The organism is Chryseobacterium sp. MP_3.2 (genome assembly GCF_035984805.1).
Lineage (GTDB): Bacteria > Bacteroidota > Bacteroidia > Flavobacteriales > Weeksellaceae > Kaistella.
The window spans coordinates 57,672-103,280 of the sequence record NZ_JAXCHW010000010.1 but is presented as its reverse complement, the minus strand read 5'-3'; the positions used below and the strand labels follow the sequence as shown (position 1 = coordinate 103,280).

General features: G+C 36.5%; 42 protein-coding genes (1 of these 42 cut by a window edge). 18 read left to right on the top strand and 24 right to left on the bottom strand.

All coding sequences use genetic code 11. The features are described 5' to 3' along the window. Nucleotides 1-133: 133 nt before the first annotated feature. A complete protein-coding gene (locus RCH13_RS11855) occupies nt 134-805 on the bottom strand; it encodes a hypothetical protein (protein ID WP_326987461.1) in 672 nt (223 codons plus the stop codon). Between the two features lie 172 nt (nt 806-977). Between RCH13_RS11855 and RCH13_RS11850 the strand changes: the two genes are divergently transcribed. Next, nucleotides 978-2,513 (top strand): YifB family Mg chelatase-like AAA ATPase, encoded by a 1,536-nt coding sequence (locus tag RCH13_RS11850; RefSeq protein ID WP_326987460.1) that lies wholly within the window; start codon nt 978-980, stop codon nt 2,511-2,513. 46 nt (nt 2,514-2,559) lie between these two features. Here the strand turns inward: RCH13_RS11850 and RCH13_RS11845 are convergent, their stop codons facing one another. The 3 genes from RCH13_RS11845 to RCH13_RS11835 all read right to left on the bottom strand — a co-directional run bounded on the left by RCH13_RS11845 (nt 2,560) and on the right by RCH13_RS11835 (nt 5,220). Continuing rightward, nucleotides 2,560-3,336 (bottom strand): DUF4382 domain-containing protein, encoded by a 777-nt coding sequence (locus RCH13_RS11845; RefSeq protein ID WP_326987459.1) that lies wholly within the window; start codon nt 3,334-3,336, stop codon nt 2,560-2,562. Nucleotides 3,337-3,497: 161 nt separating this feature from the next. Beyond that, a complete protein-coding gene (locus tag RCH13_RS11840; RefSeq protein ID WP_326987458.1) occupies nt 3,498-3,992 on the bottom strand; it encodes a hypothetical protein in 495 nt (164 codons plus the stop codon). A gap of 115 nt (nt 3,993-4,107) precedes the next feature. Continuing rightward, the gene (locus RCH13_RS11835; protein WP_326987457.1) at nt 4,108-5,220 is read right to left on the bottom strand and encodes a DUF3078 domain-containing protein; all 1,113 of its coding nucleotides are present in this window, start codon (nt 5,218-5,220) and stop codon (nt 4,108-4,110) included. Between the two features lie 149 nt (nt 5,221-5,369). Here RCH13_RS11835 and RCH13_RS11830 point away from each other — a divergent pair, with 149 nt between their 5' ends. From RCH13_RS11830 to gdhA, 3 genes are all read left to right on the top strand, one after another. Then, the gene (locus RCH13_RS11830) at nt 5,370-6,140 is read left to right on the top strand and encodes a rhomboid family intramembrane serine protease (protein WP_326987456.1); all 771 of its coding nucleotides are present in this window, start codon (nt 5,370-5,372) and stop codon (nt 6,138-6,140) included. Nucleotides 6,141-6,165: 25 nt separating this feature from the next. Further along, the gene (gene dprA, locus RCH13_RS11825) at nt 6,166-7,275 is read left to right on the top strand and encodes a DNA-processing protein DprA (RefSeq protein ID WP_326987455.1); all 1,110 of its coding nucleotides are present in this window, start codon (nt 6,166-6,168) and stop codon (nt 7,273-7,275) included. A 182-nt stretch (nt 7,276-7,457) separates the two neighbouring features. Then, on the top strand, nt 7,458-8,816 hold the full coding sequence (gene gdhA, locus RCH13_RS11820; protein WP_326987454.1) for an NADP-specific glutamate dehydrogenase: 1,359 nt from the start codon (nt 7,458-7,460) through the stop codon (nt 8,814-8,816). Between the two features lie 156 nt (nt 8,817-8,972). On the opposite strand, the gene RCH13_RS11815 is transcribed toward gdhA, so the two are convergent. Together RCH13_RS11815 and RCH13_RS11810 are read right to left on the bottom strand one after the other, a co-directional pair. Beyond that, a complete protein-coding gene (locus tag RCH13_RS11815) occupies nt 8,973-9,257 on the bottom strand; it encodes a hypothetical protein (RefSeq protein ID WP_326987453.1) in 285 nt (94 codons plus the stop codon). Between the two features lie 109 nt (nt 9,258-9,366). Next, entirely contained in the window at nt 9,367-9,861 is a 495-nt protein-coding gene (locus RCH13_RS11810; protein WP_326987452.1) for a YkgJ family cysteine cluster protein, read from the bottom strand. Nucleotides 9,862-10,075: 214 nt separating this feature from the next. On the opposite strand from RCH13_RS11810, the gene RCH13_RS11805 reads away from it, so the two are divergent. Continuing rightward, the gene (locus RCH13_RS11805) at nt 10,076-10,459 is read left to right on the top strand and encodes a group III truncated hemoglobin (RefSeq protein ID WP_326987451.1); all 384 of its coding nucleotides are present in this window, start codon (nt 10,076-10,078) and stop codon (nt 10,457-10,459) included. A gap of 1 nt (nt 10,460) precedes the next feature. On the opposite strand, the gene RCH13_RS11800 is transcribed toward RCH13_RS11805, so the two are convergent. The 5 genes from RCH13_RS11800 to RCH13_RS11780 form a co-directional block, all read right to left on the bottom strand. Then, nucleotides 10,461-11,537 (bottom strand): calcium:proton antiporter, encoded by a 1,077-nt coding sequence (locus RCH13_RS11800; RefSeq protein ID WP_326987450.1) that lies wholly within the window; start codon nt 11,535-11,537, stop codon nt 10,461-10,463. Between the two features lie 200 nt (nt 11,538-11,737). Continuing rightward, nucleotides 11,738-12,451 carry a DNA alkylation repair protein gene (locus RCH13_RS11795; protein ID WP_326987449.1) on the bottom strand — a complete coding sequence of 238 codons (714 nt, stop codon included), beginning with the start codon at nt 12,449-12,451 and terminating at the stop codon, nt 11,738-11,740. Beyond that, nucleotides 12,451-13,368: a glutaminase gene (locus tag RCH13_RS11790; RefSeq protein ID WP_326987448.1), complete on the bottom strand. Its 918-nt coding sequence runs from the start codon at nt 13,366-13,368 to the stop codon at nt 12,451-12,453. Before RCH13_RS11790 ends, RCH13_RS11795 begins: the two co-directional genes overlap by 1 nt. Nucleotides 13,369-13,379: 11 nt before the next feature. Next, the gene (gene hflX / locus RCH13_RS11785; RefSeq protein WP_326987447.1) at nt 13,380-14,624 is read right to left on the bottom strand and encodes a GTPase HflX; all 1,245 of its coding nucleotides are present in this window, start codon (nt 14,622-14,624) and stop codon (nt 13,380-13,382) included. Nucleotides 14,625-14,675: 51 nt separating this feature from the next. Then, nucleotides 14,676-15,041 carry an META domain-containing protein gene (locus RCH13_RS11780; RefSeq protein WP_326987446.1) on the bottom strand — a complete coding sequence of 122 codons (366 nt, stop codon included), beginning with the start codon at nt 15,039-15,041 and terminating at the stop codon, nt 14,676-14,678. 204 nt (nt 15,042-15,245) lie between these two features. Between RCH13_RS11780 and RCH13_RS11775 the strand changes: the two genes are divergently transcribed. Then, nucleotides 15,246-15,797 (top strand): GNAT family N-acetyltransferase, encoded by a 552-nt coding sequence (locus RCH13_RS11775; protein ID WP_326987445.1) that lies wholly within the window; start codon nt 15,246-15,248, stop codon nt 15,795-15,797. Between the two features lie 112 nt (nt 15,798-15,909). Here the strand turns inward: RCH13_RS11775 and hemE are convergent, their stop codons facing one another. The 4 genes from hemE to hemA are packed head-to-tail and all read right to left on the bottom strand — an operon-like array spanning nt 15,910 to nt 19,841. Continuing rightward, nucleotides 15,910-16,938 (bottom strand): uroporphyrinogen decarboxylase, encoded by a 1,029-nt coding sequence (gene hemE / locus RCH13_RS11770; RefSeq protein ID WP_326987444.1) that lies wholly within the window; start codon nt 16,936-16,938, stop codon nt 15,910-15,912. A gap of 4 nt (nt 16,939-16,942) precedes the next feature. After that, nucleotides 16,943-17,638 carry a uroporphyrinogen-III synthase gene (locus RCH13_RS11765; RefSeq protein WP_326987443.1) on the bottom strand — a complete coding sequence of 232 codons (696 nt, stop codon included), beginning with the start codon at nt 17,636-17,638 and terminating at the stop codon, nt 16,943-16,945. A 30-nt stretch (nt 17,639-17,668) separates the two neighbouring features. Next, nucleotides 17,669-18,580, bottom strand: coding sequence for a hydroxymethylbilane synthase (hemC, locus tag RCH13_RS11760; protein WP_326987442.1), 912 nt, complete (start codon nt 18,578-18,580; stop codon nt 17,669-17,671). Then, entirely contained in the window at nt 18,567-19,841 is a 1,275-nt protein-coding gene (gene hemA, locus RCH13_RS11755) for a glutamyl-tRNA reductase (protein ID WP_326987441.1), read from the bottom strand. Before hemA ends, hemC begins: the two co-directional genes overlap by 14 nt. A gap of 264 nt (nt 19,842-20,105) precedes the next feature. Here hemA and RCH13_RS11750 point away from each other — a divergent pair, with 264 nt between their 5' ends. From RCH13_RS11750 to rodA, 5 genes are all read left to right on the top strand, one after another. Continuing rightward, nucleotides 20,106-21,131, top strand: a complete 1,026-nt coding sequence (locus RCH13_RS11750; RefSeq protein WP_326987440.1) for a rod shape-determining protein — start codon at nt 20,106-20,108, stop codon at nt 21,129-21,131. Between the two features lie 31 nt (nt 21,132-21,162). Beyond that, nucleotides 21,163-22,014, top strand: a complete 852-nt coding sequence (gene mreC / locus RCH13_RS11745; RefSeq protein ID WP_326987439.1) for a rod shape-determining protein MreC — start codon at nt 21,163-21,165, stop codon at nt 22,012-22,014. Continuing rightward, complete coding sequence (locus RCH13_RS11740) at nt 22,011-22,517, top strand: rod shape-determining protein MreD (protein ID WP_326987438.1); 507 nt, start codon at nt 22,011-22,013, stop codon at nt 22,515-22,517. Before mreC ends, RCH13_RS11740 begins: the two co-directional genes overlap by 4 nt. Nucleotides 22,518-22,595: 78 nt before the next feature. Beyond that, nucleotides 22,596-24,608: a penicillin-binding transpeptidase domain-containing protein gene (locus RCH13_RS11735; protein ID WP_326987437.1), complete on the top strand. Its 2,013-nt coding sequence runs from the start codon at nt 22,596-22,598 to the stop codon at nt 24,606-24,608. Further along, nucleotides 24,605-25,834, top strand: coding sequence for a rod shape-determining protein RodA (gene rodA / locus RCH13_RS11730; protein ID WP_326987436.1), 1,230 nt, complete (start codon nt 24,605-24,607; stop codon nt 25,832-25,834). The genes RCH13_RS11735 and rodA overlap by 4 nt, the downstream gene beginning before the upstream one ends. Nucleotides 25,835-26,151: 317 nt before the next feature. On the opposite strand, the gene RCH13_RS11725 is transcribed toward rodA, so the two are convergent. Then, nucleotides 26,152-26,838: a C40 family peptidase gene (locus RCH13_RS11725; RefSeq protein ID WP_326987435.1), complete on the bottom strand. Its 687-nt coding sequence runs from the start codon at nt 26,836-26,838 to the stop codon at nt 26,152-26,154. Nucleotides 26,839-27,147: 309 nt separating this feature from the next. Next, nucleotides 27,148-29,346: a glutamine synthetase III family protein gene (locus tag RCH13_RS11720; protein ID WP_326987434.1), complete on the bottom strand. Its 2,199-nt coding sequence runs from the start codon at nt 29,344-29,346 to the stop codon at nt 27,148-27,150. Between the two features lie 239 nt (nt 29,347-29,585). Between RCH13_RS11720 and RCH13_RS11715 the strand changes: the two genes are divergently transcribed. From RCH13_RS11715 to RCH13_RS11705, 3 genes are all read left to right on the top strand, one after another. Further along, nucleotides 29,586-31,271, top strand: coding sequence for a DUF6909 family protein (locus RCH13_RS11715; RefSeq protein WP_326987433.1), 1,686 nt, complete (start codon nt 29,586-29,588; stop codon nt 31,269-31,271). Nucleotides 31,272-31,396: 125 nt separating this feature from the next. Next, on the top strand, nt 31,397-33,241 hold the full coding sequence (locus tag RCH13_RS11710) for a M1 family metallopeptidase (RefSeq protein ID WP_326987432.1): 1,845 nt from the start codon (nt 31,397-31,399) through the stop codon (nt 33,239-33,241). A 51-nt stretch (nt 33,242-33,292) separates the two neighbouring features. After that, nucleotides 33,293-34,054, top strand: coding sequence for a type III pantothenate kinase (locus RCH13_RS11705; protein WP_326987431.1), 762 nt, complete (start codon nt 33,293-33,295; stop codon nt 34,052-34,054). 112 nt (nt 34,055-34,166) lie between these two features. Here RCH13_RS11705 and RCH13_RS11700 read toward each other — a convergent pair whose 3' ends face one another. From RCH13_RS11700 to RCH13_RS11670, 7 genes are all read right to left on the bottom strand, one after another. Further along, nucleotides 34,167-34,598 carry a nucleoside deaminase gene (locus RCH13_RS11700; protein WP_326987430.1) on the bottom strand — a complete coding sequence of 144 codons (432 nt, stop codon included), beginning with the start codon at nt 34,596-34,598 and terminating at the stop codon, nt 34,167-34,169. A gap of 98 nt (nt 34,599-34,696) precedes the next feature. After that, complete coding sequence (locus tag RCH13_RS11695) at nt 34,697-35,251, bottom strand: DUF3575 domain-containing protein (protein ID WP_326987429.1); 555 nt, start codon at nt 35,249-35,251, stop codon at nt 34,697-34,699. 57 nt (nt 35,252-35,308) lie between these two features. Beyond that, entirely contained in the window at nt 35,309-35,872 is a 564-nt protein-coding gene (locus tag RCH13_RS11690) for a hypothetical protein (RefSeq protein WP_326987428.1), read from the bottom strand. A 334-nt stretch (nt 35,873-36,206) separates the two neighbouring features. Further along, on the bottom strand, nt 36,207-36,842 hold the full coding sequence (locus RCH13_RS11685) for a 50S ribosomal protein L25/general stress protein Ctc (protein ID WP_326987427.1): 636 nt from the start codon (nt 36,840-36,842) through the stop codon (nt 36,207-36,209). Between the two features lie 48 nt (nt 36,843-36,890). After that, nucleotides 36,891-37,829, bottom strand: a complete 939-nt coding sequence (locus tag RCH13_RS11680) for a ribose-phosphate pyrophosphokinase (RefSeq protein ID WP_326987426.1) — start codon at nt 37,827-37,829, stop codon at nt 36,891-36,893. A gap of 87 nt (nt 37,830-37,916) precedes the next feature. Beyond that, nucleotides 37,917-39,368 (bottom strand): SGNH/GDSL hydrolase family protein, encoded by a 1,452-nt coding sequence (locus RCH13_RS11675; protein WP_326987425.1) that lies wholly within the window; start codon nt 39,366-39,368, stop codon nt 37,917-37,919. Nucleotides 39,369-39,377: 9 nt separating this feature from the next. Further along, entirely contained in the window at nt 39,378-40,616 is a 1,239-nt protein-coding gene (locus RCH13_RS11670) for an OmpP1/FadL family transporter (protein ID WP_326987424.1), read from the bottom strand. A gap of 390 nt (nt 40,617-41,006) precedes the next feature. Between RCH13_RS11670 and RCH13_RS11665 the strand changes: the two genes are divergently transcribed. The 4 genes from RCH13_RS11665 to RCH13_RS11650 form a co-directional block, all read left to right on the top strand. Then, nucleotides 41,007-42,326: a PSP1 domain-containing protein gene (locus tag RCH13_RS11665; protein ID WP_326987423.1), complete on the top strand. Its 1,320-nt coding sequence runs from the start codon at nt 41,007-41,009 to the stop codon at nt 42,324-42,326. Next, nucleotides 42,253-42,783 carry a gliding motility lipoprotein GldH gene (locus RCH13_RS11660; protein WP_442784631.1) on the top strand — a complete coding sequence of 177 codons (531 nt, stop codon included), beginning with the start codon at nt 42,253-42,255 and terminating at the stop codon, nt 42,781-42,783. The genes RCH13_RS11665 and RCH13_RS11660 overlap by 74 nt, the downstream gene beginning before the upstream one ends. A gap of 8 nt (nt 42,784-42,791) precedes the next feature. Continuing rightward, nucleotides 42,792-45,173: a penicillin-binding protein 1A gene (locus tag RCH13_RS11655; protein WP_326987421.1), complete on the top strand. Its 2,382-nt coding sequence runs from the start codon at nt 42,792-42,794 to the stop codon at nt 45,171-45,173. A 74-nt stretch (nt 45,174-45,247) separates the two neighbouring features. Beyond that, nucleotides 45,248-45,609: the 5' portion of a protein adenylyltransferase SelO gene (locus RCH13_RS11650; RefSeq protein WP_326987420.1), read on the top strand. The gene runs 1,183 nt beyond the window's last position; 362 of the gene's 1,545 nt are visible here — the first part of the coding sequence; the start codon lies at nt 45,248-45,250; the stop codon falls past the right edge of the window.

Sequence of the window (45,609 nt, the reverse complement as noted above, 5' to 3'; positions counted from 1 at the left end):
AGAGCATCCCGATTTAAATCGGGAGCGGTCGGGGGTTCGAATCCCTCAGGGCCCACCCAAAACTCCTCAAGAAATTGAGGAGTTTTTTTTATTTTATTCGAGTAGGAATTATATTTTTTGAAAATTCTTGAAATTATTCCTCCTGAATTTCTGCCAATAAACTTTCACCTTCGAATTCTGAGGCAATGATTTCGTTCTTGTTAAGCCAATATTCAGAAGTGATTAAGGAAAAATTGCTACCTTCTTCTTCCACTAATTTCCATATAATATCTTCCGCTTCTTCAAAACGCAAATCGGTTGACATTTGATCGGCAAATAAGCGTTTAATGATATTGCTATCAGATAATCCACGACTTAAAGCTTTTAAAATAACCTCTTTCGTAAATTCCCCTTCAAATTTTTCTAAGGCTTCGATCGTAAACTCCACCTTAGTTGCACTAGCATTAGGAAATTTTCCATTGAAAGCTTTGAATAAAAGTTGGTTGATATTAAATAAAGCGAAATGCAAATCTATTTCTGGATACTCTTCACAGATTCTATCCAATAACATATCATTCGATATTTGATCAATCTGACCTTCATTTAAATTTTCTGATAATTGGTACGTCAATAAAATCTTCGCTGCTTCATTCGGTTCAAAATCACTGATTGCCATGAAAAGCATTTCTCTTAGATTCTCTACCTTTATAGTGTTAGCGTCCGGAAAGTCGAATAATCCTAAAAGTTTTATATAATCTTCATTTTTCCAGTAATTTTCAATCTCTTCAAGGGTTGATGCGCTAGTTATTTTTACATTAAATTTCATTGTATGAGTCTTTTAAATTTTACGTAATCACATGTTATTCTTTGTCATGAAATTACGTTGCGGAAGTTGCAATATACATACCACAAGTAAAAGTCTACCTCATAAACAACCTGAAATAAAGTTCATCGTAAATCCGCCAATTTTTACTAATTTTAATCTCTAAACACAAATTATGCTCGTAAAAGTTTATGGAAGTGCCATTTTTGGAGTTTCTGCGCAAACGATTACAATTGAGGTGAACGTAGATACTTCTGGCGTTGGTTATCATTTGGTAGGTCTTCCAGATAATGCCATCAAAGAAAGCAGCTACCGCATTTCTGCCGCGCTAAAGAATGTCGGTTTTAAAATTCCTGGCAAAAAAATTACCATCAACATGGCGCCCGCCGATTTACGTAAAGAAGGATCAGCGTATGATTTAAGTATCGCTCTGGGAATTCTAGCTGCTTCGGAACAGATTAAAGCCGTTAATATCGGGGAATATATCATCATGGGAGAATTGTCCTTAGACGGAGGACTATTGCCTATCAAAGGTGTTTTGCCCATCGCCATTAAAGCGCGGGAAGAAGGTTTCAAAGGGATTATTTTACCGCTTCAAAACATTCGAGAAGCTGCTATTGTAGATCAATTGGAAGTTTATGGGATAGAAAATATTAAGCAAGTCATAGATTTCTTTAATGAGGATATTCCTTTGGAAAGAACCATTTTAGATACGCGAAAAGAATTTCAGGATAAAATCAACTTCTTTCCTTTCGATTTTTCAGAAGTCAAAGGTCAGGAAACCGCAAAACGCGCCATGGAAGTTGCAGCTGCAGGTGGTCATAATATTATTCTCATCGGTCCACCTGGAAGTGGAAAAACAATGCTCGCGAAAAGAGTTCCGAGTATTTTGCCACCATTAACTTTAAAAGAAGCTTTAGAAACCACAAAAATTCATTCTGTCGCTGGAAAAATTGGAACAGAAACATCTTTAATGACGGTTCGCCCTTTTCGAAGTCCGCATCATACGATTTCAGATGTGGCACTCGTTGGTGGCGGAAGTTATCCGCAACCTGGCGAAATTTCTTTGGCGCACAACGGTGTTCTATTTTTAGACGAAATGCCGGAATTCAAACGAACAGTTCTGGAAGTAATGCGCCAACCTTTGGAAGATCGCGAAGTCACCATCTCTCGCGCCAAGTTTACGGTGAATTATCCCGCAAGTTTTATGCTGATCGCAAGCATGAATCCGAGTCCGAGTGGTTATTTTCCAGATGATCCGAACAATACATCTTCCCAATTTGAAATGCAGCGATATATGAATAAGCTTTCGGGTCCGCTTTTAGATCGGATTGATATTCATATTGAGGTTCAAAAAGTAGAATTTGATCAACTTTCTGACAAAAGGAAAGGAGAACAAAGCAATGAAATCAGGGAGCGGGTTTTAAAAGCGAGAGATATACAAACCGAAAGATATAAAGATGCAAATATTCATTACAATGCGCAAATGGGTCCGAAAGAAATAGAAAAGTTTTGTGAACTTGATGAAGCCTCGAAAAATCTCATCAAAGTTGCTATGGAAAAACTTAATCTTTCTGCAAGAGCTTATGATCGAATTTTGAAAGTTTCCCGTACCATCGCAGATTTAGAATTGGTTGCAAATTTAAATTCCTCGCATATCGCAGAAGCGATCCAATACAGAAGTTTGGATCGGGAGTTTTGGAATGTGTAAAAAAAAACCTGCAAAATGCAGGTTTTTTTTTATTTAAAAATGGAAGTTACTGCACTAAAGTGGTAGTACCTGCATCTAGAATTTTACCGTAGGACACCACAACGTCTTTTGTTACATCATTGTAAGGTGTAGTATCTAAAGCATCAAACATTAATTTATAGTTACCTTCTGCAATACCTCTAAACATAAAGTATCCGTTTCCTTCAGGTATCGCGGATGCAACCACTTCATTGGTTGTAGGATTGATCAGCTTTACTACCGTTTGAGATTCTGCCGGCAAAACATAACCTTTTACCTGTCCATCTGTTAATTTACTAAATAGACGAATGACTGGCTTTAAGGAATAAGATCCATTTCCTTGTTTTACAATAGATTTATCCGCATCAAAGTCTAACCAGATTTCATAAGCTCCATCTGGTTCCAATGTTTCATTCCAACTCAATTTTAAACCTGATTGTTGTGCAGAAGGCGTAGCTAAAGGATAACGTATGCCATCAACTGTAACATAATTTTCAGTACCTAAAATCATTCTTAGCTGTGATACATTTCCTGCAGGCAAAACTGTTTCACCTAATAATGCATCTACTCCGTTGTTTAAATCTAAAATATTATAAATTCCAGCATTTGCAAGATTCAGTGTGGTAAATCCTCCATTACCCGTGCCCAGCTCAAGTTTTTGTATATCGATCTCTACTTTATCATATTTTGCAGGGGCATCTGTTAAATTAACCTTCAGCGTTGCATTACCTGCACTGTCATCTGATTTACAAGAAGTAAATGCAACCAGAATAATTGTACTTAAGGATAAGATTAAATTTTTCATTTTTGTTAAATAATTTACGTGTTTTTAAAAAGTGTTCCCTTTAGAACGTTATTGAGTAGAAATTTGGTATTTCTAATGCTGTTAAAATATAAAAAAGCCGGCTAGAATTTCAACCTAAAGCCGGCCTTTTACGAATGGTAAATTTTTAAAAGTTTTATCTTTTATTTTTTGCCTTTTCCGTTGCTCTTACCCTGCCCCTTACTTTGACCAACATTCACAGGTTTTTTACCCTTTGAATACTGTACAGAATTGGTAGAATTTTTTCTTTGTTTCACCTTTTGCGTTAGGTGTTTTTTACGTGCGTCAGTATTTTTACTTCTGTTGTAAACTGCTACAGGATTTTGACCTTTGTAATATTTATTTTTATACTTTGTGTATTTATCATTTCCCATAATTCTTTGGATAGAACTAAAACGATCTGTAGACCATCTTGCGGGCTGATTTGCGTATTCTCTATTCCAAGAGTCGTACGTAGGATATTGATTGTTCAAATTGAACAGCTGCTGCTTTTGTGTTGAGCTTAGTAATAAATTGGCAGCAATGGTCTCCCAGTTTGTATTGGTTACATTGCTTCGGTAATCATTATAATATGCCGATTGAGAATATCCAAATGTAAATGTTCCTAAAAGAAACGCTGATAATAATAACTTTTTCATCTTGTAAATTTTTAATTATTACAGAAGTAAGCTTCAATTTTCACGCCACAAGTGTTAAATTCTGATAATCAAAGTGTTAACAGAGCTTTAAAAGCCTATAATTATCAATTATATACTACTTTACTATAAAAGGTTTGATTAGTTTAGAATTCTTTTCCTCATTTTTATACCCCAAATTATAAGAGAAACCAACGCCCAACGTTTGTTTCATTTGTAGTTTTTCCAACTGGTCATGATCATACAAAAGATCTAAACTGACCACCGTAGAAATAAATTTATTGAATCGAATATTTAAGGTTCCATTGTAAGAAATATCTACCCGCTCTGGATGATCCGCATAACTGCTAAAAAAATTAACGCGGTTTACCAAGTTAATGTCCTTGTAAATATTAATTCTGTAAAGAACATTTAACAAGGCACCTAATTCTGAACGAACACTTTGCCCATCTCTTTCTAACCCATATCTACCCGCTTTTTGCAGAAAAGGATCGGTAACGAAGGTAAATTTACCGTTTAAAGGACGGAAAATAACTTGAAAATTTTCATTTGGATTGTAAGAAACCCCGATACCCGCATTTAAATAACCAGGTGCCATAAATTTAGAGATCCTATTTTCATAAGCCGGATCTGGGGTTAAGGAATAATTATATCCCGGAGAAAATTGGGAGAGAAATTGAAAACCGGTAGAAAGATAAAAGTCTTTACCAATATCATATCCATAATTGCTCATTAAATTGATATAATCTTCAGTTTTTCTGGATGATTCACCTTCCGAAGAGACAAAGCCATAACCGAGTTGCAGATTATTATCCAAGAAATGTTTGCCATCTTTATAACTTAGATTATAATTGATTTTCCCGATAATTCCTATATTGTTATTCCCTCCAGAATTCCAGTTAGAAAAGGAAGACTGATTGAAAACCAAATTATTCTGACCGAAATAAAACCACCTTTTAGTTGTGGATAATTTCATAATATTATAAGGGGTAATTGGTATACTTTCCGTCAGATTGGGAACTACCACTTCATCCCGAATGACAATAGTATCATTAAAATGAATATCAAAATTTACGAACTTAGGATTAGATAGACTATCAAAATCTAGCGCCACGGAATCCCATCTTTTTTGGGAAATAGAATCAATCTCTTTTAAAATATCGGTGTTAATTTGGGAGAAAAATTCCCCGGAAGTGATTAATAAGGCGCCAATCAATAATAACTTTCTCATAGCGCACAAAGGTAGGATAAACTCTATAATCCTTAAAATTTAAAGTCTGTATTTAGAACTTTTTGTCTCTATTTTTTCGAAAATTTAAAAACTTATAGCCATATTTACTCAAATAAAATTGTGGCAGCACTTTTGACAAAAACCGATGTATGTTGAAAGATACTTTCGATTTCCAAGCTGTATTAAAGGCAGCATTAATGGTTGCCGCAATGTGGGTTGGATTTATCCTGCAAAATTTCGGTTTAATCGAAGGATGTAGCGGTGCAATTATCCCACTCAATCCCGATGGATTGAAAGGTATTTTGTTTTCTCCTTTACTACACGGCGGTTTGGATCATATTTTCGGAAACTCCGTTCCTACTTTTGTTTTGGTTTATCTGCTCTTTCAATTCTATCCCTCAATAGCAAAAAAAGTTTTTTTCCTTGGTTGGTTTGTTACGGGATTTCTCGTTTGGCTTTTGCCACCCATAGATATTTTTACGGGTGAGTTTAATAGTGTTTGCATTATTGGGGCAAGTGGAATTGTTTATGTTTTGGCCTTTTTCCTTTTCTTTAGTGGTCTTTTCCGATGGGATATGAAGTTGCTTACTGTTTCTATGGTGGTTGCACTCTATTATGGAAGTTTAATCTGGGGTGTTTTACCCGAAGAACTATTTTCAAACTTGGAGCAACCGAGCAGAATTTCTTGGCAGTCTCATCTTTCGGGCGCTGTAGTAGGAATAATGTTGGCTCTGATTTTCCGGAAAAATGGGGAAAAGAAGAGAAAGTTTATTTGGCAACTCCCCAATTATTACAGTGAAAAAGATGATAAGTTGTGGGAAGAGTATAGAATGAACCATCCCGACGATTTTTTGGAACTGCCCTATAAAAAGAAAGATGATGTATGGGACTATTTAGATGAGATCAGAAAAAACAAATAATTTTATTTAAATTTGAAAAAAAACAATGTTCTCTGAAGAAGTTCTTTACGCTATTGCTCTTCGGCATTGTCCCTTAATTGGTGATGTGATCTTCCGGAAATTAATTCGAGAAGTAGGATCAGCTCAGGAAGTTTGGGAACTTTCAAAATCTGGACTCCATAATATTTATGGTATTGGAAGAAGAATATCTTTAGAAATTGGCAATTCAGCCCACTTGACATTCGCAGAAAAAGAATTGAAATTTTGCGAGAAAAACGACATCAGAATTAACCTGCGCCATCTCAATGAACTGCCGGAATTACTCAATGAATGTGAAGATGCACCTGCAATCCTTTATCAAAAAGGAGAATTTAATGACACTTTAAAATCCGTAAGCATCGTAGGTACCCGTAAAATAACTTCTTACGGTAAAAATTTTATTCATGATTTTTTGGCGGATTCCAAAGGTAAGAATATGGTCACCGTGAGCGGCTTAGCTTTGGGCGTAGATACTGAAGTTCATGAATATTCAATCCAAAACAATATTTCAACAATCGGCGTTTTAGCACATGGTTTTCACACTTTTTACCCTTCAAAAAACCGCAAATTATCCGAACGCATTCTTCAGGAAAATGGCGTTTTATTTACAGAATTTAATTCCTCTCAAAAGCCTGACCGGGAAAATTTTATTCAAAGAAATCGTGTGATTGCTGGATTATCTGAGGCTACAATTGTGGTAGAAACTGCTTTCGGCGGTGGCTCTGTGAGTACTGCCACGTTTGCTAATAATTATAATCGAGAAGTCTATGCCTTACCCGGGAAAATCACAGATGAATCCAGCCAAGGTTGTAATCAATTAATATTTCAAAATAAGGCCAAAACAATTTCCACAATTTCTGGTCTTGCAGATCAATTAGGTTTTTCTGGTGCGCAGGAAAAAGTGGGCGAACTTTTTCCATTTTCCGAGATTTCAATTCAACTATCTGATAATCAAAAGAATATTATGAAAGTATTGGATAGGAAAAAATCCATTTCCTTAGATGAAATTTCTGAAAATATAGGACTCCCAACTTTTAAAATTTTACCAGATTTATTAGATTTAGAGATTTCTGGACGGGTGAAAGCACTTTCTGGCAGACAATATTTGGCAATTTAATATTTTACTCATTTTTAAAAAAAACATTTCGGAAGAATTCTTGATTTTTTGATATGTTAAACGCAGTATTTCTACTTTTAATTAAAGCAATTGTAACAATCCTTGAAAAACCATCAAATGCACAAATTGTATTGTCTGTTTTGAAAAAAAAATTAAATTTGTTTAGATAACAATCTCTCTCTATGGAACATTATAATGTTGATCAAAAAATCCAAGAATTTATTGCCAAAATCGAGGCAAAAAATCCAAACGAACCAGAATTTTTACAAGCGGTAAAAGAAGTTGCTATGACTGTAATTCCATTTGTGGCTACGCGAAAGGAATACAACGGGATGAAACTTTTGGAAAGAATGGCTGAGCCGGAAAGAAGTATTATTTTCCGCGTTCCTTGGGTTGATGACAAAGGAGAAATTCAGGTGAACAGAGGTTTTCGAATCCAAATGAATTCTGCGATTGGACCTTACAAAGGTGGAATTCGCTTTCATCCTACCGTAAATCTTTCGGTTTTAAAGTTTTTGGCGTTTGAGCAAACTTTTAAAAATTCCTTAACTACATTGCCAATGGGCGGTGGTAAAGGAGGTGCAGATTTTGATCCACAAGGAAAATCCGATATGGAAGTAATGCGTTTTTGCCAAGCTTTCATGACGGAACTATGCAAATATATCGGTCCAGAAACAGATGTTCCCGCAGGAGATATCGGTGTTGGTGCCAGAGAAATTGGCTACTTATTTGGGCAGTACAAAAAAATTAGAAATGAATTTACAGGCGTTTTAACTGGAAAAGGTTTAGCGTACGGTGGTTCATTGATTCGTCCAGAAGCTACAGGTTATGGAGTAGTTTATTTCGCAGAGCAAATGCTGAAAACCATCAACGAAACTTTCAAAGACAAAATTGTTACTGTTTCTGGATTTGGAAACGTAGCTTGGGGAGTTGTGAAAAAAGTAGAAGAATTAGGTGGTAAAGTGGTTACTATCTCTGGTCCAGATGGTTATATTTATGACAAGGACGGAATTAGCGGCGAAAAAATCAATACCCTTTTAGAACTTAGATCTACTGGCAATAACAGAGCTGAAGACTATATTAAAAAATATCCGAATGCAGAATTTCATGCGGGCAAAAGACCGTGGGAAGTTAAATGTGATGTGGCTATTCCATCTGCAACGCAGAATGAATTGTCTTTAGAAGATGCACAAGTTTTAGTAGAAAACGGCGTAATCTGTGTAACAGAAGCTGCCAATATGCCTTCAACTTTGGATGCAATTAATTATTTCTTAGATAACAAAGTTTTGTTTTCCCCAGGTAAAGCCTCTAATGCGGGTGGTGTTGCAACCTCTGGTTTAGAGATGACGCAAAATTCTATTCGATTAAATTGGAGTTCCGAGGAAGTGGATGCAAGATTAAAAGAAATTATGATCGGAATTCACAAGGCGTGTAGAGATTATGGGAAAGAAGATGATGGCTATGTAAATTATGTAAAAGGCGCAAATATTGCCGGTTTCGTGAAAGTAGCAGAAGCAATGTTGGCTCAAGGAGTCGTATAAAAATAAGATCCGCAGCTTGCTGCGGATTTTTTATTCATAAATCCTGTCCCGGGAATATGGGAAAAAAGTAAATTGAAAGGATAAAAAGCATCGAAATTTCGATGCTTTTTATTTTGGTCCAAAAAAATCCTGCATTTGTGCAGGATTGGTAAGCTCTTATAAAGCTTCTTCCTTTTTCATTTTAGAATTTCCTTTTTTTCTTGCTTTTTTAGCTTCAGTTTGTGGCTCTACTTGTACTGCTGCTTCAGCTTTTACTCCAGTATCTTCTACAATTACAGCTTCTACCGTATCTACCTTCATAGATTGTGCTTCTACCGCAACTTCAGTTTTCATTTCCTGCTCTGCAGTTGTTTCCATTTTCTTCGCCGTGTCTGTACTTTGTGCGTTTACGAATGAAACACTTGCAGCAACCATTACAATTGCGATTGATAACTTTTTCATAATACTTATTTTACTTGTTAATGAGTCTTTAACGACCGATTGAGAAGCGAAGTATTTACAAGCGTAAAGTTTAACTGTAATTATAAGACTTTAGGATTTGTTTGGAAAATCAGCGATTATTGCCAATTGTCTCTTTCATTTTTTCTACAAATTCAAAGGCGGCGGGGCAGATTAACGTGTTTTTTATGGTCAAATGATTAATCTGATATATCTTTTTGCGGTCGGTGTGCGGAAACTCTCTGCACGCTTTTGGGCGAACTTCATAGATCGAGCAGGTATTATCTGAATTTAAAAACCAACAGGGCAGATTCTGTAAAACTTTATCTTGATCCTCATCTGTTTGCAAATATTTCTGCTCAAATTCTGCGGGTTTAAGGCGAAGATGTTTGGAAATTCTTTCGATGTCTTTTTCCGTAAAAAGCGGTCCTGTAGTTTTACAGCAGTTTGCACATTGAAGACAGTCAATTTTCTGAAAAACCTCAGCATGGGTTTCCTGCACCAAATAATCTAGATTTTTGGGCGGCTTTTTTTTAAGGCTTTCCAGAACTTTTTTGTGTTCTTTCTGCTTTAAAATTGCTTGGGATTTGTAGAATTCCAAATTCATACTGCAAAAATACTCGTTATTTCTAAAGTCGCCTAAATTTTCTACAATCACAAGTTGCGGCCGCGATAGTAGCGGTTACCCCGCAAAGAAGGAGCGACCGAAGGGAGCGACTGATTGAGGAGTAAGAGCGGATAGCGCGAATTGTCCGCCCCGAAAATAGTTTTACTGATCAACGTCATATTCCATTCCTTATAATTATGGTAATTTTGAACCTATGAAAAAGTTGGAAACACGCGAAGATATTGAGGTTCTAGTTAATCGGTTTTATGACAAAGTGGGGCAAGATGAAACGATTGGTTTCTTCTTTACAGACATCGCCAAAGTGGATTGGACCCATCATCTGCCGAAAATGTATGCCTTTTGGGAAACTTTGCTTCTGGGAAATGTCTCTTATAAAGGAAATCCGATGGCAGTTCATTTTCCAATCAATGCTCAAGTTCCTTTAGAAAAGAAACATTTCGAGCACTGGATTAGCTTGTGGACGCAGACGGTGGAAGAAAACTTCGTGGGTGAAATGGCTGACTTGGCGATTTACAAAGCAAAAAATATTGCCAATTTAATGGGCTATAAAATGGAAACCGCCACCAAACTGCGCTGATTTAAGGGACAATAACCGTAAAAATATAGGCCGCTAAATTCACTAAAAGTACCGTCCCATACAAATGATTCGTTTTGCCACGGCTTAAAGAGAGCATTACAATAAAGACGGAGAGCGCCAATAATATAATGGATTTCATATCTAGTCCGAGTACAAAAGGAATATCATAATAGATACAAACCGCGGAAATTGCGGGAACGGTTAATCCCACACTTGCCAGAGCGGATCCTAAACTTAAGTTGATAGAAGATTGTATTTGATTATTTCTGGCGGCTCTAATCGCAGCTAAAGCTTCCGGCAATAAGACCACCCCTGCGATGATAATTCCCACCAAAGCTCTGGGCGCACCAATGTTTTCGACAAAATCTTCAATAACCGGAGATAATCCTTTCGCCATAAAAATTACAATTGCGAGACATATAATAAGGAGTATTAAACTCACAATAGTTTGAGCAATTGTGGGTGGAGCAGCCTCATGCAAAGTATCATCTGGGGTTTTTACTACAAAATAATTTCGGTGTCGAACGGTTTGAAACATGAGAAAACTACCGTAAATCGTGAGACAAGCCAAAGAAATAAAAATCAATTGCTTTTCTGAGTAGTAAGGTCCAATTACGCTGGACGTGTAGTTTGGTAAGATTAAAGTAAGTACAAGAATCGCAACGAGACTTACTAAGTAGGTTGTTGCAGACTTGGTAATGAAAAATTGTTCCTTGTATTTTCTACTTCCCACCCAAATGCAAATTCCCAGAATACCATTTAAAATAATCATTACTGCTGCAAAGATGGTGTCTCTAGCATAAGTTTGGGCACCTTCACTCCCAGAAAACATGAATGAAACGATTAGTCCAACCTCCAATATCGTAATACAGATTGCTAAAATTATGGTTCCATAAGGTTCCCCAACTTTGTGTGCAATCACCTCTGCATGGTGAACAGCTGCTAAAACAGTCCCAAATAACAAGATAGCACCTGTAATATTGCTAAAGGTGGTATTATTTAAAAAGCCAAAAAGATAGAAAAGTGCAGCTAAAAGTGGTATAATGGAAGTCCAATGGTACAGCGCTTTGATTTTCATATTAATATTTGTGATAAAATACGAAAAAAATCAGAAAAATTATAATTATTTCGTGGCAGGAGTGCTTTCTAAAGATAAAAAATCCTGATAAGCTGCAAACAAGTGAAAAAATCATACCGATTGCATACTTTTATAATTTCCTCTCAAAACAACCTTCTTGAAAAATAATATACAAATCCGCTAGTTGATATTTTACTTGATCATAATCTGCCTTGTAAAAAATCCTGACGCGTGTTTTCATCTAACTTTTCAATCGCATAACGCAAAGTTGTTCGGGGCATTCGCTGATAATTTACTACTAAAAAAGATAGCAATTCGGATTCTTTCTTTTTTCCCATTTCCCTTAAAAGCCAGCCATTTGCTTTCTGCATTAAATCATGGGGATGGTTTAGGTTTGTCAGCACTAATGCTTTCATTAAAGTGAAAGAACCTTTTTTAACATGAAGCATGGTAGAGACTATCGCAATTCTTTGACTCCACAAATGATTTTTTTCTGAAAGATTTTTGAGTACAGTATCATCTTCGATTTCAAAATAATACCGACCTAAAATCTTGTAGCATGAGGTATCTACCAAATCCCAATTGTTTATGTGCTTTATGTTTTTCAAATAGAAATTTACAATTTCTTGCTTTTCAGAAATGTCTTTGGCTTTCTCAAATTTAAAAACCAGCATTAAAAGTGCACAAAGGCGATGCTCATGAATTGCGGAACTTAAAAGTTCTCCTAGTTGCTTCAAATTTATTTTGGAGCAAAAACCTTTTGCAACAATTCTTTGATCTGGGACAGAAACTCCTATAAATTGATCTCCTTCTGCATATTCACCTTGTCCGGTTTTAAAAAATCTCGGCAAAAATTCTCCCTTTTCTGGAGAAGAGAGGTCTTGCAAAGCATTTTTAATTTCTGAGGTTATCATTAAAATATGCTTTCACCCGTTTGTGTGGTAAACGCTTCCAAGAATTTCATTCCACGGTAAGAATTTCCTTTACTGTTTAATTTTGGACTCCAAACCGTAATGCAATAATGTTGTGGATATAGCGCAACAATTCCGCCGCCTACGCCACTTTTTCCGGGCAAACCTACGCGAAAGGAGAATTCCCCAGATTCATCATAAAATCCACACGTCAACAAAATTGCATTGATTCTTTTTGCTTTACTCGAGGATAAAATCTGTTGATGATTAAGCGGGTTCTTACCTTCGTTGGCGAGAAATAACAAGCTTTTGCTCAACTGATTACAATTCATTTCTATTGCGCACAACGTACAATACAAGTCGATGACGTCATCAGGATTATTTCTGATGTTTCCAAAAGATTTCATGTAATTGCACAAGGCAGAATTTCTAAAACTGTTTTGCCTTTCACTTTTTGCGACCGTTTCATTCACCAATATTTGATCATCTTCCGCGAGACCTCGTATGAAAGTGAGCATTTCCGATTTTGGATCCACGCAGATTTCGAGCAAAATATCGCAAATCACTATTGCTCCCGCATTAATGAAAGGATTTCTAGGAATTCCGTTATCTGCTTCAATTTGCACCAAAGAATTAAACGCATTTCCGGAAGGTTCTACATCAACGCGGCGCCATAATTTTTCCTCCAGCTTTTCATAGACAAAAGCAAGTGCAAAAACTTTTGAGATACTTTGAATGGAAAATCTTTCCGCGGAATCACCAATTTCCACAGAGAAATTGTTTAAAGTAGTCATAGCAATTCCAAATTTACCCTCCTCAATACACGCTAATTCTGGTATGTAATCTGGAACTTTTCCTTTATTTTCCTGACGTAAAACATCGTGGTAAACCTTGCTGATAATTTGCTGATAATCGACCATTTTGCGAAGAATTAAGAGGGATCAGAATCCGAGTTTTCTTCTTCTTCTTCTTCTTCTTCTTCATGATATTCAAAAAGAAAATCATTGTACGGAAATCTAGAAATATGAATTTTTAAAACCTCGTCATAGATAAGCTTTTTCAATTCAGGAAAATTTTCCTTATTGAGCGCAGAAATAAATACAGTAGGATATTTTGAATGAGACATCCACGTTTTTTTCCACTCGCTCAATGATTTATTTTTCCGTGTCTCTGGTGTTAAATCATCTTCCGCCTTTTCTTCGAAAGCAAAAGCATCAATTTTATTGAACACCATAATCATAGGTTTTTGGTGTGCATCTATTTCCATTAAAGTCTGGTTCACAGAATTAATCTGATCTTCAAAGGTTTCATGAGAAATATCAACCACATGAATCAACAGATCCGCTTCTCGAACTTCATCCAAGGTTGATTTAAAACTTTCTACCAATTGAGTGGGTAATTTTCTGATAAAACCAACGGTATCCGTTAAAAGAAAAGGAAGATTGCCCATCACCACTTTTCGAACGGTGGTATCTAAGGTGGCAAACAATTTATTTTCAGCAAAAACTTCAGACTTGGAAATGGAATTCATCAAAGTTGATTTTCCTACATTGGTGTATCCAACAAGGGCAACGCGCACCATTTTTCCCCGGTTTTGTCTTTGCGTAGACATTTGTTTGTCTATTATTTTGAGTTTATCTTTCAGTAAAGTAATCCTATCCCGAATAATTCTACGATCCGTTTCAATTTCCGTTTCCCCGGGACCACGCATACCGATTCCCCCTTTTTGCTTATCAAGGTGAGACCACATTTTGCTCAATCTTGGGAGTAAATATTGGTATTGTGCTAATTCAACTTGTGTTCTGGCATAAGAAGTCTGTGCTCGTTGCGCGAAAATATCAAGAATAAGGTTGGTTCTATCCAGAATTTTCACCTCCATTTCTTTTTCTAAATTCTTGAGCTGAGAGGGGGAAAGTTCGTCATCAAAAATAACGGTTCCGATTTCATTTTCCACCACGTAACTCTTTATCTCCTGCGCTTTTCCCGTTCCGACGAATGTTTTGGAATCAGGTTGTGTTAAGCGTTGCGTAAACCGTTTCTCGACAGATGCTCCTGCGGTGAAGGCAAGAAATTCCAGTTCGTCTAAATATTCTGTAACCTTTTCTTCGGTTTGTTGTTGCGTAATTAAACCGACTAAAACGGCCTTTTCATATTGGTGATCTTTTTTCTCCAGCATAGTTTATTTCTTTTCAGGTAATTACAAAATTAAGTTTTTTCTCCGGTATATTTAATTTTTAAAATAAGCAGGGCAATTATAGCAAGCGGGGGCAATACTATTGGTGATGATCATAGAAATGTGATCCTGTACAATGCTGAACCACAACGAAAGACCAGTACTTTTATAATTCGTCATCATCGGAAGTGCCTTTTGAAAAGCAGATTCAAGATTCATGGCTTTATCGCAATACATCATGGTCGAACCTAGAGCAGAAAATTTTACAGTTCTATCTGAGTTAAATTTTGCTTCACCAAACACATTATTACATCCCATATTGGCCGAGAATTTTCCAGGATTTTCTGAGTCGGATAAGTTCAAGTTTGCTCTATTTTGGGATAATGTTTCTTTACTAAAATTTTGAAATTCTACTAACATCCATTCCCGCTAATAAGAATCAGCTCCCGCAACTTTCGGCGCACAATTCACAAGGGAAAGAAGTACAAATGAAGCTAAAATACTCCAAAGTATATTTTTCATAATTGTAATTTTCGCTTAACATTCCATTACTATGCCACTATTTTTCTATTTTTGAAGGCGAAAACATACACAATCTAACCTCGTATTTCCAATATTATAAAAATGAAAAAATTTGAAACGGAGCGATTGTTTTTAGAGGAAATCTCTTTGAATGACGCCGAATTTATTTTAAGATTATACAACACTCCAAAATTCATTGAACATATCGGCGATAAAAATCTTCGCACGGTGGCAGATGCGGAAAAATACATCAATGAAAAGTTTTTACCACAGCTTGAAAATTTAGGGTACGGAAATTACTTGATCCGCAGAAAATTAGACGGTCAAAAAATTGGTGCCGTAGGAATTTTCACTCGGGAAGGTTTGGAAGTTTCCGATATCGGATTTTCCTTTCTGGAAGAATTTGAAGGCAATGGTTATGGTCAAGAATCAGCATCAAAGTTATTGGAAAAAGCATTTTTGGATTTTGGATTGAAGACGATATCGGCGATTACAACGAAGGAAAATCACGCTTCCCAAAACCTCATCAAAAAATTGGGCTTAACCTATTTAAAAATAATACAACTTCCCGACGATCCGGTAGAACTGCTCTATTTTGAGATTACGAAGGAAAGCTGGTTAAATCACCGTAAAATTCAGAATGACCTTAATTAATTAATATAACCTTCTCAATATCAATCATAAAAAGAAACGCACCTTGAAGATGCGTTTCTCTTATTTGTATCATGAATAACGCTCGCTTCGCTCGCGCCAAATTTTTCATTGACTAACTCGGTTTCCAATCCACGACCGCTCTAATAAAGGCTTCTGCATTTTCCAAAGGAATATTGGGTAAAATTCCGTGTCCTAAATTGGCGATGTATCGGTCTTTCCCGAATCGATTAATCATTTCTGTTACCATTTTTTTAATGGTTTCTGGGGAAGAATTTAATCTGTTCGGATCAAAATTCCCTTGTAAGGTCATGGTATGATCGGTTAGTGTTCTCGCTAGTTCTGGCTTAATGGTCCAATCCACACCCAAAGCAGAGACTTTGGACATGGTCATATCTTCCAAGGCAAACCAACATCCTTTTCCGAAAACTACCACGTGCGTTAAAGGACTTAATGCTTCCACGATTTGGTTGATATAAGGCCAAGAAAATAATTGGTAATCTTCTGGAGACAAAGATCCGCCCCAAGAATCAAATACTTGAACAGCCGAAACGCCTTTTTCAACTTTTCTTTTCAGATAAGCGATGGTTGTATCTGTAATTTTTTGCAATAATAAATGCGCTGCTTCTGGATTTTTAAAACAGAAACTTTTTGCTACATCCCAGGCTTTTGAACCTTTTCCTTCTACGCAATAACATAAAATTGTCCATGGCGAACCGGCAAAACCGATCAAAGGAATATCGTTATCTAATTTGATCAACGTCAATTCAATAGCGTCAAAAACATATCTTAAAGTTTCATTAACATCCGGAACTTCAATGTTTTGAACATCTTCTAAAGTACGAATGGGTTTTTCTAACCAGGGCCCAATTCCCTCTCTCATTTCAAAATCAATTCCCATTGCTTGGGGCACCACTAAAATATCTGAGAAGAGAATCGCTGCGTCCAAAGGATATCTGCGAATAGGCATTATGGTAATATCCGACGCCAATTCTGGGGTACGACATCTGGTAAAGAAATCATACTCCTCACGAAGCGCGCGAAATTCTGGTAAAAATCTTCCAGCTTGTCTCATCATCCAAACTGGTGGTCTTTCCACAGTTTCTCCTCTTAAAGCTTTTAGATAAAGGTCGTTTTTAATCATATTCTTAAGTTTTTGCACTTCCTCCTTTGGGAGATTGTGCAGAAATTAATTTTAACAAATCATCAAGATTGCTCTCTTTGCTTGTCATTATAGGGTTGTTGGTAAAATTTCTAACTTCGTTTGAAGTGGTTTCACCGATGGAAAAAATCATTAAATTTTCCAGGGAATTTTGTTTTGCAAAACTACGAACTCCGCTTGGACTAAAAAAACACACCGCATCATAAGTGGTTGATAATTCGGGATAGAGCAGCTCCGTTTCATACACGATTACTTTTCGGTAAGATACATTTTGAAGCGGCAAGGTTTTATCCAAAACATCCAAAGCTAAGTTGCCACAGAATTGGACAAATTTTTCCTTCTGGCTGTTATCAATAATAAATTCCGAGAGGTCTTTTGCGTGCTTTGCCACTTTGAAAGTTCCAAATCCATGTTTCCGGAGCGCTGCCTTGGTGCGTAGTCCTACTGCATATATTTTATTGTAATTCCAAGCAGCAAAATTCTCATTTGGTTTAAAATTATTGCTGAAAAAAGCATCTACCGCATTAACACTTGTAAATATGAGTGATAAAGCTTTCAGTTCGAAAGATTTTACGGGCAGAGGATTAATTTTGATTACTTCTACAAAATCAACGGTAAATTCTGCTCCTAATTTCTTGGATAGAGATTGTTTGGTAAACTTTTTTGTAAAAAGAATTTTCATGTAGGCCAGTTTCAAGAATTGAACTCCTAATTAATGGGAGTTTTTAATTTCAGACATAATTTCTCGCCCACCGTTTTCGAGGATTTTTTGCGCTAATTTTTGTCCAAAGTTTTCGGCTGGATTCCAATCAAAAATCTCGTCCGTTTCTATGCAATTTTCGCCATCCAAAGAACACAATCTTCCGATAAAACGAACTTCATTTTCAGCATTTATTTCCGCAAAAGCACCAATTGGAGCCGTACAGCCACCTTCCAATGCATTTAAAAAGCTTCTTTCAATTTCAATGCAAATCTGAGTTTGCGCATGGTTAATATCGGTGAAAATTTCTTTTAATTCTGGATCGTTTTTTCTGGCACAAATGGCAACAACACCTTGAGCAGGTGCGGATATCATCATCGGAAGTTGTTCATAAGGAACATCTAAGTTCATTCTTTTAATGGCGGCCAAGGAAAAAAGCGTACCGTCAAAATCCTGTTCTTCCAGCTTATTTAAACGCGTCTGAACGTTACCGCGGATATCACAGAATTCTGTCCCAGGGTAATTTTGGAGCCAAAAAGCACGACGTCTTAAACTGCTCGTCGCAATTTTAAGATCCTTTATTTCTAACGTTTGGGAACTCAATTTGCGTACAAGAACATCTTCTGGATAATCCCGTTCTAAAACGGCGATAATCTCTATATTTTCTGGAAGTTCAGTGGGTATATCTTTTAAAGAATGTACCGCAATATCTATTTCATTATTAAGTAAAGCAATGTCTAAATCCTTAGTGAAAATCCCTGTAATTCCAAGCGTATAAAGCGGTTGGGTTAGATTTTTATCTCCTGTAGAAAGGATAGGAGTTATATCTGTTTTATAATTTTTATTCTGTAAATTTCTGGCCACTTCCCGCGCTTGCCAAAGTGCAAGTGGAGAGTTTCTGGTTCCTATTTTAATGCTTCTCATTGAATTCATTGTGAGGTTGTTCTACTAAAATCTCATGCATCAATTTGCTTATTTCTTCAGCTTTCCAAGGATTATCGATGATGTATTTTGCGAAACGGTTGGTTAGTTTTTGAATCATTTTTTCAGAAAGAGTCATATCATCTACTCCAATATATTTATGTTTTCTATAAATATTATGCATCTCATTACGCTCCATATTTTTCAACACCGCTTTGAAATGATGAATATTAGGGGCTAATTTTCTTTTCTTTTCCCACTCTAGAAAATCTTTGGTCATCTCTTTAATAATCAATTCTGCTTTAGGGATTTCTTTTTGCCGCTGCACCATGGTTTCACTAATGTGAGTAGAAAGCTTGTCTACATCTACCAAACTTACATTTTTATTATCCGTAATATCCTTGTCAACATTATTTGGAATGGATAAATCAATGACCAAAGTTTCCTTTCCGTTCGGGAAATGAGATTTATTGATGATGGGGTGTTGTGCTCCGGTGGCGACGATTAAAATATCTGTTCTGGAAAGTTCGTCTTGAAATTCTGAAAAATCAATATGCGGAATTTTATATTTAACTGCAATTTTCTCTGCTTTGTCTAAACTACGATTCGTAATTTTAACTCGAGGTTGATAAACATGCTTCACCAAATTTTCTACGGTGTTCTGCCCAATTTCTCCTACTCCGAGAAGCAAAATGTTTTTATCTGAAATCTGAGTTTGATTTTTTAAGATATAGTGAACGGCAGCGTAAGAAACAGATGCTGCTCCATTAGAAATGCCAGTTTCATTCTTAATTCTTTTAGAAATTTGAATGGCAGAATTGATGGCTCTTTCTAAATAAGGATTGGAGTTTTGCTTTTCTTTCTTAAATCGGTAATAGGCTTTCTTAATTTGCCCAATAATTTCAAAATCACCAATAATCTGACTTTCTAAACCTGCAGCAACTCGAAATAAATGATTAAGAGCTTCCTCATGTTTCAGAATGTTCACGTACTTCATGAATTCTGTAAGACTAACTCCAATTATTTTGCAGTATAATTCTGCAACCAGAAGATAGTTGGGTGTGGTGGTGTAAATTTCCGTCCTGTTACAGGTAGAAACTACAAATGCATCCCCCAAATCTTCCTCATGAATTTCTTTTACGAAGTTTTTAATATTGTCATCAAAAAAAGCAAATTTTCCCCGAGTTTCAGCATCAGCTTTTTCGAAACTGACACTGAGAACGGCGAAATTAGCGGTTTTGTGAATGTTTTGATCCTGGTTCATAAGACAGCAACAAATTTAGGGTTTTTAAATCAATTGAGGAAAGAGTTCTAATATGAAGATTATCAGCAAAATCTATGATAAAAGCTTTATTTCTTGTTTTTTAGATCAAAAGATTATGTCTTAGAAATGAAATAATTAGCCCAGAAAAAAGTTATAGTAAAAGGCACTTAACTTTAATAAAACTTTAACCAAAAATTAGTGGAATGTAATTTTTAGAACGGTTCTAAATTTATATCTTTGTATACTTAAAAAAATCAGGAAATAATGGGGATATTCGATATGTTTACGCAAGATATTGCGATAGATTTAGGAACGGCAAATACGTTAATTATACACAACAATAAAATTGTAATAGATCAACCTTCAATTGTTGCAATAGAAAGATCGACGGGAAAGCCAATTGCTGTAGGAGAAAAGGCTAAACATATGCAGGGTAAAACCCATGAAGATATTAAAACTATTCGTCCCTTAAAAGATGGCGTTATTGCAGATTTTCATGCATCAGAGCATATGATTAAGGAATTTATTAAACAAATTCCCGGCATCAAAGGCAAACTTTTTCAACCAACTTTAAAAATAGTAATCTGTATTCCCTCTGGAATTACAGAAGTAGAAAAAAGAGCGGTAAGAGATTCTGCTCAGAAAGTGAACGCGAAAGAAGTTCGTTTGATTTATGAACCAATGGCTGCTGCGATAGGAGTTGGGATTGATGTTCAAAAACCAGAAGGAAACATGATCATCGACATAGGTGGAGGAACTACGGAAATTGCAGTTGTCGCTCTGGGCGGTATTGTCTGTGATAAATCTGTAAAAATTGCAGGTGATGTTTTCACCAATGATATTGCTTATTACTTAAGAACGCATCATAATTTATATATCGGAGAAAGAACTGCGGAAAGAATTAAAATTGAAGTTGGTTCGGCTGTTGAAGAATTAGATGTAGATATAGAAGATATTCCAGTTCAAGGACGTGATTTAATTACGGGTAAGCCAAAAGAAATTATGGTGAACTACAAAGAAATTGCACGTGCTCTGGACAAATCTATCATCAGAATTGAAGATGCGGTAATGGAAACACTTTCTCTTACTCCACCAGAATTGGCGGCTGATATCTATAAAACAGGAATTTATCTTGCAGGAGGTGGCGCATTATTGCGTGGTCTTGCAGACAGACTTCACAAGAAAACTGGTTTACCGGTTTTCGTAGCTGAAGATCCATTAAGAGCGGTTGTTCGTGGAACAGGTATCGCTTTGAAGAATATGGATAAATTCAACTTCCTGATTAAGTAATTTTTTTTAATTTTTTTAGTCCAATTATAGGATGGGATCATTGCTGAGATTAATTTCGAGGAACAGCTTGTTCGTCTTTTTTATGTTTCTGCAACTCATAGCTTTGGTATTGATTTTCAGCCGAAATTCAATGCAACAGTCATGGATTGCGGGTCAAACGGCAGCATTTAACTCTTTCGTTTCTGGATATATCGATCAGGGAACTTCATACCTTAAGCTTAAGCAAATAAATGAACAGCTTGTTTCTCAAAACAAAATGCTCATGGAAGAGGTGTACGGAAAAAACACGTCCGAAATTCCGCAGTTCAGAAAAGTTCATGACACACTTGGTGGTGGTCAAATCTACACCTTCGTAGATGGTGAAATAGTTTTCAACAGCATCAATAGAAAAGATAATTACTTCACCATTAACCGCGGGAGAAGAGATGGCGTTTCTCCAAAAATGGGTGTAATTGCTCCCAATGGAATTGCAGGAATTGTTATTAATACGACAGAATCTTACGCTTTAGTTCAGTCGGTTTTAAGTGTAAATAAAATTAAGATTAATGCTTCCTTAAAAAAGTCGGGATATTTTGGAACTTTAACATGGCGTGGAAATGATTCCCGAACAATGCATTTGGCAGATGTTCCGAAATATGTTCCGCTGAAAGTGGGAGATACCGTTTTAACAGATGGTAAATCGGCTATTTTTCCGCAAGGCATCATCATCGGAAAGGTTTCTGGATATGAAGTAGACAGCAAAACAGGTTTTTGGGACATTTCTGTAGAAATGAACGAGAAATTAGGAAATCTGAGCAAAATTTTCGTGGTAAAAAACCTGAAAAAAGCTGAAGTTGATAGAATTCAAGACACCTTGCAAGCCACTATAAATAAAGAGAAATGATAAGCAGAACATTTTTTACAGATGTATTGATGATTGTTTTGCTCATTGCATTGCAAATTTTCGTATTAAATAGAATTACTCTGTTCGGGAAGTACACACCGGTTTTGTATCCCGTGTTTATCATGTTTTATCCTTTCTTTCGGAATAAATATCAATTTCTCGCTTTAAGTTTTTTACTAGGATTAGGGATTGATGCCTTTCTCTACACTTGGGGAATCAATGCTTTTGCAACCACGCTCATCGCGTATTTTAGAACTTTGATTTTCCGTACTTCTACTGATACTTCTACTGATTTCTTTTCTTTCCAATCTTTACAATGGACTCAGTATCTATTCTTTATTTTTTCCAGCATATTTCTGCATCAATTTTTAGTGCAATATTTGGAATTCTTTAAATTTAGCCGTATTCTAGAGATATTCGTGAATGTTTTGGCATCAAGTGCCATTTCATTTGTATTCATCATGCTATACGCTATAGCATTTAAAATCAAGCAAAAAGTTTGAAACCGAATGAATGTCTATAAAAATGCTCTCTTTGAAAATGAATTTTCGTATGCCCTCTAATAAAATCATTGGAAACATATGAAATCGCAATACCTAAAAATCACCGCTATTCTTTCCCTCATCGCGATTATATTTATCGCGAGGCTTGCCTATTTACAATTATTCACGGATCGGTATGCATTAAATGCAGCCAATACTTCCATCAAAACTGAATACATAATCCCACAACGTGGAGTTATCTTTGACAGGAACGGAAAAATAATGGTGGGTAATCAACCTTCTTATGAGATTTCTTTCACACAAGCTTTGATGAAACCAGATTTTGATACGCTTGATTTCTGTAATTTGGTGCGAATGAATCCGAGAGATTTCACCGCTAGAATTGAAGCCATCAAAAAGGAAAAATACTATTCTAAGTTAACACCGATGACTTTCTTGAAAAATTTAAGTCGCGAAGAAATCGCAAGAATCCAAGAAATTATCTTTAAATATCCGGCGTTTAGCATTGTTTCCAGACCTCAACGTCAATATGAAGTTTCTACTTCTGGTAATCTTTTAGGCTACACCAACGAAGTGAATGAAAGAGAAATCAAAAAAGATTCTCTCTACTATCTTCCAGGAGATTTTATTGGAAAAACCGGCGTAGAAAAATCTTATGAAAATGTTTTACGTGGCACCAAAGGAATTCAATATATTCAAAAAGACATTCGCCTTAGAAGCATCGGTTCTTATAAAAACGGAGCATTGGATAAAGATGTGGTTACGGGGAAAGATGTAACCTTAACCATTGATTATGATTTACAGCGGTTGGCAGAGGAAATGCTCGTGAATAAGCATGGTGCAATAGTTGCGATTGATCCTGCTACCGGCGAAATTTTAGCTCTGGCGACTGGACCAGACATTGACCCCAACCTTTTTGTAGGTGCAGAAAAAACTAAAAATCTTTACCGTTTACAGATGGACACGGTTTACAATAACCGACCAACTTTTGACAGATCGCTGCAGGCAGCCTATCCACCGGGATCTACATTTAAATTGTTAACCGCAGCTGCCGGGATGCAAATGGGAGTGATGGATGAAAACACTATTTTCCCGTGTGGTGGAGGATTTAATTATCGAGGTCTTAGAGTAAAAGGACATGGTGGCGCAGATCCTTTAATTCCCGCAATACAAGTTTCAAGCAACTGTTATTTTTCTTACGCATTTATTGCGATCATGAATAAATATCCTGGTAATCCCTCAAAAGGAGTGGACGAATGGAAAAAAATCATGAGCAGTTTTGGTGTCGGCGAATTTTTAAATAATGATTTAGCGGTTGGATCGAAAGGCAGAATTCCGAGTGGAGCCTTTTATGAAAAACGCAGCGGTGGAAAAAAAGATTGGACGAATGCTTATACCATGAATGGCTCAATCTTCAATGGAATGGGACAAGGTGATGTGCTTTTAACCCCTTTACAAATGGCAAATGCCACTGCAGCAATTGTAAACAAAGGTTGGTATTACACGCCTCACATTGTAAAGTTAATAGACGGAAAACCAAATCCTGACCCACGTTTTAAGATTAAACATAAGACTTTGGTAGACCCCAAGCATTTTGGACCAATTATTAAAGGGATGGAAGCGGTGGTTTTAAATGGAACAGCAAGAAGTTTAAAATCCCCAGATTTTACGATGCTTGCTAAAACGGGTACGGCGCAAGTTCCGCAAGGAAAAGATAATTCAATTTTTGTTTTAGCAGCACCAGCAGAAAATCCTAAAATTGTAATTGCGGCCGTGATGGAACATGCGGGATTTGGAGCGACCTGGGCAGGACCTGCCGCCGCCGTGATTGCTGAAAAATATTTGACCGGAAGTTTAAAGAGAGAAAATCTGTATAAAAAATTGACTAGCGCCAGTTTTATGCAAGAATATAAAAGACAATGGACCGTAGAATTGAAACGAAAAGGATTATACAAGGAGCCAAACAAAGATTCTTTGAAAATCGAAAATATAGAAGATAGCCTAAAGATTATTAAGAATGAAGCATTGCGCGCAAAACTAATTCTTCGAAGAGATTCCCTGAAACAAAAACTAAATTCACAGAAGAAATGAAGTGGACAGAAGGAATTGATAAATTAGGGATTTTTATATATCTCGCTATTTCACTCTTTGCAATTGCGAATATTTACAGTGTGGATGAGGGATTAGGAAAAAAACAGTTAATGTTTTTTTGTATTTCTCTGGTGGTGGGGATTCTCATCTTTTTTATGCGTACTAAATTTTTTGAGAATTTTGCAAGCATCATGTATGTTGCAGGTGTTCTCCTGTTGGTGGGCCTCTTTCCTTTTGGGACAGAAATTTTAGGTCAAAAAAACTGGTATCGCTTCGGTGGATTTACCATGCAGCCGGTAGAGTTTGCAAAAATCGGAACCGCCTTAATGCTGGCTAATTATGTTTCTGGACCCAATTTTAATTTGCAGATTCGCAAATCATTGTGGACATCTTTCGCAATTATTGGTGTCCCCGCAATTGCAGTTTTAGCAATACCTGATGTTGGGTCACTTTTGGTATTTACAGCATTTTTTATCGCGCTTTTCCGTGAGGGGTTAAGTGGATGGTATTTTGGAATTGCCGGAATTTTTGCACTGGTTTTTTTAGTCGCACTGGCAATTGATCCTACTTACGTTATCATTGGACTCGCCGCAATTTACGGCTTATTCATCCTTTTCAACTTTTTCAAAATTCATTGGCATATCATGAAAGTGATTACCATATTTGGATCATTTTTACTCTTATGTGGATTGGCTTTCAGTGCTCCAAAGATTTTGGAAAAATTGCCAAAACACCAGCGGGAACGGATTGAAGTGTTATATAAAGGAGAAAAAGCTTTTCGGGATACTTCGGGGTATAACTTATTATATTCCAAAACCGCCATTGGTTCAGGTGGATTTTTTGGAAAAGGTTACAAAGAAGGCTCGGTTACGCAGGGGAAATTTGTTCCTGAACAAGAAACGGATTATATTTTCTGTACGGTAGGTGAAGAATGGGGATTTTTTGGAGCTTCAATGCTCGTTATCTTCTATGCGGTTTTTATCGGGCGAATTTATTATCTCTCAGAACGCCAGAAATCTGCCTTTAATAGGGTATTTGGTTATTGCTTTGCGTCCATTTTATTCATGCACTTTATCATTAATTTGGGAATGGTGATGGGACTTTTCCCCACCGTAGGAATTCCACTGCCATTTTTCAGTTATGGTGGAAGTTCATTTTTGGCTTTTTCCCTCATGACGTTCATCTTCTTTAAGCTGAATTACGCAGACCGAAATAGTTTGGTTTAAATTTTCATAAGATTCAACACACCTCAACCACTTCCTAGCCATTAGTTTTAATTAAACATTGATTCACTTTGGTTCAAAGTTGGCGATCCTTCATTTTACCTCAGTTCATTCCCAGTTAACAGGCGGGAAAATAAATCAATTTTAAGGGTAAGTTTAAATTTCGATTAGATAAAGGAAATTAACTCTGCAAGATTTTGATGGAAGATAATGATGGAAGGATAAGACTAATCTTACCACTAAATATTTAAAGATTACGAGACTGTTAAAAACAACAAAACCACCCAATGCAGGTGGTTTTGTCAGCTCAATTATCTATTTTAATTATTTGCGAAGTTGCTATTAAAAACTTGCTGAGAAATAATTCTTTTAGCAAATCTAAATTTCGGCCCCCAATATCTGTCTGTCAATGAAGAGATCATCACTCCTCTTGAGGTTGCTGCATGAATGAACTTTACAGCTCCTTCTTCATCTACACTTTCTACTATTCCCACGTGGGAAATTCTTCCTCTACCCTGAGAAAAGAAGACTAAATCTCCTTTCTGTAAATTTTCTTTTTCAATTTTTTCTCCTTCCTGTGCTTGTGAAGCGGCTACTCTTGGTAAACTTACACCAGCAACTGATCCGAAAACAGATAGTACAAAAGCTGAACAGTCTATTCCACTTCTGGTCATTCCACCATATCTATAAGGAGTTCCTAAATAAGATTCTGCTTCAGTCAGCAAATCGTCGATTTTCTTAGTAAATTTGATCGTTTTAGCAATTTCTTCATTTTTCAGTGAATTTTCTAAACTTTTAGTTGCAGCAATTTTTTCTTCTTTGAAACTATTGAGCAGTTGTGTTTTTGCTAATTCTAATTTTTTATTATCAATTGATGCAAGTTTGGCATCTGCTTTGTATTCATTGAGGTAGCTTGTTGGAGTTGAGACTACATAATTGGAAACACAAGATTGTAGTGAGAAAACAGCAAGAGTCGCAACGACATAAGACAGAACACTTTTCTTCATATATATTTGATTTCTGTGTTAAAAAAGTAATATTTGTTTTTATTTGCAAGGCAAAAGTAAGTATTAGAGTTTTACATCGGGTGATAACACCCTTTCACCAAACACATTTTAACACATTTTAACGTTTTATCTTATAATGTTAAAAGAAATATTATAGCAATCCCTTTATTTAAAGGGGTTGCTATTTTTTTAATATTAAGAAATATTAACATATTTCGATGAAAAATTTCTATTATTTCTCATCGAAAAAATCAATATCAAAAAAAAATCCAGATTTCTCTGGATTTCGTACTTGATTTTCAAGTATAATTATCTGGTAAACAGCAATTCTCTATATTTGGTAAGTGGCCATAATTCATCATCTACTAACATTTCTAAGGCATCAGAGGCATTACGAATAACATCAAAATATGGTTTTACCTCATTACAGAATATTTCTGCCATCTCTTGGGAATCAGCCGTGCTTTTTGCTCTCGCAATCGTTTCTAATATTTGATCGACTCCAATTTTCATTACAGATACATGTTCAGAGATTTCCGTAATCATATTCATCTGGTCTTTCGCCAAATTTTTAAATTCTTTGTCGCCAAAAATTTCTTTCAGTCCTTTTACATTCTCTATTAATCTTGTTTGATAATTTAAAGCACATGGAATAATGTGATTGCGTGCAATATCTGCCAAAACTGTAGCTTCAATAGATACCACTGTAGAATATTTTTCCAGCTTAATCTCTGTTCTCGCTTCAATCTCACGGTGGGTATAGATTCCCAGGTCTTCGTAAAGGGCAATAAATTTTGGATCCTTCTCTCTTTTCAACGCTTCTGGAGTCGTTTTCAAATTATTTAAACCTCGTCTTGCAGCTTCTTCTGCCCATTCATCGGAATAACCATCTCCTTCAAACATAATGTTTTTGCAGTCCTTTATATACTCCCGTAAAACATTAAAGATTGCTTCATCTTTCTTTAATCCTTTTTCTATTAAAGCATCAACCTCAACTTTAAAGTTTTGAAGCTGTTTTGCCATGATGGAGTTCATCACCGTCATTACCTCAGCACAGTTTGCAGAAGATCCTACTGCTCTAATTTCAAATTTATTTCCGGTGAAGGCAAATGGTGAAGTTCTATTTCTATCTGTATTATCCAATAAAATCATTGGAATTTTGCCTACAACATTTAATTTCAATTCCGTTTTCTCTTCCGGCGAAAGTTTACCATCGGTTACTTTTTCCAATTCTTCCAATACGCCGAATAACTGACTTCCAATGAAAGCAGAAATAATTGCAGGTGGCGCTTCATTTGCTCCTAATCGATGGTCATTGCTTGCGGAGGCTATGCTTGCTCTTAATAAATCAGCATAATCGTGCACCGCTTTCAAGGTATTCACGAAGAACGTTAAAAATTGAAGATTCTTTTTCGGATTTTTTCCTGGACTCAAAAGGTTTTCCCCAGTATCCGTTGCCATACTCCAGTTGTTGTGCTTTCCACTACCGTTTACCCCCGCGAAAGGTTTCTCATGGAACAAAATATGGAAGTGATGCTTGTGCGCAACTCTCGCCATAATATCCATTAATAAGGAATTATGATCAACCGCTACATTTACTTCTTCAAACATTGGAGCCAATTCGAATTGGTTAGGTGCTACTTCGTTGTGGCGGGTTGTAACTGGGATTCCCAATTTCATACACTCAATTTCCAACTCTTTCATAAAGTTCATGACCCGTGTTGGAATCGATCCAAAGTAATGATCATCAAGTTGCTGACCTTTGGCTGGTGAATGTCCCAACAAAGTTTTTCCCGTGATTACTAAATCCGGTCGAGACTGATACAAAGCAGAATCTACCAAGAAATATTCTTGTTCCCATCCTAAAGTTGGACTCACTTTCGTTACGTTTTTATCAAAATAGGCTTTACAAATGTCAGTTGCAGCCGTATCCAAGGCATGAAGTGCTCTTAAAAGTGGTGCTTTGTAATCTAAAGTTTCACCCGTGTAAGAAATAAAAATGGAAGGAATACAAAGTGTAGTTCCCATAATAAATGCAGGTGAAGTTGGATCCCATGCAGTGTACCCTCTTGCTTCAAAAGTATTTCTAATCCCACCATTCGGGAAAGAAGAAGCATCTGGCTCCTGCTGAATCAGCATTCCTCCAGAAAATCTTTCAATAGCTCTATCCGTTTCGAACGGCGTGAAGAATGAATCATGCTTTTCTGCAGTTGATCCAGTTAAAGGTTGAAACCAATGCGTATAATGCGTTGCACCTTTGCTTAATGACCAATCTTTCATGGCAACTGCAATTTGATCTGCAACATCGCGCTGTATTTTGGTGCCTCTTTTTATGGCGTCCTGTATAGACTTAAAAGCTTCTTGAGTTAAGTAAGATCTCATGGTTTCTTCAGAAAATACATTCTGACAGAAAAGTTCTGATAATTTAGCGGGAACTACTACCGCATTATCTTTTCTATAATCTTTAAAAGAGAGCATTTCTAATGCTTTAAATCTTAAGTATGCCATTTAATTGTGTATTTGTAGGGGCAAAAATACAAATTAATTGCATAAAAAAATATTTTACCCTATTATTTTTAGGGGTGTCTATGAAATTTATACAAAATTATAATTTTTAGGATAATTTATGAGGGGTGTATTTTATTTTTGTTATCATCTATATTTTGGAATCTATTAAGGAATTATTAAATAACAAGGCAGAATGGGGGATTTCAGAGATATGTATTATCTTTGCCAAAAGATAAACTATGGTAAATTCACGTGCAAGAGAAACGACTGAAGCAATTGAGCGACTTTATGTTTCTATGCGACATTTATTCTATCGAGGTTTTTTTAAACCTTCCGGAATCTCTGGCGAAAGTCTTCGCTCCCTTCTCACCATCATCAACCCAGAAATTTATGGAACCATGGGCGTTCCAAATAAAATAGAATTAGACGGTTTGCTCTATGTTTTAGATCGTCTTCCAGAAGGAATTGAAGAATGTTCTTTCATTCACCTTACGTCTGATGAAGGTTTTGAAAAAGGAAGTTTTGAGGTAATAGTTCCGAAAAAAAGAAGGAGAAATTGCTACCGTATTGATGAGCATCAAATGAATATTGAGGTTTTATTAGGTCGCTCAGAAATCTATGATATCTTAACTCACCTTACTTTCCTATATATAGAAGCAGACAAAATCCGAGAAATTGCATTTATTTCCGATGAAAATGATAAACCAACACGAGCTTGGAAAATCATTGAAGAAGTTGCTTTGGGGGAGAAAAAATTCAGCCGAAAAGAAAAAGAAGTTGCCTTAATCCACTTGTCTTCCGTTCTAGGAAGAACCTTTGATGAAACTTTAAACGCTTACAATAATTTTGGAGATGATGCCAATCCAGATCGACTTTTTAAAATTATCTATCACTTAGGAGACGAAAGTTTCAACGATTACAAAAAAATCAGAGAGCGAGAAATTCATTTTTCCTCCATACTTCGGGAGCGCGTTGGTCACCATTTATTTGGCGAAAAATGGGCGAATAATGTGAAAAAAGTTTTAGCAGAAAACAATCTGCAAATGCGTCCCCTTCATATTATTTCTGCAAACATGCACTCTGTAAAAAATATGCTTTATGCGAATGATGCAGTAGGTAAAAAGCCAACGAAGACCGTAGATTACAAATTATATGAAGAGATTTCTAATAAAAAATCTTTACAGGAGAAAGTTTTGACGCACTCCCAAGATGCAGGATTAATCTACATTGATGACCAAAGTGGAAGTAATATTGACGTGCAAATCATCGATTTAGCCAAAACCGATTTAAAAAATACACCATTTTCTCACCTTAAATTTAAAGGTCAAGATGTAGTGATGGTCTTTGATTATGCTTTCGGTGAGCAAGCGTATGAAGTGATGGATGAATTGCTTCGTCCCTATGAATACAACCAGGAAGTATATACGATGAAGGTAAAATCCATATCTATTATGGGTAAAGCCGGAATTTTAATGGGTGGCAAAGGTGATATTATGATCCCAACCTCTCACGTTTTTGAAGGAACCGCAGATAATTATCCATTTGAAAATGCTTTGAAATTAGCAGATTTTGAAGATGATGAATTGCAGGCTTTTGAAGGTGGAATGGTCACTGTTTTAGGAACATCACTTCAAAATAAAGATATTCTGAGATATTTCATGGATACATCTTGGAAGGCGATTGGATTAGAAATGGAAGGTGCGCATTACCAGAAAGCCATTCAGGTAGCATCCAAAATTCGCCATCACATTTCCGAAGATTTGTTTGTGATGTATGCGTATTACGCCTCAGATAATCCGCTGGAAACTGGCTCAACTTTATCTTCTGGTGGTTTAGGTTTAACCGGAGTGAAACCAACTTACCTCATTACCTACAAAATCTTAGAAAAAATCTTAGAAAGCTCTAAACCGGTGCTTGATAAATAAAGATTTATTCTTATAATATTGAACCCTTTCTTTCCTGAAAGGGTTTTTTTATTTAAAATAGGAGGACGAAATTTTTCTTTCATTTTTAAAAATTCCTATCTTTCCATTTCTAAAAAAAATTTACAATGAAAAAAGGATTTCTGATTGTACTTACGCTTGTCTTTGGATGCATTACCGCACAGCAAAACGCATATTATCAGCAATATGCCAAATACCAAATGGACATAGATGTAGATGCCGCCAATTATACGTATGAGGGTAAACAAACATTAACCTATAAAAATAATTCTCCAGATGAATTGAAAGTGGTCTACTTTCATTTGTATTGGAATGCCTTTAAACCCGGATCTATGATGGATCAAAGAGTTGCGGGGCAAGCGAAAAATGGTGATTCCCGGTTGCAAAAAGACGGAATTTCTCGTTTAGCTTCGATCCCAAAAAATGAAGAAGGCGTCCAAAATATTCATTGGATCAAACAAAATGGAAAAGATTTAAAATTCGAAATACAGGAAACGATTATGAAAGTAGAATTGGCAACTCCTCTAAAAGCTAATTCAACGACCACTTTTACAATGGAATGGGACGCTGTAATTCCTATGCAAATCCGTAGATCCGGCCGTAATAACCGCGAAGGAATCGACATGACCATAACGCAGTGGTATCCAAAAATTGCAGAATACGATTATGAAGGTTGGGCGACTTTTGATTATGTAGGAAGAGAATTTCATGCGCCTTTTTCAGATTTCGATATCAAGATTAAAATCGATAAAAATTACGTGATTGGTGCGGGTGGAACTTTAGAAAACCCTTTGGAAGTAAAAGGATATGATGCTAAAGCTAACATTAAAGCCGATGCAAACAATAAAGCAACCTGGAAATGGTCCGCGAAAAATATGCTGGATTTCGCCTGGGCTGCAGACCGCGATTACACGGTAGAAAATTTCACCATTTTAGACGGTCCGAAAATTTATTATGTTTATCACAAATCGGAAAAAACAAAACTTTGGGAAGAAACCAAACCTTATGTTACTAAGTTTTTTCAAATGATGAATGCAAAGTTAGGACGCTATATTTATCCAAGTTATTCTTACATTCAAGGTGGTGATGGCGGAATGGAATATGGAATGGCAACCATGATGCTCGGCGAAGGCAGAAGTTTGGAAGGGATTGTAGGATTAATGGTGCACGAAGGTGGACATTCCTGGAACCAACAGATTTTGGCTTACAATGAAAGTATGCGACCTTGGATGGATGAAGGTTTTACAAGTTATTATGACAGTATGATCATGCATCAACTTTTTCCGCCGAAAGAATCTGTAGCTAACCCATTTGTAGGAAGTATTAACAGCTATAGAAATTTTACAAAGAGAGGAATTGAAGAACCTGCGGGTTGGTTAGGCGATCACCACGATAATGGAAGCGCTTATTCCGTGGCTTCTTACACCAAGGGAGAACTTTTTCTTGTTCAGCTCAATTATATTATGGGCGAGCAAAATTTATCCCTTACCATGAAAGAATTTTACAGACAGTGGAATTTAAAACATCCGACCGATAAAGATTTCATGCATATTGCCCAAAAAATCTCCGGAATGGATTTAAAGTGGTTTCATCATTACTGGATTAACACCGTGAAAACAATTGATTACGCTGTAAAAGAGGTGGAATATGAGGCAAATTCTACTACCATCACTCTGGAAAATAAAGGATCTATTCCGATGCCTATTGATTTTTCCATCCTCACGAAAGATAAAAAAGTGGTGAATTACCAAATTCCCTTGAATATGACCCACGTTTGGAAATCCAAAGACATTTATGGCGATTTCAAAACTCTAAATTACTGGCCTTGGATGCAGAAAGAATATACGTTCACAATTCCTTACGACAAATCGCAGATTTCTGCCTTGGGAATTGATTTTTCTCAAAGATTGGCAGATGTGAATATGGCGGATAATATGGTGGAGGTGAAGTAAACTTTTAGCCATAAAATCACAAACAATTTTTGAAATTAAAGGTCAAACCCAATGAACTCAATAGTAATCAACATCGGAAATACAAACATCAGATTCGGACTTTTTGATGAGGATAACTGCGATATTTCCTGGATTATCAATACGAAACCTTATCGAACAAGTGATGAAATGCAGGCTCAGTTTATGATGATGTATCAAAATCACAAAATTGAAGCGATGAACATTGATAAAGTAATTGTGGGTTCCGTAGTTCCTCAATTAACTTACGATATTACAAGAGCTTTGAAAAAAATTCACGGTAAAAATCCCATTATTGTCAATCGCGAAACTCTTTCTGAAGTTCAGCCAAAATCCAAACAAATGGGAACGGACATTTATGCGAATTTAGTAGCGGCTCATCACCTTTATCCCGCCGATAAAAAGAAAATTATTTTCGATTTCGGAACAGCATTGACCGCAAGTTGCATCGATGAAAAAGGCGAAACTTTAGGCGTCATTATCGCGCCTGGAATTATTACCGCGTTGAACTCTTTAATTCATGACACAGCACAATTACCGGAAATTGAATTGATAAAACCAAAATCAGTTTTAGGTTTAGACACCGTTTCCTGTATGCAGAGCGGAATGGTTTACGGTTATTTAGGAATGGTTGAAGGTTTTGTAGACCGGATCAACAATGAAGTTGAAGCAGATTGTTTCGTGATCGCAACAGGTGGAGTTTCTCATGTTTATAAACCCTTAACGGAGAAAATACACATCGCGGACCGATTGCATACACTGAAAGGTCTTTATTATTTAGGACAAGATCTTTAGATAGTTGATGATTGATAGTTGATGATTTTTACAACAAATTTAAAATTAACGCTCACTAATATTAAAACCGCTCAAAAAAAATTATTCAAAAAACTTTTCAGAAGGAAATTTATTATCTTTTGCTTTTGAAAAATTCTTTCACCAAAACGGAACATTCATGCTCCATCACGCCTAAAACGATTTCTGTTTTGGGATGCAGTTTTAAATGTTTGTTGATAAAACCCCGGTTTTCATCTCTTGCACCAATCACGACCTTAGAAATCTGCGACCAGTTCAAAGCACCACAACACATCACGCAAGGTTCCAAAGTAACATACATCGTACAATTTTGAAGATATTTACCGCCAAGATAATCTGCTGCGGAAGTAATTGCCTGCATTTCTGCGTGGGCAGTTACATCATTTAAAGCTTCGGTCAGATTATGAGCTTTTGCTACAATTCGATTGTTAGAAACAATGATACACCCAATCGGAACCTCCTCTTTCTCAAAAGCGATCTGCGCTTCTTGCAGCGCCATTTTCATGTAGTATTCATCGGTAAACATATTGGAAGGTATTAGATTTTAGGTTTGTGAAATTATATACTTTAAATAAAAAAAGGTTCAGTGCAAAACTAAACCTTTTTATAAAATGTTATTAGATACTAGAAACGATAACCGATCCCTAGCATTCCTTTTCCTGTAATTGGAGTATCATTGTATTCATCACTCATACCGAATCGTCTTGCGACACCGCCACTGACTTCGAAAACAATGTTTTTTCTAGCAACCCATTTTCCACCAAAACCAATTCCTGCACCAATAGTTGTATTTTTTTCATATCTGTATGAAGACTCGTAATAACCAGAACTTGACCCATTATAAGGCATGTAAACCGAATCATTAGACATTGTGATTGGTACAAAAGCTTCTACAAAAAACCCAGCCGCATATTTTTTACCGAAATACATACGATAATAAGGTGAAATCTGTGATTGTAAGCCACCGCCGCTATCTCCATTATCTAACAAAAGAATCGCGTTAATACCGATCCCAGAATCTTTGTTGAGTAATCTTTCGTAAGACACATTTAAAGTTGAACCAGCGATTAATTCAATTGGGCTGATCATGATATCATTTTGTCTTTGAGCAGAAGTTTCTTCTTGTGCTTGAACAGTAACTGCAAAAACAAGAGATGCAATAAGTAATAGTTTTTTCATTTATATTTTATTCAAATATAAAATTAAATTCAATACATATTAACGATGTGATTAAATTTATTTTCCGAACTCGAAATTCATTGCTAAAGGCAGTCTGAATCGGTAACGAATCGCAGTTCCGTTAATGGCAGCCGGCGAAAATTTTTGAGGGAGAAGATAGACCGCAATTTCCGCCTGCCTATTAAAACTAAAATTATCACCTTCGGCCTTTACAAAACTAATGCTCCCATCCTTTTCTACCACGAAAACAACATTGGCTTTCAACAATTTTTGATCAACCAAAACTGCATCAGAGTAAAATAAATCTGCTACTTCTTTCCGCAATGTTTCAAAACCGCCGGGATATTGTGCGTCTTCGGTGATCTCAGACTTTTTTACAGCGTCTAACTGCAGTTTGGGTAGATTCTTGGTGAAAATTTTGGACAAGTCCTCCCGGTTTTTAACTTTAATTAAAGTCCCGATAAAAGCCGTATTCTGAATACTATCCAGTTTTACCATGAATTCTGCGAAATCTTGCTTAATGGCAATTTTTACGGGCAGTTCTTTCTCCTTATCGAACTTATTTTTAAATTCTTTATTGAGCATAAAACGCTGATAATCGAAATATTTTTTTGCACTCATAAACTCCTCATTTTGCTGCGCCCCTAGGAAAGAGATGCACAAAAAGAAAGTGAGTAAGAGTAATTTATTTACCATAGCAATTGTTCAAGAAGAGTAAAAATAAGTAAAAATTATGACTTGCATTCAGGCGAAGGTCTGTTTATCTAGGGACACTCAACTTTTTATTTCTAGCCCCGATTGAACGGCATGTTTGAGCTCTCCCGCTCCCGAAATCGGGAGCGGGAAGCGAGTAGTGAAAGCGGGACTATCTGTGAAAAAAATCCTGAACGATATGCTCCAAAAAAAATCCTGTCCACTAATTTGGACAGGATTGTAAAATATAAGTGCGAATAAATTACTCTGCGCTTGCTTCTTCTGTAGCTGGAGCTTCTCCTTCTGCAGGTGTAGTTTCTTCATCATCATCTGCACCAGCGCCACCTTTAGCAGCAGTTCTAGACATTTTCACAGCTACTACTACCGCGTTATCTGGATGCATAAAAGTAAATCCTTCTACTTTAATATCGCCAACATAAAGTTTGCTACCGATTTTTAAAGGGGTAACATCTACCACGATTTCATCTGGTAAATTACCTGGAATTGCTTTTACTTTTAGTTTTCTGAAAGATTGTCTCATTGCTCCACCGGCAACAACACCTTTTGAACGACCTGTTAAACGTACAGGAACTTCCATTACTACCGGTTTATCATCTGATAGTTGGTAGAAATCTGCGTGTAAGATTTTGTCTGTTAAAGGGTGAAATTGGATGTCCTGAAGGACGGCAGGAATAGTGTTTCCGTCTAGCTCAATTGATACCGTGTGTGCTTCAGGAGTATAAACCAAACCTTTGAATGCTCTTTCCTCTGCAGAAAAGTTCAAAGTTTCTGATCCTCCGTAAACAACACAAGGGACTAATTCAGCATCACGTAAGGCTTTAGTAGACTTTTTGCCCACGCTTTCTCTTTTTGTACCTTGAATTGTAATTGATTTCATTATAATATATTAAAAAATTTTAAGGGTGCAAAGATAAAGATTATTTATTTAAATAATGAATTTATCACTGATTGATTTGTGTTCATGTACCATCTTCATCACATCTGCAAATAGTTCTGCACAAGAAAGGACTTTGATTTTAGTAGTAAAAGTGTCTTTTAAAGGAATGGTATCCGTAACAATTACTTCCGAGAGCTTACTATTTTCAATGTTTTCATACGCTTTGCCAGAAAGTACACCGTGGGTAGCCATGGCTCTAACGCTGGTTGCACCATTTGCCATTAAGATATCTGCAGCTTTACAAAGCGTTCCCGCCGTATCAATCATATCATCGATCAGAATAACATTTCTACCAACTACATCTCCGATAAGGAACATTTCATCTACTACATTGGCTTTTTTTCTTTCCTTATAGGCAATTACTACATCTGCACCTAAATGACTTGCGTAATTTTTTGCTCTTTTCGCACCACCCATATCTGGAGAAGCGATGGTTAAGTTTTCTAGATTTAATTTCAGTATGTAATCAATGAATAAAGTAGAGGCATACAAGTGATCCACTGGAATTTCAAAGAATCCTTGAATTTGATCCGCATGTAAATCCATGGTCATGATTCGGGTTGCTCCCGCAGCGGTAAGGAGATTTGCTACTAATTTTGCCCCGATTGGTGCTCTCGGTTGGTCTTTTCGGTCTTGTCTTGCCAATCCATAATACGGTAGAACTACAGTGATGCTTTTTGCAGAAGCCCTTTTGGCGGCATCGATCATCAATAATAATTCTAGCAAATTATCTGCTGGTGGAAAAGTTGACCCGATGAGAAATACCCGACCTCCTCTTACGGATTGATCCAGAACGGGCTCAAATTCTCCATCACTAAATTCTTGGAAATTTATTTTTCCAATTTCCTGCCCATAAAATTGAGCGATTTTTTCTGCCAAAACTTTACTGGTTCGGGTAGAAAATAAATAACTTGGTTGATCAGACATTTCACTTTTTTTAGATGCACAAATTTAAAAAAAATAAAACCACTCGACGGATCAAGTGGTTTTATTTTCTATTTAATTTTTAAAATCTTAAGGGAAGGTTACTCCGCTAAAACTATTAACATTTACCGATGGTAAGGTAGAACCATATTTCAGATTTATTTCTTTAATAAATTCATTTGCTATTAAAGCATATCCTCTACCAGTAAGGTGAACTCCATCTAGGGAGAAGGTTCCTCCTGTTACAAAGGTCGCTGAATATTTTACACCATCATATTGAATACCTGAAGCTCCAGATAATTGAGCCATTTTCGCATTCGCGTCTACAAATGCAAGACCTTTACTCTCTGCAATAGATTTAATGGCAGCATTGTAAGCGGCAGTAGCAACCGCAACTTTAGCGGCTTCTTTTTCCGTAAGGACGTATTGGTCATCAAGCTGGGTAGATGTTCCACCTCCTTGCTGAAGTACAGATGATGTAGTTAAAAGAATTAAATCCTTTGAAGTGGTTTGTCTGAACGATGGAATTTGTAATGCTGATAAATTGGTTAAATCTTTATCTTTAATTACGGCACCATTAGCAACACCAGCCGTGAATTTAATCAAACGTTGCTGATATTCTGCTTCAGAAAGTAGACCTCCTGCTCTCGCTTGACCTAGTCCGCCATTATATTGTGCATATGCTGCATTTAATTGACCTACTTGAACATCTGTTAAACCAGCAATTGGTTTTGCAGGAACTCGAGTAAAGAAAGGGATTGTAGTGATATTCGGAATATTTGCAAGAACTCCTTTTGCTCCATTTGCGCTGAGTGCATTTACATAGCTAGAAATTACAGAAGCAAGAACTGCTGGATCTGTAATATCATTTGATCCGTAAGTAGCAGGATTAAGGTTTCCTTTTTGATCCACACCGATACCTCCACTTGTAGCATAAGATAAAACATCGTTATTTCCTATCCAAAGAGAGAAAAATGTTGGCGCTTGACTTACCGCATCTCCTATCACTGATGCATTTGCAGAAGATGCAAATCTTACAAAGTAAGGGTTTGCCGCTCCGTTTGCTAATCCTGCAGCGTTACCATATCCCGCAGCTCCTAAGTGAAAAGATTTTGCACCAGGTACGCCCATATTTTGGTACGGTCCACCACCTGATATATTGTCCAAAGCTGCACCGGCAGCGGTTGGTCCCGGACTTAGAGCGCCATTAACTACAGATAATACAAATTTTCCCGCAAAACCAGGTAAATTTGTAAATCCACCAGAGTTATTCGGCATTAATGGTTGTTTAAACATTCCACCCCCTGCAAGCATCATTTGGGATGCAAGCATATTCGGGTAAGATTCATTTTGACCATCAATATATAATGCATTATCACGGTAACCTGAAGTAAGTGAATTTCCTAGTGCCACATATTTACTAAAGTTTGCGCTCCCTTGGGAAACTACAATATCATTTACGTCTGTGTCAAATTCAGTTTCGCAGCTTATCGAAAACAATAAAGTTGATAAAGCGATGCTTGAAATTAATATTTTTTTCATAATTAAATCTTAAAATGCGTTGTAAGATAAACCTAAACCAAAGTAATATGCTTTTGCTTTTGCTTGTCCGTAAAAATTGGTATTCGCGTTATTTACCGCTCTGCTTTTTGGTAGTGCAAGTCCCCCTGCAATATCAACTCCGAAACTTTTTGCCAGTTTAAATCCTAAACCTGCAGTAATAACATTGGAGTCAAATGATGGAGTTTCTGCCTGAAAATTATCATCAGTGTACGGTGATTCATCGTAGTAATAACCGGCACGAGCCGCTATCATGTCGTTGATTTGATATTGGGTACCAACTCTCCAAGTTTGTGTACTTTGGAAATTCTTTGGGCTTACTAAAACAGTTGGATCATTTGGCTGGTTTCCAATTGGTGCATTTGCAAAATCCAAAGTCAAACTATTATATCTGTCCCATCCAGTATAATTAAAGTCTCCAGAAACCATCCATTTTGGCGTAATTTTATAAGTAGCACCAATGGTATATTCGTCAACCAAAGGCAATGTAGCTTTAAATGAATCTTGACCAGAACTGTTTAGACCCAAAGCTGGAAATAATGCTGGAGAAATATTGAAACTAACTGTTCCATTCTCTGCTTCCATGTCTACAGGTGAACGGTAAGCAATACTTACGTCTAATTTGTCCGTAGGTCTGAAATAAAATCCTAAGCCGAATCCACTTCCTGAAGCTTCTTCATCTTTAAGGTTTAGTGTTCCGCCAAGTTGCGTTGCCGCTTTGTCCCAGTTTACACTTCCTTTTGCATAGATATAACTACCTCCAATAGATGCCCAAGGCGCCAATTTAAAAGAGACCATTGGTTGGAAGTAAAAAGCTTTCAATTCTAATCGCTGTACAATTTCTCTCCCTGACCAATCAGAAGGCCACTCTATTGTGCTTCCAAATGGTGTAGAAAAATTGAAACCTACAGATACGTTATCTAAAACCCTATAAGCTACAGCAGCATAAATTGGAGTTCCAATTGGATTATTTGTTTCGTAAGATTCTAGTGTAGATAAATTTTGATACGTTACAATAGATTTTGCACCAAAACCACCAGCTGCTACACTTAATTTAGCGGGAATAAAAGACATTCCTGCAGGATTAAAAAATGTGACACTCGCATCTTCTGCATGTGCACTTGTGTGCGCCATAGCCAATTGTTTTACTCCTTGCAAAGAAACTCTAAAACCTCCTGCTTGAGCTAACATCCCGACTAACAATGCTGTTGTTACAACAATTTTTTTCATATGATCATTATTAATGTGCCAAATATAAAATTATTTTTTAAACAATTGTTAATAAATCATAAATTATTTTCAAACGATGCAATAAATCACTCTTCCGCTTGATTAATTTTCTCTCCTAAAAACGTTCTAAAACCTTAATTTTAGACGTTTTATGAATTTAAAAGAAATCTCAATACAGGAGTTGTTTAATTTAAATGTAAGCCATAATAATGGTTAAAATTTAAACTTTTTATATTATATGATTTGCATAATAATTAATCTTTTATTAAAAATTCCTTAAAAATTTCGTGAAAAATTTAAATTAAATAAAACGAAAGGTGTTAAATGTAAGTCTCTACTGCGGCACAAAATAAATTTGTGCTAAATTTGCAATCATTAATATAATATAATATGAGTTGTGGATGTAAAACATCCGGCGATTCTAGCCATTCATGCGGCACCAAGTCTGCTAATGGTTGTGATAGTGTAAATACCTGCGGAAATAGTTATAAATTAAGTGTTTTTGATTGGCTCTCTAATATCCATAATCCTACAAATACCCAAACAGATTTTGTAGAAGTGAGGTTTAAGAACGATCGAAAACTTTGTTTTAAAAACGTACACAATTTACCGCTCCATATCGGGAGCGTAGTCACAGTAGAATCAAGTCCGGGTTTTGATATAGGAGTAGTGAGTTTAACCGGTGAACTGGTGAAAATTCAAATGAAAAAGAAATTCTTCTCTGAAGATAATACCCAAAAAATTTACCGACTAGCCAACCAAAGAGACATTGAGGTTTGGCAAGATGCCCGAGCGAAAGAAGAACCCATCAAGTTACAAGCGAGGAAAATAGCATATGGGCTTAATCTCAACATGAAAATCACGGATGTGGAATTTCAAGGAGATGGAACCAAAGTTACATTCTACTACACTTCGGAAACGAGAGTAGATTTCCGACAATTGATCAAGGAGTTTGCCACCACTTTCCGCACGAAAATTGACATGAAGCAGATTGGCTTTCGTCAAGAAGCGGCGAAGGTTGGAGGTATTGGATCTTGTGGAAGAGAACTATGCTGTTCTACGTGGCTAACTGACTTTAGATCCGTAAACACCAATGCGGCACGATACCAGCAATTAAGCATTAATCCCCAGAAATTAGCGGGACAATGTGGTAAGTTGAAGTGCTGTTTAAATTATGAATTAGATAGTTATTTGGATGCCTTAAGTGATTTTCCACCCTCTTCCACAACTATTGACACCATAAATGGGAAAGCTTTTTGTATAAAAATCGATGTTTTCAAAAAGAAAATGTGGTTTGCTTATGTAGAAAGATCCATGGCGTGGTATGATTTAGACGTAAAGGATGTTAAAAAATTGATTGCTCAGAATAAAGCTGGCGAAAAAACAGTGCCTTTAGAAGAAGTTCATGTTCCAGATATGCCAGTAAAATCAGTAGATTTAATTCAGGAGAACAATATGGACCGTTTCGAAAGACGAAATAAACCTGTTGGGAAAAATCAGAATCGGAAGAAAACTTCTGGGCCAAAACCTCCACAATCTGGAAAACCAATTCCAAACGCAAATCAGGAGAACAAATCTTCAGAGAATCGTGGCGAAAACAATGGCAAACTATCCGTGGAAAACAATGCACCTCAAAATGCTAAAAATCCAAATCAAAAGCCTTTTAAAAACAAAAAGAAATTTACACCCAAACGTGACAATAATGCATAAGAAATGCGCTGCTTTTCTCGTTCTGTTTTTTCTTGCGAGTTGCATGAACTCATCAGAAAAAGTGCAAATGAAGAACTTGAATGGCACTTGGGATAAAAAAGCAGAACAAAAGTTCGACTTTGCAATTACAGATGCCCAAAATGCGAAAAATATTATATTTGTTGTAAGAAATAATAATGATTACCCTTACAGTAACATCCGTTTTTTTGTAAACTTAATGGACCTTAAAACCAAAAAGAAAATTACAGACACGGTAAATTATACTTTAGCGGAACCCAATGGCGCTTGGATTGGCAGTGGTTTTGGAGACACCAAAGAGACCTTATTTCAGTACAAGTTAAATTATAAATTCCCCGCAAACGGAGATTATACTGTGGGAATTACGCATGCAATGAGGACTGATCAGTTAAAAGGTATTGAAGATATTGGAATTAAAATAGAAACGGTAACACCGTAATTTCATTTATGGAGAATAAAACAAACCCTGGGAATAAAGCAAGGCAAACATTTCCGCTTCCGCCAAAAAAAGTGAAAAACACTGCTTGGAAAAGATGGGTCAAATTTATATGGATGGGCGTAATTGCGCTTGTTTTAGGGATTGCAGGACTATTCTTTGCAGTTTCTCAAGGTTTTCTTGGGGATATGCCCAACGTAAAAGAATTGGAAAATCCAGATATTTATGTGGCTTCTGAAATTTATTCCTCAGATGGAAAACTTTTAGGAAAATTTGAAAAAGAAAAAACGCAACCTGTAACCTATAAAGAATTACCGCCCTATTTAATTTATGCCTTACAAGCCAAAGAAGATGAGCGTTTTAAAGAACACTCTGGGATTGATTTGCAATCCGTTGCCAGAGCCGTAGTTTATGGTGGAAACCGAGGTGGCGGATCTACTATTACGCAGCAACTTTCAAAACTATTGTTCACGGGTAACGCATCGCAAAATAAAATCCAGCGGGTTTTTCAGAAATTGAAAGAATGGGTAGTTGCCGTGAGTTTAGAGAAGAGATATACGAAAGAAGAAATCATCACCCTTTATTTCAATAAGTTCGATTTCCTTTATAATGCGAATGGAATTGAAATGGCGTCTCGTATTTATTTCAACAAGTCTGCATCTAAATTAACTCTGCCGGAGGCTGCAATTTTTGTGGCAATGCTAGAAAATCCTGTGAAAAATAATCCCATGCGGAATATGGAACGCGCAAAAGCGAGGAGAGATGTCGTATTGGATCAAATGTTAAAGACAGGTTATCTAGACCAAGAAAACTACAATAAAGCAGTTGCTACTGATATTGTTTTGGATTATCAACCCATAAAATCCATTGACGAAGGTTATTCTGCATATTATAAATCTTACCTAAGAAAAGAAATTACCAATTATCTAAACGATTATGAAAAGAAAACGGGTAAGACTTTAAACTTATACAAAGACGGTCTGAAAATTTACATTACCCTTGATTCAAAAATGCAAAAATATGCAGAAGAAGCAATCAAGGAACACTTAACAGATCTTCAGCAGCGGTTTGATGCTGAACAGCGTGGCAGAAAACAAGCCCCTTTTTATCTCATCAATGATGAACAAATCAGCAGCATCATGTTAAGCGCTATGAAACGAACTGGACGTTATAAACAGTTGAAAAATGCTGGCGTATCTGAAGATTCCATTATGTTGGATTTTAAAAAACCGATTAAAACATCCAGATTTACTTGGAAAGGAGAAGAGGAAGTAGAAATTTCGCCTTGGGATTCTATCCGCTATCACAAACAAATTGCACAAGCTGGTTTAATGTCCATGGTTCCCGGAACTGGGGAGATTAAAGCTTGGGTGGGTGGAATAAACTGGCAGCATTTTCAGTATGATCACATCAAGCAAGGTAAAAGACAGGTTGGATCTACTTTCAAACCTTTCGTTTATGCTACAGCGATTATGAAATTAGGAATGACTCCTTGCTCCACGGTTTCGAATGCAACCTACAGAAAAGGAACTTGGACTGTAGAAGGATCTGGGGGAAGTTTAACACTTCGGGATGCTTTGGCAAATTCCAAAAATCCTGTTGCAGTTCGTTTAATTGAAATGACTACACCAAAAAGCGTCATCCAAACCGCAAGAGATTTAGGAGTAACAGAAGAAATTCCGAATGAATATGCAGTTGCTTTAGGTTCTTCAGATATTACGATTTTTGAAATGTTAGGAGCATACAGCACTTTTGCCAACTATGGTAATTACATCAAACCCGAAATGATTTGGAGGATTGAAGACGCAAACGGACGTGTGATAAAAGAAGTGAAGCCAGTCTTGAAAGAAGTAATGAATGAATTGTACGCCTATACCATGATTGATTTAATGAAAGGCGTTGCAGAATATGGAACTGCTTCTGGAGAACTGGGCCGAAAAGGTATTCCAAAAACCACAGAAATTGCAGGTAAAACAGGTACCACTCAAAATAATTCAGATGGTTGGTTTATGGGAATTACTCCAAATTTAGCCACCGGTGTTTGGGTCGGATGGGAAGATCGCGCGACTCACTTCCGCGGAACTGGGGAAGGTCAAGGTGCTAAAATGGCACTTCCGATCTGGGCAATCTTCATGAAAAAAGTTTGGGAAGATAAAGAATTAGGTATTTCTCCTGATGATAAATTTGTAAAACCTTCCAACTGGACCGGCAGCTGTTCCGATCTACAAGGACTTGGTGGGTATGGCGACGATGGCGGCTTGCAAACCATGGAAGAATTAAAAAATCCAGAACCTATAGCACCGGTAATTGTGCCGAAAAAATCTTCAGGAACCCGTGAAGAGACGGTGAATGAAAAAATAAATACGGGTGATGATATTGATTTTAACAAATAAATCAAAATCATTCCCATAGAGAATATCCTTCCAAATTTTTTTGGAAGGATATTTTTTTTAGCGATCTTTGAAATATGAATTTAGACCTCATCCACCAACCTTATTTAGAAAATTTCCCTGGAGATCAATCTGGAGATAAGCAACAAAGACAAACCCCAAAGATGGTTTTTTCTACCACTGAAATTATGGGATTTGACCAAGCTGAATTGATTAGCTTCAATGAAAATTTGGCGGTAGAAATTGGTTTAGGAAAATTGGGAAATAGCCAGGATGAAGATTTTCTTAATGCTTCAAAGCTTCCAGATAATATTAAAACGTACGCAACTGCTTATGCCGGACATCAGTTTGGAAATTGGGCCGGTCAATTAGGTGATGGTCGCGCTATTTTTGCCGGAGAAATTACGAATGAACATGGAAAAAAAACGGAGCTTCAATG

Coding starts and splice junctions, on each gene's coding strand:
- RCH13_RS11790 (WP_326987448.1), bottom strand. CDS start 13,368: ATGGTCGATTATCAGCAAATTATCAGCAAGGTTTACCACGATGTTTTA.
- RCH13_RS11705 (WP_326987431.1), top strand. CDS start 33,293: ATGAACTCAATAGTAATCAACATCGGAAATACAAACATCAGATTCGGA.
- RCH13_RS11840 (WP_326987458.1), bottom strand. CDS start 3,992: ATGAAAAAGTTATTATTATCAGCGTTTCTTTTAGGAACATTTACATTT.
- RCH13_RS11710 (WP_326987432.1), top strand. CDS start 31,397: ATGAAAAAAGGATTTCTGATTGTACTTACGCTTGTCTTTGGATGCATT.
- RCH13_RS11795 (WP_326987449.1), bottom strand. CDS start 12,451: ATGATAACCTCAGAAATTAAAAATGCTTTGCAAGACCTCTCTTCTCCA.
- hemC (WP_326987442.1), bottom strand. CDS start 18,580: ATGAGAAGCATTAAAATAGGAACCAGAAACTCTCCACTTGCACTTTGG.
- RCH13_RS11675 (WP_326987425.1), bottom strand. CDS start 39,368: ATGAAAAAAATATTAATTTCAAGCATCGCTTTATCAACTTTATTGTTT.
- RCH13_RS11810 (WP_326987452.1), bottom strand. CDS start 9,861: ATGAATTTGGAATTCTACAAATCCCAAGCAATTTTAAAGCAGAAAGAA.
- mreC (WP_326987439.1), top strand. CDS start 21,163: ATGGGATCATTGCTGAGATTAATTTCGAGGAACAGCTTGTTCGTCTTT.
- dprA (WP_326987455.1), top strand. CDS start 6,166: ATGTTCTCTGAAGAAGTTCTTTACGCTATTGCTCTTCGGCATTGTCCC.
- RCH13_RS11765 (WP_326987443.1), bottom strand. CDS start 17,638: ATGAAAATTCTTTTTACAAAAAAGTTTACCAAACAATCTCTATCCAAG.
- gdhA (WP_326987454.1), top strand. CDS start 7,458: ATGGAACATTATAATGTTGATCAAAAAATCCAAGAATTTATTGCCAAA.
- RCH13_RS11835 (WP_326987457.1), bottom strand. CDS start 5,220: ATGAGAAAGTTATTATTGATTGGCGCCTTATTAATCACTTCCGGGGAA.
- RCH13_RS11725 (WP_326987435.1), bottom strand. CDS start 26,838: ATGAAGAAAAGTGTTCTGTCTTATGTCGTTGCGACTCTTGCTGTTTTC.
- RCH13_RS11845 (WP_326987459.1), bottom strand. CDS start 3,336: ATGAAAAATTTAATCTTATCCTTAAGTACAATTATTCTGGTTGCATTT.
- RCH13_RS11740 (WP_326987438.1), top strand. CDS start 22,011: ATGATAAGCAGAACATTTTTTACAGATGTATTGATGATTGTTTTGCTC.
- RCH13_RS11655 (WP_326987421.1), top strand. CDS start 42,792: ATGGAGAATAAAACAAACCCTGGGAATAAAGCAAGGCAAACATTTCCG.
- RCH13_RS11695 (WP_326987429.1), bottom strand. CDS start 35,251: ATGAAAAAACTATTACTTATTGCATCTCTTGTTTTTGCAGTTACTGTT.
- RCH13_RS11720 (WP_326987434.1), bottom strand. CDS start 29,346: ATGGCATACTTAAGATTTAAAGCATTAGAAATGCTCTCTTTTAAAGAT.
- RCH13_RS11715 (WP_326987433.1), top strand. CDS start 29,586: ATGGTAAATTCACGTGCAAGAGAAACGACTGAAGCAATTGAGCGACTT.
- hemE (WP_326987444.1), bottom strand. CDS start 16,938: ATGATTAAAAACGACCTTTATCTAAAAGCTTTAAGAGGAGAAACTGTG.
- RCH13_RS11700 (WP_326987430.1), bottom strand. CDS start 34,598: ATGTTTACCGATGAATACTACATGAAAATGGCGCTGCAAGAAGCGCAG.
- RCH13_RS11665 (WP_326987423.1), top strand. CDS start 41,007: ATGAGTTGTGGATGTAAAACATCCGGCGATTCTAGCCATTCATGCGGC.
- RCH13_RS11780 (WP_326987446.1), bottom strand. CDS start 15,041: ATGTTAGTAGAATTTCAAAATTTTAGTAAAGAAACATTATCCCAAAAT.
- hemA (WP_326987441.1), bottom strand. CDS start 19,841: ATGAACCAGGATCAAAACATTCACAAAACCGCTAATTTCGCCGTTCTC.
- RCH13_RS11855 (WP_326987461.1), bottom strand. CDS start 805: ATGAAATTTAATGTAAAAATAACTAGCGCATCAACCCTTGAAGAGATT.
- RCH13_RS11690 (WP_326987428.1), bottom strand. CDS start 35,872: ATGAGTGCAAAAAAATATTTCGATTATCAGCGTTTTATGCTCAATAAA.
- RCH13_RS11805 (WP_326987451.1), top strand. CDS start 10,076: ATGAAAAAGTTGGAAACACGCGAAGATATTGAGGTTCTAGTTAATCGG.
- RCH13_RS11735 (WP_326987437.1), top strand. CDS start 22,596: ATGAAATCGCAATACCTAAAAATCACCGCTATTCTTTCCCTCATCGCG.
- hflX (WP_326987447.1), bottom strand. CDS start 14,624: ATGCTGGAGAAAAAAGATCACCAATATGAAAAGGCCGTTTTAGTCGGT.
- RCH13_RS11815 (WP_326987453.1), bottom strand. CDS start 9,257: ATGAAAAAGTTATCAATCGCAATTGTAATGGTTGCTGCAAGTGTTTCA.
- rodA (WP_326987436.1), top strand. CDS start 24,605: ATGAAGTGGACAGAAGGAATTGATAAATTAGGGATTTTTATATATCTC.
- RCH13_RS11850 (WP_326987460.1), top strand. CDS start 978: ATGCTCGTAAAAGTTTATGGAAGTGCCATTTTTGGAGTTTCTGCGCAA.
- RCH13_RS11680 (WP_326987426.1), bottom strand. CDS start 37,829: ATGTCTGATCAACCAAGTTATTTATTTTCTACCCGAACCAGTAAAGTT.
- RCH13_RS11750 (WP_326987440.1), top strand. CDS start 20,106: ATGGGGATATTCGATATGTTTACGCAAGATATTGCGATAGATTTAGGA.
- RCH13_RS11775 (WP_326987445.1), top strand. CDS start 15,246: ATGAAAAAATTTGAAACGGAGCGATTGTTTTTAGAGGAAATCTCTTTG.
- RCH13_RS11800 (WP_326987450.1), bottom strand. CDS start 11,537: ATGAAAATCAAAGCGCTGTACCATTGGACTTCCATTATACCACTTTTA.
- RCH13_RS11670 (WP_326987424.1), bottom strand. CDS start 40,616: ATGAAAAAAATTGTTGTAACAACAGCATTGTTAGTCGGGATGTTAGCT.
- RCH13_RS11830 (WP_326987456.1), top strand. CDS start 5,370: ATGTTGAAAGATACTTTCGATTTCCAAGCTGTATTAAAGGCAGCATTA.
- RCH13_RS11660 (WP_442784631.1), top strand. CDS start 42,253: ATGCTAAAAATCCAAATCAAAAGCCTTTTAAAAACAAAAAGAAATTTA.
- RCH13_RS11685 (WP_326987427.1), bottom strand. CDS start 36,842: ATGAAATCAATTACAATTCAAGGTACAAAAAGAGAAAGCGTGGGCAAA.